The organism is Ovoidimarina sediminis (assembly GCF_032586175.1).
Classification (GTDB): domain Bacteria; phylum Pseudomonadota; class Alphaproteobacteria; order Rhodobacterales; family Rhodobacteraceae; genus Ovoidimarina; species Ovoidimarina sediminis.
In genome coordinates, this window is the sequence record NZ_JAWHTE010000009.1 from 1 (window position 1) to 55,631 (window position 55,631).

52 protein-coding genes and 1 pseudogene (1 of these 53 running past the window's edge) are annotated in these 55,631 nt (G+C 64.2%); 23 read left to right on the forward strand and 30 right to left on the reverse strand.

From position 1 onward, the window contains the following. Positions 1–94: 94 nt before the first annotated feature. Positions 95–763 (forward strand): annotated as a pseudogene (locus tag RXV90_RS25840) (response regulator); the annotation flags it as partial. Positions 764–915: 152 nt separating this feature from the next. On the opposite strand, the gene RXV90_RS11935 reads toward RXV90_RS25840, so the two are convergent. Genes RXV90_RS11935 through RXV90_RS11945 form a run of 3 tightly spaced genes read right to left on the reverse strand, consistent with a single transcriptional unit; the run spans position 916 to position 3,488 of the window. Further along, the gene (locus tag RXV90_RS11935; protein ID WP_316648934.1) at positions 916–2,298 is read right to left on the reverse strand and encodes an MATE family efflux transporter; all 1,383 of its coding nucleotides are present in this window, start codon (positions 2,296–2,298) and stop codon (positions 916–918) included. Between the two features lie 12 nt (positions 2,299–2,310). Continuing rightward, a complete protein-coding gene (locus RXV90_RS11940; protein ID WP_316649141.1) occupies positions 2,311–2,898 on the reverse strand; it encodes a helix-turn-helix domain-containing protein in 588 nt (195 codons plus the stop codon). Between the two features lie 11 nt (positions 2,899–2,909). Further along, positions 2,910–3,488, reverse strand: a complete 579-nt coding sequence (locus RXV90_RS11945; protein WP_316648935.1) for a carboxymuconolactone decarboxylase family protein — start codon at positions 3,486–3,488, stop codon at positions 2,910–2,912. Positions 3,489–3,682: 194 nt separating this feature from the next. On the opposite strand from RXV90_RS11945, the gene RXV90_RS11950 reads away from it, so the two are divergent. The 4 genes from RXV90_RS11950 (at position 3,683) to RXV90_RS11965 (ending at position 7,066) form a co-directional block, all read left to right on the forward strand. Beyond that, positions 3,683–4,429, forward strand: a complete 747-nt coding sequence (locus RXV90_RS11950; protein ID WP_316648937.1) for an amino acid ABC transporter ATP-binding protein — start codon at positions 3,683–3,685, stop codon at positions 4,427–4,429. A gap of 79 nt (positions 4,430–4,508) precedes the next feature. Next, a complete protein-coding gene (locus tag RXV90_RS11955; RefSeq protein ID WP_316648939.1) occupies positions 4,509–5,273 on the forward strand; it encodes an amino acid ABC transporter permease in 765 nt (254 codons plus the stop codon). After that, positions 5,257–6,141: a transporter substrate-binding domain-containing protein gene (locus tag RXV90_RS11960; protein WP_316648940.1), complete on the forward strand. Its 885-nt coding sequence runs from the start codon at positions 5,257–5,259 to the stop codon at positions 6,139–6,141. The genes RXV90_RS11955 and RXV90_RS11960 overlap by 17 nt, the downstream gene beginning before the upstream one ends. 61 nt (positions 6,142–6,202) lie before the next feature. Continuing rightward, positions 6,203–7,066, forward strand: coding sequence for an amino acid ABC transporter permease (locus RXV90_RS11965; protein ID WP_316648942.1), 864 nt, complete (start codon positions 6,203–6,205; stop codon positions 7,064–7,066). 61 nt (positions 7,067–7,127) lie between these two features. Here RXV90_RS11965 and RXV90_RS11970 read toward each other — a convergent pair whose 3' ends face one another. The 3 genes from RXV90_RS11970 to RXV90_RS11980 form a co-directional block, all read right to left on the reverse strand. Further along, entirely contained in the window at positions 7,128–7,445 is a 318-nt protein-coding gene (locus RXV90_RS11970) for a non-heme iron oxygenase ferredoxin subunit (protein WP_316648943.1), read from the reverse strand. Between the two features lie 2 nt (positions 7,446–7,447). Beyond that, positions 7,448–8,320, reverse strand: coding sequence for a fatty acid desaturase (locus tag RXV90_RS11975; RefSeq protein WP_316648944.1), 873 nt, complete (start codon positions 8,318–8,320; stop codon positions 7,448–7,450). Between the two features lie 232 nt (positions 8,321–8,552). Further along, the gene (locus RXV90_RS11980; protein WP_316648945.1) at positions 8,553–9,638 is read right to left on the reverse strand and encodes a hypothetical protein; all 1,086 of its coding nucleotides are present in this window, start codon (positions 9,636–9,638) and stop codon (positions 8,553–8,555) included. 96 nt (positions 9,639–9,734) lie between these two features. On the opposite strand from RXV90_RS11980, the gene RXV90_RS11985 reads away from it, so the two are divergent. From RXV90_RS11985 to RXV90_RS11995, 3 genes are all read left to right on the forward strand, one after another. Beyond that, the gene (locus RXV90_RS11985; RefSeq protein ID WP_316648946.1) at positions 9,735–10,655 is read left to right on the forward strand and encodes a LysR substrate-binding domain-containing protein; all 921 of its coding nucleotides are present in this window, start codon (positions 9,735–9,737) and stop codon (positions 10,653–10,655) included. A 103-nt stretch (positions 10,656–10,758) separates the two neighbouring features. Further along, positions 10,759–11,805, forward strand: a complete 1,047-nt coding sequence (locus RXV90_RS11990) for an aromatic ring-hydroxylating dioxygenase subunit alpha (RefSeq protein ID WP_316648947.1) — start codon at positions 10,759–10,761, stop codon at positions 11,803–11,805. A 4-nt stretch (positions 11,806–11,809) separates the two neighbouring features. After that, positions 11,810–13,018, forward strand: a complete 1,209-nt coding sequence (locus RXV90_RS11995; protein WP_316648948.1) for a cytochrome P450 — start codon at positions 11,810–11,812, stop codon at positions 13,016–13,018. A gap of 32 nt (positions 13,019–13,050) precedes the next feature. Here the strand turns inward: RXV90_RS11995 and RXV90_RS12000 are convergent, their stop codons facing one another. Next, complete coding sequence (locus RXV90_RS12000; protein WP_316648950.1) at positions 13,051–13,839, reverse strand: phytanoyl-CoA dioxygenase family protein; 789 nt, start codon at positions 13,837–13,839, stop codon at positions 13,051–13,053. A gap of 310 nt (positions 13,840–14,149) precedes the next feature. On the opposite strand from RXV90_RS12000, the gene RXV90_RS12005 reads away from it, so the two are divergent. From RXV90_RS12005 to RXV90_RS12020, 4 genes are read left to right on the forward strand one after another with little or no spacing between them, the layout of a single operon-like run. Next, on the forward strand, positions 14,150–15,400 hold the full coding sequence (locus tag RXV90_RS12005) for an FAD-dependent oxidoreductase (RefSeq protein WP_316648952.1): 1,251 nt from the start codon (positions 14,150–14,152) through the stop codon (positions 15,398–15,400). A gap of 14 nt (positions 15,401–15,414) precedes the next feature. After that, entirely contained in the window at positions 15,415–15,672 is a 258-nt protein-coding gene (locus tag RXV90_RS12010; RefSeq protein WP_316648953.1) for a sarcosine oxidase subunit delta, read from the forward strand. After that, complete coding sequence (locus tag RXV90_RS12015; RefSeq protein WP_316648955.1) at positions 15,659–18,529, forward strand: 2Fe-2S iron-sulfur cluster-binding protein; 2,871 nt, start codon at positions 15,659–15,661, stop codon at positions 18,527–18,529. The genes RXV90_RS12010 and RXV90_RS12015 overlap by 14 nt, the downstream gene beginning before the upstream one ends. 1 nt (position 18,530) lies before the next feature. Next, positions 18,531–19,028 carry a sarcosine oxidase subunit gamma gene (locus RXV90_RS12020; RefSeq protein WP_316648957.1) on the forward strand — a complete coding sequence of 166 codons (498 nt, stop codon included), beginning with the start codon at positions 18,531–18,533 and terminating at the stop codon, positions 19,026–19,028. Positions 19,029–19,100: 72 nt separating this feature from the next. On the opposite strand, the gene RXV90_RS12025 is transcribed toward RXV90_RS12020, so the two are convergent. Continuing rightward, entirely contained in the window at positions 19,101–20,033 is a 933-nt protein-coding gene (locus tag RXV90_RS12025; protein ID WP_316648959.1) for a succinylglutamate desuccinylase/aspartoacylase family protein, read from the reverse strand. Between the two features lie 206 nt (positions 20,034–20,239). Between RXV90_RS12025 and RXV90_RS12030 the strand changes: the two genes are divergently transcribed. Genes RXV90_RS12030 through RXV90_RS12040 form a run of 3 tightly spaced genes read left to right on the forward strand, consistent with a single transcriptional unit; the run spans position 20,240 to position 22,445 of the window. Next, positions 20,240–21,328 (forward strand): pyridoxal phosphate-dependent aminotransferase, encoded by a 1,089-nt coding sequence (locus RXV90_RS12030; protein ID WP_316648960.1) that lies wholly within the window; start codon positions 20,240–20,242, stop codon positions 21,326–21,328. Continuing rightward, positions 21,328–21,876, forward strand: a complete 549-nt coding sequence (locus RXV90_RS12035) for a decarboxylase (protein ID WP_316648961.1) — start codon at positions 21,328–21,330, stop codon at positions 21,874–21,876. The genes RXV90_RS12030 and RXV90_RS12035 overlap by 1 nt, the downstream gene beginning before the upstream one ends. After that, on the forward strand, positions 21,873–22,445 hold the full coding sequence (locus RXV90_RS12040; RefSeq protein WP_316648962.1) for a thiamine pyrophosphate-dependent enzyme: 573 nt from the start codon (positions 21,873–21,875) through the stop codon (positions 22,443–22,445). Before RXV90_RS12035 ends, RXV90_RS12040 begins: the two co-directional genes overlap by 4 nt. Here the strand turns inward: RXV90_RS12040 and RXV90_RS12045 are convergent. Next, positions 22,432–23,322, reverse strand: coding sequence for a LysR substrate-binding domain-containing protein (locus RXV90_RS12045; protein WP_316648963.1), 891 nt, complete (start codon positions 23,320–23,322; stop codon positions 22,432–22,434). The genes RXV90_RS12040 and RXV90_RS12045 overlap by 14 nt on opposite strands. A gap of 446 nt (positions 23,323–23,768) precedes the next feature. Here RXV90_RS12045 and RXV90_RS12050 point away from each other — a divergent pair, with 446 nt between their 5' ends. Beyond that, positions 23,769–24,386, forward strand: coding sequence for a helix-turn-helix domain-containing protein (locus RXV90_RS12050; RefSeq protein ID WP_316648964.1), 618 nt, complete (start codon positions 23,769–23,771; stop codon positions 24,384–24,386). Between the two features lie 8 nt (positions 24,387–24,394). Here RXV90_RS12050 and RXV90_RS12055 read toward each other — a convergent pair whose 3' ends face one another. The 11 genes from RXV90_RS12055 to RXV90_RS12105 form a co-directional block, all read right to left on the reverse strand. After that, positions 24,395–24,745 (reverse strand): GMC family oxidoreductase N-terminal domain-containing protein, encoded by a 351-nt coding sequence (locus RXV90_RS12055; RefSeq protein WP_316648965.1) that lies wholly within the window; start codon positions 24,743–24,745, stop codon positions 24,395–24,397. Positions 24,746–24,854: 109 nt separating this feature from the next. After that, complete coding sequence (locus RXV90_RS12060) at positions 24,855–25,250, reverse strand: RidA family protein (RefSeq protein ID WP_316648966.1); 396 nt, start codon at positions 25,248–25,250, stop codon at positions 24,855–24,857. Then, entirely contained in the window at positions 25,247–25,651 is a 405-nt protein-coding gene (locus RXV90_RS12065; RefSeq protein ID WP_316648968.1) for an acyl-CoA thioesterase, read from the reverse strand. Before RXV90_RS12065 ends, RXV90_RS12060 begins: the two co-directional genes overlap by 4 nt. A 3-nt stretch (positions 25,652–25,654) precedes the next feature. Next, on the reverse strand, positions 25,655–26,848 hold the full coding sequence (gene kynU / locus RXV90_RS12070) for a kynureninase (RefSeq protein ID WP_316648969.1): 1,194 nt from the start codon (positions 26,846–26,848) through the stop codon (positions 25,655–25,657). Between the two features lies 1 nt (position 26,849). Beyond that, positions 26,850–27,647, reverse strand: a complete 798-nt coding sequence (locus RXV90_RS12075) for a tryptophan 2,3-dioxygenase (protein WP_410482364.1) — start codon at positions 27,645–27,647, stop codon at positions 26,850–26,852. 38 nt (positions 27,648–27,685) lie between these two features. After that, the gene (locus tag RXV90_RS12080) at positions 27,686–29,305 is read right to left on the reverse strand and encodes an AMP-binding protein (protein ID WP_316648971.1); all 1,620 of its coding nucleotides are present in this window, start codon (positions 29,303–29,305) and stop codon (positions 27,686–27,688) included. A 1-nt stretch (position 29,306) separates the two neighbouring features. After that, positions 29,307–30,461, reverse strand: a complete 1,155-nt coding sequence (locus RXV90_RS12085; RefSeq protein ID WP_316648972.1) for an acyl-CoA dehydrogenase family protein — start codon at positions 30,459–30,461, stop codon at positions 29,307–29,309. Then, complete coding sequence (locus RXV90_RS12090; protein ID WP_316648974.1) at positions 30,461–31,261, reverse strand: enoyl-CoA hydratase family protein; 801 nt, start codon at positions 31,259–31,261, stop codon at positions 30,461–30,463. The genes RXV90_RS12085 and RXV90_RS12090 overlap by 1 nt, the downstream gene beginning before the upstream one ends. A 1-nt stretch (position 31,262) precedes the next feature. Next, positions 31,263–31,739 carry a MarR family winged helix-turn-helix transcriptional regulator gene (locus RXV90_RS12095; RefSeq protein WP_316648976.1) on the reverse strand — a complete coding sequence of 159 codons (477 nt, stop codon included), beginning with the start codon at positions 31,737–31,739 and terminating at the stop codon, positions 31,263–31,265. After that, positions 31,736–32,494, reverse strand: a complete 759-nt coding sequence (locus RXV90_RS12100; RefSeq protein ID WP_316648977.1) for an SDR family NAD(P)-dependent oxidoreductase — start codon at positions 32,492–32,494, stop codon at positions 31,736–31,738. Before RXV90_RS12100 ends, RXV90_RS12095 begins: the two co-directional genes overlap by 4 nt. Beyond that, positions 32,491–34,788 carry a bifunctional salicylyl-CoA 5-hydroxylase/oxidoreductase gene (locus RXV90_RS12105; RefSeq protein ID WP_316648979.1) on the reverse strand — a complete coding sequence of 766 codons (2,298 nt, stop codon included), beginning with the start codon at positions 34,786–34,788 and terminating at the stop codon, positions 32,491–32,493. Before RXV90_RS12105 ends, RXV90_RS12100 begins: the two co-directional genes overlap by 4 nt. Positions 34,789–34,983: 195 nt before the next feature. Here RXV90_RS12105 and RXV90_RS12110 point away from each other — a divergent pair, with 195 nt between their 5' ends. Both RXV90_RS12110 and RXV90_RS12115 read left to right on the forward strand, forming a co-directional pair. After that, the gene (locus RXV90_RS12110; protein WP_316648980.1) at positions 34,984–35,787 is read left to right on the forward strand and encodes an alpha/beta hydrolase; all 804 of its coding nucleotides are present in this window, start codon (positions 34,984–34,986) and stop codon (positions 35,785–35,787) included. A 2-nt stretch (positions 35,788–35,789) separates the two neighbouring features. Continuing rightward, positions 35,790–37,772, forward strand: a complete 1,983-nt coding sequence (locus RXV90_RS12115) for a 3-hydroxyacyl-CoA dehydrogenase NAD-binding domain-containing protein (RefSeq protein WP_316648981.1) — start codon at positions 35,790–35,792, stop codon at positions 37,770–37,772. Here RXV90_RS12115 and RXV90_RS12120 read toward each other — a convergent pair. Next, positions 37,763–38,770 carry a Gfo/Idh/MocA family oxidoreductase gene (locus tag RXV90_RS12120; RefSeq protein WP_316648982.1) on the reverse strand — a complete coding sequence of 336 codons (1,008 nt, stop codon included), beginning with the start codon at positions 38,768–38,770 and terminating at the stop codon, positions 37,763–37,765. The genes RXV90_RS12115 and RXV90_RS12120 overlap by 10 nt on opposite strands. Beyond that, on the reverse strand, positions 38,770–40,371 hold the full coding sequence (locus RXV90_RS12125; protein WP_316648983.1) for a GMC family oxidoreductase: 1,602 nt from the start codon (positions 40,369–40,371) through the stop codon (positions 38,770–38,772). The genes RXV90_RS12120 and RXV90_RS12125 overlap by 1 nt, the downstream gene beginning before the upstream one ends. A 169-nt stretch (positions 40,372–40,540) precedes the next feature. Here RXV90_RS12125 and RXV90_RS12130 point away from each other — a divergent pair, with 169 nt between their 5' ends. Next, positions 40,541–42,244, forward strand: a complete 1,704-nt coding sequence (locus RXV90_RS12130) for an extracellular solute-binding protein (protein ID WP_316648984.1) — start codon at positions 40,541–40,543, stop codon at positions 42,242–42,244. A 61-nt stretch (positions 42,245–42,305) separates the two neighbouring features. Here the strand turns inward: RXV90_RS12130 and RXV90_RS12135 are convergent, their stop codons facing one another. Then, positions 42,306–43,295: a sugar ABC transporter substrate-binding protein gene (locus RXV90_RS12135; protein ID WP_316648986.1), complete on the reverse strand. Its 990-nt coding sequence runs from the start codon at positions 43,293–43,295 to the stop codon at positions 42,306–42,308. Positions 43,296–43,562: 267 nt separating this feature from the next. On the opposite strand from RXV90_RS12135, the gene RXV90_RS12140 reads away from it, so the two are divergent. The 4 genes from RXV90_RS12140 to RXV90_RS12155 are packed head-to-tail and all read left to right on the forward strand — an operon-like array spanning position 43,563 to position 48,144. Next, positions 43,563–44,516 (forward strand): ABC transporter permease, encoded by a 954-nt coding sequence (locus tag RXV90_RS12140; protein WP_316648987.1) that lies wholly within the window; start codon positions 43,563–43,565, stop codon positions 44,514–44,516. After that, complete coding sequence (locus RXV90_RS12145) at positions 44,513–45,490, forward strand: ABC transporter permease (RefSeq protein ID WP_316648988.1); 978 nt, start codon at positions 44,513–44,515, stop codon at positions 45,488–45,490. Before RXV90_RS12140 ends, RXV90_RS12145 begins: the two co-directional genes overlap by 4 nt. Next, entirely contained in the window at positions 45,487–46,995 is a 1,509-nt protein-coding gene (locus RXV90_RS12150) for a sugar ABC transporter ATP-binding protein (protein WP_316648989.1), read from the forward strand. The genes RXV90_RS12145 and RXV90_RS12150 overlap by 4 nt, the downstream gene beginning before the upstream one ends. Positions 46,996–47,001: 6 nt before the next feature. After that, complete coding sequence (locus RXV90_RS12155) at positions 47,002–48,144, forward strand: Gfo/Idh/MocA family protein (RefSeq protein ID WP_316648990.1); 1,143 nt, start codon at positions 47,002–47,004, stop codon at positions 48,142–48,144. Here RXV90_RS12155 and RXV90_RS12160 read toward each other — a convergent pair. The 7 genes in view from RXV90_RS12160 to RXV90_RS12190 are tightly spaced (at most 16 nt apart) and all read right to left on the reverse strand, a layout consistent with a single transcriptional unit that may run on beyond the window. After that, entirely contained in the window at positions 48,141–48,908 is a 768-nt protein-coding gene (locus tag RXV90_RS12160) for an SDR family oxidoreductase (RefSeq protein WP_316648992.1), read from the reverse strand. The two genes, RXV90_RS12155 and RXV90_RS12160, sit on opposite strands and share 4 nt — an antisense overlap. A gap of 1 nt (position 48,909) precedes the next feature. Next, a complete protein-coding gene (gene lpdA, locus RXV90_RS12165; protein ID WP_316648993.1) occupies positions 48,910–50,289 on the reverse strand; it encodes a dihydrolipoyl dehydrogenase in 1,380 nt (459 codons plus the stop codon). An 8-nt stretch (positions 50,290–50,297) separates the two neighbouring features. Next, on the reverse strand, positions 50,298–51,176 hold the full coding sequence (locus RXV90_RS12170; protein WP_316648995.1) for a 2-oxo acid dehydrogenase subunit E2: 879 nt from the start codon (positions 51,174–51,176) through the stop codon (positions 50,298–50,300). Between the two features lie 9 nt (positions 51,177–51,185). Then, positions 51,186–52,643, reverse strand: coding sequence for an NAD-dependent succinate-semialdehyde dehydrogenase (locus RXV90_RS12175; RefSeq protein ID WP_316648997.1), 1,458 nt, complete (start codon positions 52,641–52,643; stop codon positions 51,186–51,188). 16 nt (positions 52,644–52,659) lie between these two features. Next, entirely contained in the window at positions 52,660–53,970 is a 1,311-nt protein-coding gene (locus tag RXV90_RS12180) for a biotin/lipoyl-containing protein (RefSeq protein WP_316648998.1), read from the reverse strand. After that, a complete protein-coding gene (locus RXV90_RS12185) occupies positions 53,960–54,955 on the reverse strand; it encodes an alpha-ketoacid dehydrogenase subunit beta (protein WP_316648999.1) in 996 nt (331 codons plus the stop codon). The genes RXV90_RS12180 and RXV90_RS12185 overlap by 11 nt, the downstream gene beginning before the upstream one ends. Positions 54,956–54,967: 12 nt before the next feature. Further along, positions 54,968–55,631 carry the 3' portion of a thiamine pyrophosphate-dependent dehydrogenase E1 component subunit alpha gene (locus RXV90_RS12190; protein WP_316649000.1) on the reverse strand. It continues 338 nt past the right edge of the window, so 664 of the gene's 1,002 nt are visible here — the last part of the coding sequence; its start codon lies off the right edge, out of view — the gene reads right to left on this strand; it ends in the stop codon at positions 54,968–54,970.

Genomic DNA, 55,631 nt, shown 5'->3' on the forward strand with positions numbered 1-55,631 from the left:
CCTCCCAGACAGGATGAATCACAAATCAGCTCCAACAGGAATCCCCGCGATTCAGGTTTTCAGTCGGATGCTTTAGGCTTTCGATGGGCGAGACGGCATCCATTTCGCCAGTCAGATGAGGTATGATCTTATCCTGATGGATATCAGCATGCCTGAGGTCGACGGGGTAACCGCGACGGAGACAATACGCCGGGAGACCGGCCCCAATCAGGAAACGCCAATCGTCGCGCTAACCGCACATGCCCTTCCGGAAGACCTGGAGCGCTTCCGGCATGCGGGGGTGACCGACACACTCATCAAACCGTTGAGCCGTCAGGCGCTTGAGCGAGTGGTGGGCGCGAACATCTCGTCCGCAACAGACCTGCCAACAAGCGAGACGTTTGAAGTGCTTGCCATGCTGAGTGAACAGATTGGCAGGGCCGAGACCGTCGATCTTCTGGATCAGTTCATCGAGGAATCCGACAACCTGGTTCAGTCGCTCTCGTTCGTTGAGGGGACGCCAGACGCGAGACATCAGCTTTCTCAACTTGCCCACAAGTCGGCCGGGTCTGCTTCGGTTTTCAGAAGCCAGGCGTTCGCGGGCCTCCTGAGGAAGCTCGAAACCGTGCTGCGGGAGGACGAAACCGCGGAATTGCCCGCGATTGCAGCCGAGCTTGAGACGTGCTTGTCAGCCACCCGGAAGGAGCTGATGGAATGCCGGGATGATATGACCCCCGGCGATGGGAACGGCAATATGGGCGAGACCCAGGTCCAGATCGGATGATAGGCCGAAGCATTGGTGTATGTCAGGCGGAAGCGGCTCTGTGGCGGCTTTTCCGGACGCGATGGGAGATCGATGCCCTGTGTTGAGAGAGACAGGTTCGCATTCGTCCGACAGCACCATTCGGCCGTTTTGCCGCCGGTGATCGCGCCGGGTCAGGCTGAGCCATCTGGTGGCCGGAGCCCGCCCATTTCATTCTGGGCCACGTGGCTGGTCATCCAAAGGGCAAGGCCGAGGCCCGTGACCACGGCCGTCGCAATGCCGAGCCAGACGCCGATCTCGTCGAAACGGAGGAGGCCGACGAATATCCAGACGAAAAAGGCCACGCCGAAACAGTGGCGATAGAGGCTGATCCAGACTGTCCAGATCGGGCGTTTGAGGGCCTGAAGGAACGAGTTGATGGAAAAGAGCGCCATGTAGAAGGGCAGGATCAACCCATCGACGCGCAGGTAGGTGACGCCGACGCGGATGACCTCGGGGTCATCGGTGAAGAATCCCATCATGGTGCGGCCGAACACCCAGAGGATCGGCCCGGCGATGGCGGACAGGACAAGCCCGACCTTCCAGCAGAAGAACAGCGACTGTCGCACACGGTCGAAGTCCTTCGCCCCGAAATTCTGGGAGGCGATCGGAAGAAGTGCACCGGTCATCCCAAGTATCGGAAGCAGGAGGAGCTGTTCCAGCCGGAGCGCGATTCCGTACCCCGCGATGGCGTGTTCGCCGAAGAATTTCAGCGCGAATTGCACGACGAAGACCGCCAATAGCATGACGAGGAAAGATGTGGCGGTCGGCAGAACCTGGATCGAGATTTCGGCGTAGCGATCGAGGCGTGGGGCGAAATCCTTCGTGCGCATGTTCTGCATGCGCCGGCGTCTGAGAACCTGGCGGAAGAGAAACAGCATCACGCCCGTCTGGCTGATCACGGTTGAGACCGCGAGCCCGTCAAACCCGATCCCCGGGATCACGCCCGGAATGCCAAAGATCAACAGGGGATTGAGGGCGATGTTGACGAAAAAGGACACAATGAGCGCGCGCTGCATGGAGACCGCATCGCCATGGGCCTGCAGGATGCCGTTGCATCCGAACATGAGGAGAAATCCGGGCAGGGCCAGAAGAAGCAGGTGGAAGTACCGCACCCCCGCATCGCGATAGGGGCCTGGTTCGGACACGAGCTGAATGAGGAGGGGGCCAAGGAGGTACCCGATGATCGCCAGAAAGCCGGCGGACAGAAGGCCGTAGGAGATGCCCTGCGCGGCGAAGCGGCGCGCGCGGTCGTCCTCGCCAGCGCCGAGGGCGTTGCCGACAAGGGCGCTCATCGCGGCGCCCAGGCCGATGCCGATGGCAATCAGAATGAAGAACGCCTGAAACCCGAGCGACAAACCGGCCTGCGCGCTGGTCGACAGGAGCCCGGCAAAGAACATGTCGACGACATTGTAGAGCGTGTTGAACAGCATGCCGATGGCGGCCGGTATGGCCAGCGTGCGGAAATGCGACGGGATCGGCCCGCGCGTCAGATCGATGTCCAGCGGCATCGCCACATCAGCACCGTGTCATGGGCGTTCGGCCTGAACGGTCAGGAAGACGAAGGTTTCTGTCAGGACATCCTCGAACCCGTGGCTCAGCTCTGCATCGAGGCTGATGCTGTCGCCAGCGGCAAGATGGAAACGCGCGTCTCCGTAGCGATAGACGGCTTCGCCTTCCAGCGCCTGAACGAACACCACGCCATTGCCGACATAGGTCGGCGGGCGGCCGGAGTCGCGGCGCAGGGTGACACGGCGTGCCTGGAACCTAAGATCCTTGCGCGCGTGGAGCGCGAGGTTGATGTATTCGTGACTGTGGTCGCCCGCGAGCCGCGTTGACCTCAGGCCTTCCCCGTGCCGGACAAGGGTGTAGTCGGTATGCGCGGTTCGCGCCTCGCTGAAGAGTGCCGCGATCGGAACTTCGAGTGCGGCGGCAAGCGCGGCCAGTGTATCGATCGAGGGAGAAACCAGACCATTCTCGATGCGGCTGACCATGGCGGCTGAGATGCCCGACAATTCGGCAAGCCGGCGCGCCGATTGCTTGCGGCTTTGACGGAGTTCGATCAGCGAGGCGCCGATTGCCTTGTCAATTTGCCGCCCCGGATCCTGGTCCTGCATCGGTTTCACGGTCAATCCTCGGCGTAATATCCCACGACGTCGCCGTCTGTCGTGACACCAAGTCCGTTCAGCAACCTGTTGGCATAGTTGAAGTATCCGACGATCTGGTTGATTTCCAGAATCTCGCCGTCCGACCAGCCCGCGCCGCGCAGCTCTGCTACGTCCGACTGTTCCATCTCTCCGGGTGAGAGCGTCAGTTTCTCTGCATAAGCCAACGCGGCCAGCTCGGCGCCGTCAAAGGCGTCTTGCGGTGCGCGCGCCGTCAACGCGGCCTCGATTGCATCGGCGCGCGTGTCGTCACCGATCAGGTGCCGCGCATTCGCCCAATGGTTGGCATAGGAGTAAGGGCATCTGTTCAGTGTCGAGACGTAGGAGCTAATCACCTCCTGAAACCACATTGGCACGGTGTTCGTTTCGTCGTGCAGGCAGGCGCGGTAAAGCACCACATGCCCCTTCATGGTGTTCGGCCGCAGCGAATGAACGCGCATGACATTGTCGACAGTGCCATGCGGTGTGCGCGCCAGTTCAAGGATTTCCGTCAAATGCGCATCGGCTTCGTCGTCGGGTATCATCCGAATCCAGGCTGACATTTAGCGATCCCCCTGTGGCGCGGTTCAAATTTTGTGCACTTGGCAGCGGTTAACGAGAATTCAATTGACGATTATTGCGCATTAAGCAACTATATTAATCAACATGCAACGCCTAGGGTGGGTGAAAAAACGTTGGCGGATCGTTCGGCGCTCATCATGATCGGGTCTGATACCCCTCGCGGAGCCGGGCGCCCATGACGCAGTCCAAGCCGATGATCGAGGTGACGAACCTCGACAAGTATTATGGCAAGTTCCAAGCGCTCAAGAATGTCAGCCTGACGGTGGATCAGGGCGAGAAGGTTGTGATCTGTGGCCCGTCGGGGTCGGGGAAATCCACGCTGATACGGTGCTTTAACGGGTTGGAGTGGCACAGTTCGGGCCGCCTCGTGATCGATGGGATCGAGGTTTACGAGGGCGCCAAGGAGATCCGCGAACTGCGCCAGGAAGTCGGGATGGTGTTTCAGCAGTTCAACCTGTTTCCACATCTGACGGTTCTTGAGAACCTAACGATTGGGCCGATGAAGGTGCGCAATATCGACAGGGCGCAGGCAGAGGAAACGGCCCGAAAATACCTGGAACGCGTTCATATCCCCGAACAGGCCGACAAGTACCCCGCACAGCTTTCGGGCGGCCAGCAGCAGCGTGTGGCGATTGCCCGTTCGCTGTGCATGGAGACGCGGATCATGCTGTTTGACGAGCCGACGTCGGCGCTGGATCCCGAGATGATCAACGAGGTGCTGGACGTGATGGTCGAGCTTGCCCAATCCGGCATGACCATGGTCGTTGTCACGCATGAGATGGGCTTTGCCCGCAAGGTCGCCGACAAGATGGTGTTCATGGAAGCCGGCCAGATCGTCGAGGTGTCGCCGCCCGACAAGTTCTTCACCAACCCGTCAAGCGAGCGCTGCCGCCTGTTCCTGGATCAGATACTGGAACATTGAGTTGAGCGATATTGGCATATCCGGGCCGATCGGCCAGCCATTGCCGAGACGCCCGTTTCTGAGACGCTTCTTTGACTCGGTGCCAATTTCGGTACTGATCTACGCTGTCATCGTCGGCCTGATCGGATATGGCGCATATACCGGCGCGCAGGGCATGGGGTATAACTGGCAGTGGTACCGCATCCCGCAATATTTCTATCGCGTTACCGACGAGGGCTTTCAGTGGGGCGAGATCCCCATCGGGCTTGTCGCAACAATCACCTTGTCGGTGACCGCGTTTCTTCTTGCCATGCTGATCGGGCTGGTCGTTGCGCTGTTGCGCCTGTCGGGCCTCGTGGTCGGGTCGGCCGTTGCCGTCGGCTTCCTGGAACTGATCCGGAATATCCCGCTTCTGGTGCTGCTATATCTCTTCTACTACGTGCTGGGGCCGGTCTTCGGCTTTGACCGCTATGTGGCCAGCATCCTGACATTGGCGGTGTTCCACTCGGCCCTGATTTCCGAGATCCTGCGCGCCGGGATCAACGCCGTGCCGACAGGGCAGTGGGAGGCGGCGAAATCCATCGGGATGTCGACATCCCAGACCTACAGGTACATCATCCTTCCGCAGTCCATTCGGTTCATGCTTCCGCCGCTGACCGGAGAAGTCGTGCACCTGATCAAATCCTCGGCGATCGTCAGCGTGATCGCCGTGGCCGAACTGACCACGCTGGGCCGGAACATCATTTCCGACACGTATATGAGTTTCGAAATCTGGTTCACCATTGCCTTGGTGTATCTGGCGGTGACCCTGATCCTGTCGATCGGCGTAAGTTTTCTGGAGAAGAAATATGCCGTCGACCAATAACCATAAAGAAATCAAGACAACATGGAGTGATAAGATGAAGCTTTCTCGCAGAATGCTGGGCGCCGCAATCGGCGCAGTCGTTGCCACCAGCATGGCCACCGCCGGCCTCGCGCAGAGCGCGACGCAGTCATTGTCCAGCGAAAGTGTGATTGAAACGATCAAGCAGGACGGCGTGATCAGGATTGGCCTGTCGCTGTTCGTGCCCTGGTCGATGCGTGACAAGAACGGTGATCTGATCGGTTTCGAGCTGGATGTGGGCCGCAAGCTGGCCGAAGATATGGGGGTTGAGGTCGAGTTTGTTCCGACCGCGTGGGACGGCATTATTCCCGCTCTCGTTGCCGGCAACTTCGATGTCATCATCTCGGGCATGTCGGTGACGGCGCAGCGCAATCTGACCGTCAACTTTACCGATCCCTACGCCTTTTCCGGTCTTGCGATCCTCGCCAACAAGGAGATGACCGCGGGCATGAGTATGGAAGACCTGAACTCTCCGGATGTGACCTTTGCCGCGCGCCGGGGCGCCACGCCCGCGGTCGTGATTGCCGAGAAGTTTCCGCAGGCCACCCTGCTTCTGTTCGACGAGGACGGTGCATCGGCACAGGAAGTTCTGAACGGCAATGCGCATGCGACGATGTCCTCTCAGCCGACGCCGAACCGCGAAGCCGGCAGAAACCCCGAAACACTCGTGGTTATGCCCGGTGAGTTGTTCGATCCGCGCGGCGAAGGCTTTGCCCTGCGCAAGGGCGATCCGGATGCCGTGAACTTCTTCAACAACTGGATCGCACAGCAGTGGCGGTCGGGCTGGCTTGAAGAGCGGCACAACTATTGGTTCGCCACGGAAGACTGGGCGGACCAGGTGTCACAGTAACCAAGACGTGTGATCCGGGGGCAGGGTGACTGCCCCCGGATCAGATGCCGGAGCTTCGCTGGTGCAGGATTTCCTGAAGAAACTCAGATGGCCGGATTACCTGATCCTGGCCGTCCTCGTGGTGTTCTTCGGGTATATCTGGGTCTCCATCGAAGGGACGCTGAACTACAAATGGCGGTGGGAGCTGATCCCGGGCTATGTCGTCGGCTGGCATACAGGCCGCGAGGAATACTTTGCCAATCTGCTTTTGCAGGGCCTGGTCGCGACAATTCGGATCAGCATCTATTCCGGCATTCTGGCGCTCATCCTTGGAACGATCCTGGGGGTGGCGCGGTGTTCGGGAAACCTGACGATCCGGATGCTGGCGCGGACCTATCTGGAGTTCCTGCGCAACGTGCCGCCGGTCGTTGTTGTCTTCATCTTCTTCTTTTTCCTGTCGCAGCAATTGATCGATGCCCTGAACCTCGAGCGTTGGGCGCGCGGGATCGCCCGGCAGGAGGACAACCAGATCTGGACGTTCTTCTTCGGCGACATGCGGCGGTTTCCCTCGCTCGTTTCGGGCGTCGTTGTTCTGGCGCTGTTCGAGAGCGCGTTCGTGGGCGAGATCGTGCGCGCCGGCATTCAGTCTGTGCCCAAGGGGCAGCGCGAGGCCGCGCGATCCATCGGCATGAGCAGCCTGCAGGAGCTTCGCTACATCGTCTTGCCGCAGGCGATGAAGAAGGTCGTACCGCCGCTGGCCAACCAGTTCATTTCCCTGATCAAGGACAGCTCGATCCTGTCACTGATTTCCGTGCAGGAGCTGACCTACAAGTCGGTCGAGCTTGTGGCGTCGTCGCGGATGATCTTCGAGGCCTGGATCACGACGGCGGCGTTCTACTTCGTGGTCTGCTTCGGACTGAGCCGGCTTTTTGCCCGACTGGAGTGACAGCCGGAGAAGGAGTAGCGCCCTGTGCCCCGGTGGTGGGGGGCCTTGCTGCCAGCGGCGCCTATAGCAGGATCTGCACCATTCCGTCTTCTATCCGTGTCTCGAAAACCCGCATAGCCCGGGTGGCGGGTGGGGCAACGGGCGACCCGTCTCGAACATCGAACGCGCCCTGATGCAGGGGGCATTCGATGACGTGACCGTCGAAATAGCCGTCGCAAAGATCCGCGCCGCCATGATTGCAAAGCGCGAGGGATGCGTAGACGCCGCTGGGCGTGTCATAAAGCGCGATCAGCCGGGTGCCGATTTCCACCCGCGTCACCCAGTTCTTTTCCAGGTCAGAGACCTCGATGGTATCGTGCCATGCCTTGGCGGCAGTCATGGCTAGGCCCTGGCGCGGTTTTCCGGCCGCAGGATCTGTCTGAGGATATCCCGGTGCGCGGCAAGGTAGCCGCCACGCTCGACATAGATGTGATCCTTCAGCTTCTCGTGCAGCCGGGGGAGCGCATGGAACGGAACCGATGCCACGTAGTGGTGTTCGGCGTGGTAGTTCATGTTCCAGCACAGGAAGGAGATCGGCCGGGAGACGATATTCGTTCGGGTGTTTTCGGACATCTGGGCCACTGTCGGGCGGCCGACATGCTCTGTCATCCGGACGAACCGCATCACCGGCTCACCGAGAAACAGCGGGATAAGCCAGTACCAGATCAGGCCCCACCAACCGGTGAGTGCCATGGCGAGAAAGACAGCCGCGTAGGCGATGAGCATGCGCCGGGCCTCCCAGAAAACGGCAGTGTGCTCGACCTTGGGAATGAAGCGCAGCTCGGCTTCGCTGAGCCTGCCCGAGGCGTGGCGAAAGAGTTCGGAAAACTTCGCGCGCCAGTAGGGGATCGCGGACAGATACCACAGGTACGCGCCCAATGTCTTTGGCAGGGGGATCATCTCCGGGTCTTCGCCGGTCTGTTGGGTGTAGGTGTGATGATCGCAGTGTTCATATCGAAAGAAGCGGTGCGGCAGGATGATGACAAGACCACAAATCTGGCCCACGAGATCGTTCAGCCAGCGGGTGCGGAACACCGTGTAGTGAACGCATTCGTGTTGCAGTGAAAAGTGGTGCACCAAGACGATGCCGTGAACGAACATCGCGGGCCAGATCAGCCAGCTGTTCCACGCCAGGGTGACGAGCGTTGTGGTTCCGGCAAGAAGCAACAGCCAGAGGGCGAGATGGCGCAGGCCGGGACCATCCGACCGTTGCATAAACGTCTTGAGGTCTTCGCGCGTCAATTTCCCTTCGGCCAAAGCCTGAGTCAGCGGTGTGACAATCGGTTTGGACATGTGTTGATTTCCAAGATCGGCCGGATGAGGGCGTGCGCCCTTCTGTGTCCGGAACCGGAGACGGGAGTGCTCCGCACCATAGCGTTCAGTCGATGAGGCGCCATTGGGGGGGAGACTACCCCGCGCGGCGGCGTTCGTTCAAGACGGATCACGCTCACACGGCGAGGGCCATTCCGATGTTTCGATCGGGATGTGCGAACAGGTTCCCGGCACAGGGGTAGCGCGCCAGGATATCGGGGCCGGTGGGAAGGCGATCGGCGAGGAAGGTGCCGTTTTCCCAGAAGGCCACGCCGTCCACGACAATCGTGGGATCGAACACGTTCCAGCTTATTTCGCCGGGCGCGTAGGCCCCGCAGGTGTGAAAGTGAAGTACGCGCGGATTGCCGAAGGCGGTGCCGCCCCAACGTTCGAAGTTGTCGCGCATGTTCCAGGGATAGGCGCATCCGGGGTGTATGCCCGCATGCCAGGAATGAACGAAGTTTCGATCTATGTTCAACGCGGTGGAGACACGGTCGTAATGCGCTTCGGCGCGGGCCACATCCACGCGGTTTCCGCTGAATCCGGACAGGCGGCCGTTCTCCATCAGGGCGAAGACGGGTGCATCAAATTCCAGCGTATAACCTTCGTAGTATTTTGACCCGGTTCCGGTGAGGAAACTCAGTGCAACCCTGCCCGAGAAGCTGTGGGCGGGGACCGGTGTGAACACCGACATCGGAAACCGTGTGACGGTGGTGTCGCCTGCAGCGCTAAGGTCCATTTTGGGGCGGCCCGTCACGTTCGTGCCCCGGGGGCAGGTGATACTTATCTCTGAAGCGGAAGCGAGGACCGTGTTCACCGCAGTTTTGAGTTCGAGAAATGCCGCGTGGTGGGCCGTCGAGAAGCCCGAGCCCAGAAGCTCGCGCGAGTGTGCGAAGCTGACGACGATCTTCTTTCCGGGCGGCATATCGGAAAACCGAAGCTGATCCCCGAGCCGTGCGAGGAACAGGACTATGTCCGCCGCCATCATGCGCTTCCTGAGATCGGGTGTCAGGTGCGGGTTGCCGGGGTCGAAGCCGACATCGATGGTGTCTACGGAAAGCCCGAGTTGCCGGGCCGCGTCGCTTACGATCCTGACGCTGTCGGCATCGAAATACCCGAACTTCGCCGGCTCGTAGGCGATCAGCAGCCGGTCTCCCGCAGCCGCATGTGCGCAGTTTACCAGCAGGTTGCGCGCGCCGCGTTCGGGCGTCTGGTGGACCATAGGCAACTCCACTTGGCTTGTTCGTTGGAGAGGTTACGATCTGTTAACGTCGTGGCCTATTGGAAATTCGGAATAGCTGCCATAAGACTCACTTATATGATCCTGAACCTGCCATACTCGGCGCTGCGGGCTTTCGAAGCGGTCGTCCGTCATTCCGGGTTCTCTCCGGCCGCCGATGAGCTCGGCATCAGCCAAAGCGCCGTCAGCCAGCATGTCCGGGCGCTGGAAGAGTGGACCGGGCGGGAGTTGCTGGTGCGTGGGGCGCGCCAATCCGCACCAACACGGGACGGCGAGCAGCTTGCCAGGGCAATCGCCGAAGGCCTGGGCGGGATTTCCGACGTCTGCAACCGGCTGCGCGAGAGGACCCGGAGCGACCGGACAATCGTGATTTCCTGCCTGCCGGGATTTGCCTTCAACTGGCTGTTCCCAAGGCTTTTGCATTTCGATCTGGCGCATCCCGATCTTTCCATTTCGATTGCGACCGATACCGGCCAGCAGCCGTTCTCCGGTGCGTCGGCCGATGTCGGCATTCGCTATGGAGTAGGGGATTTCTCGGGGCTTCAGGTGGATTTGCTTATGACCGAGCGGTTGTTTCCCGTCTGTGCGCCCGACCTGAGCCCAAGACCCGAGAGCATCGAGGACCTGGCGCAGCATACGCTTCTGGTGGACGAGAACCTTCACCACGGCAAATTTAGCCCGACGTGGGAATTCTGGGCGCGGCAATGCGGTGTTGCGCTGCCCGATACGGTTCGCACGCGACAGCTGGGCCAATCCAACATGGTCGTCCAGGCCGCCATCGAGGGGCTGGGCGTGGCATTGGGGCGTGAACCGCTGGTGATAGATGCGCTGTCCGCCGGGCGGTTGATTCGGCCGTTACCGCATATGACGGATTCGCCGCTTTCCTACTGGTTGGTGCGCCGCCCGGACGCAAAGCCCGGCCGGAAGGTCGAAGAGTTCCTGAACTGGATCAAAAGCGAGACCGCGGCGCTTCCGGATCTGCCAGCGGCCATGGGTTAACGTGATAAGCCTCACTTATATCGAGCATTATCAATCAGGCATGGTGCAAACTGTGCCCCGTGCAATAATGCGCCACGCCGACCCGCTGTCTGGAGGATAGCCAATGTACCTGAGAAACTGCTGGTATGTCGTCGCATGGAGCAAGGATATCGGCCGTGACCTGAAGGCCGAAACCTATCTGGGCGAGAAGATCGTTCTTTATCGGCAGCAGGACGGAACGCCCGTCGCGCTGGAAGACGCCTGCCCGCACAGGAAATTGCCCTTGTCGAAAGGCAATCTCAAAGGCGACCTCGTTGAGTGCGGCTATCACGGGCTGACCTTCGATTGCACGGGCAGGTGCATCGACAGCCCGACCCAGCGGGGAATGACACCCCGCCGGGCGGTCGTGCGGTCTTACCCGGTCGTCGACCGGTACCGGTTTCTCTGGATGTGGATGGGCGATCCCGCGCTCGCGGATCCCGACAAGATCTTTCCCATCGAGAATTTCGATGACGAAAGCTGGGGCAAGACCGATGGCGGGGTGATGGACATCGATTGCAACTATCTTTGGGTGTGCGACAACCTGCTTGACCCAAGCCACGTGGCCTGGGTTCACGTTTCGTCCTTCGCAGGGGCCGGGACCGATGAAGAACCCCTGAATGTCGAGAAGACCGATCGCGGCGTCGTCGTGTCCCGCTGGATCGAAAACAAACCTCCCTCGCCATACTACGCCAAGCTCGTGACCTTCGAGGGGGACTGTGACAGGCTTCAGCACTATGAAATGTGCCTGCCCGCGATCGGGTTGAACAAATCGATCTATACCCCCGTTGGCACGGGAGGGTACGGCCGGGACCCGGTGGACGACACCTTCATCAACATCAGCTACAATTTCATGACGCCGATCGATGAAGACCGAACCCGGTATTTCTGGTTCCAGCACCGGAATGGCCGACCGAATGATCCGGAGATCTCGGAATTCATGAATGACGGCGCGCGCATGGCGTTTCTGGAAGACAAGGAAGTGCTTGAGGAGGTTCATATCGGGATGAAGAATGCCGTCACCCCGCATATCGATCTGGGCCTCGATGCCGGGGCGAAGCAGTTCCGGCTGACGCTTGAGCGCGCGATTTCCGCCGAAGCCGAAGAAGGGGCGCTTGCCGCGACCGCATGAGCATATGAACGCCACCCTGCACGAAAGCCTGTCTGATCTTCCGGTTCTGGACTTTGGATCTGCCGCTTATCGAAGCGCGCCGTTCGAAACGCTTTCGGAATGGTCGCAGAACTGGAAAATCGCGCAGAGTGTGCGGGGGGTCGAGCTTCTGGATTACGATATCTGCCGCCGGGCGATCCTCGACCGGCGGTTGGGCACGGGACACCCGAAGCTTATGGACGTTCTGGGTCTGCCGGAAGGGCGGCCTCTGGATTACAAGCGAAACTCGATCTCGTACTACAACCGGGGTGACCGCAGGCGGGATCTGCGGCGGCCCGTGACCGGTCTTTTGGATGAGGGCGCGACGGAGGAGTTCCGTGCCGTCATCAGGTCGATCGTCGAGCGCGTGGTGGATGCGATCCCCACCGGACATTCGGTTGAACTGATACCGGCCCTTTGCGATCCGATCCCCTCGGCGCTTTATTGTCACTGGGTTGGTGCGCCGTTCGAGGATGCGGCTTTCGTGGCGCGGACGTCGCACACGGTGCAGCAGGTTCACAGCCGCATTCCCGAGCATACGCCGGCGATCGTGGAGGCGTTCGAGGCGCTGATCGACTATGTGGATGCGCGGATCGCGGAGGCGCGTGACAATCCGGGCGACAACCTGATCTCCAAGCTGATCCGAGCCGAAGAGGCGGGGCAGCTGAGTTCGCATGACCTGCGGAACTGGGTGATCAAGATGGCCGAGGCGAACACGGACAACTCTTCGCATCAGATCGGGATTGCGGTGATCGAACTTGCGTCGCGCCCCGATATCTGGAAGCGCCTGGGGGAAGATCCCTCGCTTGTCCCGCAGGCCGTGCGGGAGGTGATGCGGTATCATCCGCGCACCATATCGACCTCTCGCGAGGTTCTGGAGGATACGGAAATTGCGGACACGTTCCTGCCGGCGGGAACCCCTGTCTTTGCCAATATTGGGGCGACCCACTGGGATGACCGGTATTATGCCGCGCCGGACAGCTTTGACATCGATCGGCAGGAAGAGCCGCCCCATCTGAACTTCGGCGGGGGTGTGTTTTCCTGTATCGGGCGCTTTGTCATCACGGCAGAGGTCGAGGAGGTGATCCGCCTTCTTGCGAAACGCTTCCCCAACCTGTCGCTTGAGAAAACCGGTTTCTCCCATTCCCCGATGTTCACGTCGGTGACCGATTTGACGGTGCGGCTTGACCCGTAGGTGAGGGGCCGGCGCGCGCCGGCCCAGACGCTCTATGCGGCCTCGTAGATCACCGGGAAACGGCCGCCTCTGAACGCATCGCCCCTGGTCAGGGTGTCATCGTGAAGCCATTCGGTCACCTCGTCGCGAGGGTCATAGGTTGCCCCTTCGACGGCAAAGCGGATCGCATAGCCGCGCCTGCGATGGGTCGACGTGCGGTTGCCCATCGCCGAATGGACCGTCATTCCGTCGAAGGCGAGCGCGTCGCCGGGTTCCATCCTCTCGAAGTGGAAAATGTCATACTGGCTTCGGTTCGCCTCGAAATCGGGCATGTCGATGTAGTCGGGATTGTCCTTTTCGAGATAGTGTAGGAAGGCGCCCAACTGATCGGTTCTGAAAGGCCGGTACCTTGCACCCCAAGCGTGAGAGCCGCGCACGAACTCAAGCGCGCCATTGTCGGGATCCACCGGGTCCAGCGCGATCCACATCGTCATGATCGGCCCCTGGACCGGCCAGTATGGCTGGTCGGTGTGCCAGCCGGTCTGGGTTTTGGTGCCGGGTTCCTTGGCAAAGATCTGGTCATAGATCAGCGAGGTCCATGAACTGTTCGCCACTTCGGCCACGCGCCTGCCGATGTCGGATGTCAGGCAATAGTCCTGAAAGATCCCGGGGGTTTCGCGCATGTTCTTGTAGGCGAAGTACCTTTCACCTTTCTGTACCTCGGCATCGACCGCGTGGCGGAGCTTTTCCAACCACTCTTCCTGCAGGACCTGCCTGAGCAATACGACGCCGTCACGCGCGTAGGCTTCGCGCACGGACTTGATATCTGGTGTTAATGTCATCGTTCGGTTCGTCCATTCTGCCGCCCACGTTTCGACGAGCGGATGTCAGAAGGGGCGGTTTGCGCCCGGTTCATGGTGGATTCAGACAGACGTGGAGCTTCGGCAGTTCAGGATGAAACATGGCCATCCGGAGCGTGCCGACCATTTGCCGGTGAACCGGCGATGGAACTGATGTGCGCGAAGCATCATGTGCGAAAGCCTACGCTATTTTCAAGGTTCGGCCTAGAGAGGCCATCAGCGGAATTTCTGCGCCGGAGCCACAGGATCGCGCATTGACGCGGTTTCCGCATCAGTAAATAATATTACTGTCATGCAAAGATATTCGATCCTCTCGCTCGCGAAAAATGCGCTTTCGGGGCATCGCGGCTGGCAACCGGCCTGGCGCAGCCATCCCTTGAAGGATCGTTACGAGGTTATCGTCATAGGGGCAGGGGGGCACGGTCTTGCGACCGCATATTACCTGGCCAGGGAGTTCGGCATAACGGACGTGGCCGTGCTGGAACGGGGGTGGCTTGGCGGGGGCAATATCGCGCGGAACACGGTGACGATCCGCTCGAATTACCTGCGCGATGAATCGATCCCGTTCTACGTCAAGTCGGTCGCCCTTTACGAAGGCCTGACCCGGGAGCTGAACTTCAACATGATGCATTCCAAGCGCACCATGATCGATGTGGTGCAGACCTGGCCGAAGCTGCGCGACCTGAGGCGGCGGCAGCTTGGCATGGACATCTATGGCTCAACCTATGAGCGGATCACGACCGAGGAGGTGCGCCGCCGGATCCCCGCGCTGACCGGGGGCGGCCCCGATGCGCGATTGCCCATCATCTGCGGCATGGTGCACACGGATGCGGGGGTGAACCGGCACGATGCGGTGGCCTGGGGCTATGCCCGCGCCGCGGATGCGCGCGGTGTTGAAATTCATCAGCAGACCCCTGTGACCGCGCTGATCCGGGGCGCCAATGGCAGGATCGCGGGCGTGGAAACCAGCCGCGGCACCGTGAAGGCCGGGAAGGTCGTCGTCGCGGTTTCGGGGCACACAACAACGTTGACCGAGACGGTCGGTCTGAAACTGCCCCTGCGCACGATGAACCTGACCGCGTTCGTGTCGGAGCCCGTCAAACCCCTCGTCGATGTCATCGTGAATTGCCCCGACAGCGGGTTCTATTTCAGCCAGTCGGACAAGGGGGAGATGGTGATCGGCGGTGCACCGGACCAGGGGCAGAGCTTTCGCCGCGACATCAAGCAGCATGTGTTCGAGGACACGGTGACGGCCATGCTTTCGCTGTTTCCGAGCTTCAAGAAGCTGAAGCTCATGCGGCAATGGGGCGGGCATCTGGACATTGCCCACGATGCCTCTCCGATCATGGATGAAACCGATGTGCCGGGCCTGTTCGTAACCGCTGGCTGGTGGGGCGGATACAAGGCGATTCCGGCCGGTGGCCTGACGCTTGCGCATCTGGTGGCCAAGGGCGTGCCGCATCCCCTGATGGCGCCGTTCACGATCAAGCGCTTTCGTCACCTGGATTTCGTAATGGAAACCGGCACCACGACGGCGCGATAGGACGGACTGGACCCATGTTGCTTATTCCCTGCCCGTTCTGTGGCGCACGCACCGAAAGCGAATTTGCCTTTGGCGGGCCTGTGAAACCGGATCGTCCCGACCCGAATGCAGTGAGCGACGAAGCCTGGGTGGAGTATGTCACGGTCGTTCCGAACCCCTATGGGCCGGTCCAGGAGCGGTGGTGGCACGTGCGCGGCTGCGGCACGTGGCTGACGATCTGGCGGGATACGCGGACCCATGAGATCGTGGAGGCCCCTGATGACGCAGGTTAACCGGCGGTCGCAGGGCGGGCGTATCGACCGGAGCCGTCCGGTGCGCTTCACCTTCAACGGCACGGGGTACGAGGGCTATGAGGGCGATACGCTGGCCTCTGCCCTTCTGGCGAACGGGGTGCGCGTGACGGCGCGCAGTTTCAAGTATCACCGGCCCCGGGGGATCGTGAGCCATGGCCCCGAGGAGCCCGCGACGCTGGTCGAACTGGACGGAGAGGATGCGTCGGGAAATCGCCCGGTTACTACGGTTCCCCTGAAAGAAGGGCTGAGTGCCCGGTCAGTCAATTGCTGGCCATCGCCGGGGTTCGATCTTGGCGGCGTCAATCAGCTGATCTCGCGGTTCATTCCCGCCGGCTTTTATTACAAGACCTTCAAGTGGCCGGACTGGCATGTTTACGAGCCATCGATCCGCCGGGCGGCCGGGCTGGCCGGGGCCCCCGCAAGACCGCCGTCTTCGGGACATTTCGAGGCGCGGCACGCCCATGCAGACGTTCTGATCGCAGGAGCAGGCCCTGCGGGATTGATGGCGGCCTTGGCCGTGGGGCGGGCGGGCAAGCGCGTGTTTCTGGCCGATGAAGGCCCCGAGGCAGGGGGCAGCCTTCTGAACCGGAACCTGACGATTGGCGGGCGGCCCGCGATGGGCTGGGTGGCAGAGGTGCTTGCCGAGTTGAGCGGGATGGAGAACGTCACCCACCTTCAGAACGCGACCGTCTGGGCCTACCGCGAACACAACCTGATGATCGTGAATGAGCGGGCGCCGGGCCGGGACAGTATTCTTGAGCGCAACTGGCGGGTGCGTGCGGGCGAGGTTGTCATCGCGACGGGGGCGACCGAACGCACGATGGTCTTTGGCGGCAATGATCGTCCGGGGGTCATGCTGGCCTCGTCCGTTCAGGCCTATGTCAATCGCTGGGGCGTGGTGCCCGGGCGCCGCGTTGTGCTTTTTGCCAACAACAACAGTGTCTACGCGGTGGCGGCCGATCTGGTCGCCGCTGACGTGGACGTCGCTGCGATTGTCGACAGCCGGGACGATGTTCCACAGGTGGCGCTGGATCTCGTGCCGGGTGTCGAAGTGCACAAGGGGGCTGTCGTCAGCGGCGTGAAAGGGCGAAAGGCGCTGCGGGCGGTAAAGGTCGAGCCCCGGACCGGAGGGGGCGGGGCGTTTATCGACTGTGATCTTCTGGGGTGCTCGGGCGGGTGGAGCCCGACTGTTCACCTCTGGTCGCAATCCCGCAGCACGCTGACGTATGACGAGGCTCTGGCAGCCTTCCTGCCCGATACTGCCGTTCAGCCTTGTCGGGCGGTTGGTGCGGCGGCGGGGGAACTGACACTGGACCGGATTGTCGAGGGGGGCGCCGATCTTCCCTATGCCATCGAGCCCCTGTGGCGGGTCGACGTGCCCGGGCAGCGCGACAAGGCCTTTCTCGATCTTCAGAACGACGTCTCTGTCAGCGATGTGCAACTGGCGCTGCGCGAGGGATATTCGAATGTCGAGCATGTCAAACGCTATACGACCGGTGGCATGGGGATCGATCAGGGAAAGACCGGCAATATCAACATCATCGGCACGGTTGCGATGGAACAGGGGGTTCCGTTGCAGGATGTCGGGACGACCACGTTTCGCTCGCCCTATACCCCGGTATCCTTCGGGGCGATCGGCGGGCTGCGCGAAGAGAGCATCCTGTTCCCCTATCGCCACACGCCCGTCACGCAGTGGAACAAGGACAACGGTGCGGTGATGTATGAGGCCGGGGCACGCTGGCGCCGCCCCGGCTATTTCCCGAAGGCGGGGGAGGGGCTGCAGGAGGTCGTCAACCGAGAGTGCCACGCGGTGCGGGACGGGGTGGGCGTCTACGACGGCTCCCCACTCGGGACGTTCGAACTCAAGGGGCGCGACGTCCCGAAATTCCTCGACTTCATTTACACGAATGTCATGTCGAGCCTGACCCCGGGGAACGGGCGCTATGGGCTTATGCTGTCTGACGACGGGCTGATCCTGGACGATGGGGTGGCGTTCCGGCTGGACGAACACCGCTGGATGGTGTCGACCTCGACGGGCCATGCCGACGCCGTGAACATGCATATAGAGGAGCTGCTTCAGACCCGTTTTCCCGACTGGCAGGTCATGATCACCACAGTGACGAGCCAGTGGAACAACGCGACCATCTGCGGCCCGAAATCCCGCGAAGTCATGGAGGCGCTCGGCACCGATATCGACCTGTCACCAGAGGCGTTTCCGTTTATGTCGTTCCGTGACGGGACCGTTGCCGGGCTTCCCGCACGGGTCGTGCGGGTCAGCTTCACCGGAGAGCTGTCTTACGAGGTCAATGTCGCGCCGCGGCACATGGCCGAGCTGTGGGACAAGGTGATGGCGGCTGGTGCGCCCCACGGGATCCTGCCCGTGGGATCGGAGTCGAGCCACGTCCTTCGGGTGGAGAAGGGATTTCTGTCGCTTGGTCACGAGGTCGACGGAACGGTCGATGCCTATGACCTCGGGATGGGCTGGATCATGTCGAGGAAGAAGCCCGACTACATGGGCAAGCGATCCGTTCTTCTGCGGCGCGACCGCGGCGGCGACCGGCGGGAACTTGTCGGGATCTTGCCAGAGGATCCCAATCGGCAGATTCCGGAAGGTTCACCGCTGACACCCGGCGGGCGCAAGGAGGCGACCGAGGGTGTTGTGACGGCCTGTGTCTGGAGTGTGATTCAGGACCGCTGGGTCGGTCTGGCGCTTCTGAAAGGCGGCCGGGCGCGGCATGGTGAGACCGCCCATGTGCGGCTGAAGGATGATGTGATCCCGGTCAAGATCACCAATCCGGTGTTCCACGATCCTGACGGCGTGCGGCTGAGGTCCTGAAATGAGATATGACGTCACCACGGAACGCCTTGGGTTGATGGCGCTTTTCGATATTCAGGGGGATCGCGCCGCGGTGGCGAAATGGGTGGGGGACGCGCTGCCGCCCTTGCCGGAACGGCCCAATACACGGAGTTCCGGAGGCGGTGCGGATGTCTTCTTCATCGGGCCGAACCACTGGATCGCCCGCGCCCCGATCGAGCGGGAGGAGGCGCTGAACGCCCGCCTCAACCCCACCGATTGTCCGGCCGATATCAGCATCGTGCGCGTGTCGGACACGCTGACCTTCTTTCGCGCGACCGGGCCCGAGGCGGCCGAGATCATGGCCATTGCCTGCCCCCTCGATCTGCACGCGTCGGTCTTCGGGGCGGAGGCTGTCACCCATACCGAGGTTTTTGGCCTCAAGGCGCTTGTCCTGCGGTGCGATGGCGGGTTCGAGTTCGCGGTAGAGCAGAGCTTCGGGGACATGGTCGAGGACTATCTGGCCCGCGCCCTTGCGTGAGGTCGGGACGGTTCCTGTCTGGACTTTCCGTGACTGGGCGGTGCCGGAGATGGAGGGGGCGTGGAATTCTGCCTACTGCGTCACGATCTGCGTGACCAAGGCGAGCATGTCGCCGCGGCGCACCATGCCCCTGGTGCCGTGGGCAAGGACATGGCCGGCTGCGGGAAACGGAATCTCGAGCGGGGGCCGCTCTGGCTCGTGGGGAAAATGCAGGTGTCCGGCGAGGTCGCGTGCGGCAACGTCCATCCCGGCCTGACAGAAGCGATCGAACAGCCCGTCGGCCGGGGCATAGACCGAATGCAGGGGGTCGGCGATCTCCACGCATCTCGTCTCGACAACGTCCGGCGGCCCGCCCGCCAGCACGCCGAGATGGCGGAGGCACCTGAGAAGCCCCGCTTCGGCCAGATCCGTGATCCCCGGATCGACGCCGCCGCCACCGCCGAGTTCCGTGGCGATCATGGGCACCCCGGCGCGGGCCGCGGCCCCGTTGACCGAACGGCTGTCGTTGTGTGGCCCGAGGGCCCAGATCAGCGGAAGCCCGAAGGCCCGGGCGAGCGCCATGTTGGCCGCGGTCAGGGCGGGATCATGGGTCTGTGTCGCGAGCGCACAAGGCTCGAAGAACGAGGCCTTCCCGCCGGAATGAAGATCGATGACGGCATCGGCCTTGGGCAGAAGTTCCGTTTCCACGTAATGCGCGAGCATCGCAGTGGGGCCGCCATCGGCATCGCCGGGAAACGCCCGGTTCAGGTTCTGTCCGTCCAAGGGGGACACCCGCGCGGATGCGGAGACGGCCGGTGCGTTCAGGGCGGGGATCAGGATGACCTGGCCATTGATTTCTGCCGGCTGCAATCTGGCCGCGAGCCGCATGATAGCTGCAGGCCCTTCGAATTCGTCACCATGGGTGCCGCCGAGGATCAGAACGGTCGGCCCCGGTGCGCCTTTCAGGCTGGTGACGGGGATCGGGTGATATCCGAGCGGAACGGAGTTGTCGGACCAGCGCAGCATCAGGTCGCCCGTCGCGCGCCCCTGTGATCCGAGGTCGATTGTGCAATGAATTCTGCTGGGTGGCTGTGAATTCGTTTCAGACATCGGGACTTGCCGCTTGTTCCGATGACTTCATATCATAATTTTTCTGGATGTGAATTGCCGCAAAATGCGCCTTGTATGATAAAACTTGAAACATGGCCGGTGAGACCGGAGGGGGCATAGCCGTGCTGCGTGTGAAACCGGGAATAGACAGGATCAAGCCGCACATGGCGGGTGGCGATGCGCCGGACCATCCGCCTCCGACTATCCTTCTGAATTCCAACGAAAGCGCGTTCGGGCCGAGCCCCGCCGCGCGGGCCGCCATGCGGGATGCCGTGAATTCGGTCGAACGATATCTGGAGCATATCGACACGGTGCTGGCCCCGCCGATCGCCGAGCGGTTCGACCTGGACGGGTCGCGGATTGCGGTGGGGCAGGGATCCGATGATTTGCTAGCGCGCCTCGCGCGCGCCTATCTTGGACCTGGTGACGAGCTTATCCGTACTGCGAATGGATATTTGAAAGTGCCGAACTACGCCTATGCCAATGGTGCAGAAGCGATATCGGTGGCTGATGACGAATTTGTTCCGGCGGTCGACCGGATGATTGGTGCGCTGACCGAGAACACCCGGATCGTCTATCTCGCCAATCCCGAGAACCCTGCAGGCACCTACCTGAGCGGGGCCGAGGTGCGCCGGCTTCACGCCGCATTGCCGGCCTCGGTTCTTCTGGTCATCGATGCAGCCTATGAGGAATACGTGGATGCGCCGGACTATGAATCGGCCGCTCCGCTGGTGGAAGAGGCGCAGAACGTCGTGATGTGCCGCACGTTTTCCAAGATCTATGGGCTGGCCGGGGCGCGTGTGGGGTGGATGTACGGCGCACCCGAGGTCGTCGATACGGCGCGCCGGATCGGGCTGACATTTCCCGTCGCCTCACCGGCCGCCGCGGCCGCGATCGCGGCCCTTGATGATGTTGACCATGTCAGGGCGGTCAGGGAGGCCAATCGCCGGGGCAGGGACTGGATCACGGCGGAGCTTACCGCGCTTGGTCTGACAGTCATCCCAAGTCAGGCGAATTTCGTCCTTGTCCAATTTCCGGATGCGGGCAAACCGGCGCGCCTGGCTGACCAGTTTCTTCGACGCAAGGGGATCGCCGTGCGGCGCTTCGCATCCCCGGCCTATGAGGATTACATCCGCATTTCGATCGGTTTTCCGCATGAGCTTCGGGCTGTCCGCGACGGGATAGCGGCATTTCTGCGCGGGACGGCGTGATGTCTGCGTCGCCGCAGCCTGAGGGCGATGCCTTCGAGGTCGCGCGCCCGTCGGGCGCGGCGATTATCAGGGCCGTCAAGGCGGCCAGGGTGCGGGAGATCGTTGCCTTGCCGGATATCGTTACCAGCGATGGGCTTTTGTGGCCGATCTCGCGGGATCCGGATTTTCGCCTGACCCGGATCTGCAAGGAGGACGAGGGCGTCAGCATCTGTGGCGCCATGTCGTTCAACGGGACCCGCGCCGTTCTGATGATGCAGCAAACGGGGCTGATGGATTCCCTGAACGCGATCCGGGCAGTGGGCGTGGATTACGAGCTTCCGGTGGTCATGATGGTTGGTTTGCAAGGCAAGGAGCCACATTTGCCCGCAGCCCGATCGGGTTCCTACGGTGTGCGGATCATCGAACCGGTGCTGTCGGCGATGGAGTTATCTTATTCCCTAGTCGAGGAGCCCGGGGACGAGGCTCATGTGACACAAGCCATCGATGACGCCTATGCAGCCTCTAGGCCGCATATCTTCCTGATCGGCCGCCCGCCGGAGGCGCCATGACCCTGCCGCGCGACGAGGCCCTGAAAGCGCTGATACCTCACGTCCGGGACGACGACATCGTCGTAGCGGTCTACCAGACCTGTTTCGACTGGCTGGTTCTGAACCCGAGGCCGCTGAACTATGTCTCGGTGGGCGCGATGGGTCAGGCGTCGTCGCACGGGCTGGGGCTTGCCCTTGCGAACCCGGACCGGCGCGTCATCGTACTGGACGGCGATGGCAGCCTCTTGATGAACCTCGGAAGTCTTGTGACCATCGCGAATGCCGGGGTTACGAACCTCTATCACTTCCTGGCCGCAAACGGCGTTTATGAGGTGAACGGGGCGCATCCCCTGCCCGGGGCGGGCCGGGCCGATTTCTCGTCCATGGCTTCGACGGCGGGGTATCGGGGGGCGCACAGATATGCGGACCTTGATCAGTTCACGCAGGCCCTGCCGCAAATCCTGGACGCTGCGGGTCCGCAATTCGTCATGATGGAAATCCATGGGGGCGAAACCTATCCACGCGACTATGACTATATCCATAGTTCTGCGGCGCGGCAGAGCTTTCGCGACGCGCTCAATCGGCGCTGATCCCTGACCTGACGATCTCCAGAAACGATTTTGCGACCGCAGACATTGGCCGGTTCCGTGACCAGAAGAGAACCGAAAGCGAGATCAGGGGCGATGAGAAGGGAACGGCATGGCAGCCCGGGATCGTCCTGAAATACTCCCGGCTCGCACCGACGACGGACACGCCGAGACCGCGCGCCACGAGGCGGCATATGGCATCGGTGGTGCGGGTTTCGTACTGCAGGCGGCGGGGGACGCCTTCGGTGTCGAAGAGCCCGTCGACCTCGAACCGGAAGCGCGACGAAGGCAGGTACGAGATGAAGCTTTCGCCCTCAAGATCCCGCGCATGTATGATCTTCCTTCGGGCAAGCGGGTGATCCGTGGGGACGACGCAACAGACATCACCGGTATGGATCGTTTCGCATTCGAATGACGGGTTGGCTGGCCTGGCCGTTGCGATCCCGAAATCGCAATTCTGCGAGACCATCCATTCGACGGCGTCGTCGCTTGGGGCAATCTCCATGCGCACCATCGAATGGGGCCGGGCGGACGCGAACTCACCGATCAGATTGGGAGCGAGTTCAAGCGATGCGCCGGGGGTGATCGCCAGATTGAGACGGGCGTGTCCGAACTTCCCGATCGCCTCAGCGGCATCCTTGATATGCTCCATCCCGCTGATGGCCTGGCGCACCTCCTCGACCAGGAGGCGCGCTTCGTCCGTTGGCACCAGGACCCTGCCCGAGCGCTGGAACAGCTGAAATCCGACGGCCGTTTCGAAATCGGAGAGCAGACGGCTTACCGCCGGTTGCGAAATGCCCAGAATTGCCGCGGCTTCCGTGACGGTGCCTGTCGAGACCACAGTCTGAAACGCATCCACTTGCCGGAAAGTAATGTTCATCGGATGTCTGTGTCTTTGTGACAGTTCACCCATCGGGAGGGCGGGGGTCGTATAGTACAATATTATGCTTCGGTGAAGTGAGGCGGGCCGCTGCTATGGAACGGGGCCGAACGCCCGGCACTCCCACGGGGCACTATCCGGTTGGGGCGAGGCCGTCATGAACTCGACCCAGCCAAGAAAGACCTTCAGAAACCCTTGGGACGGGACGAACAGGGGCGCGACACGGCCGAAACCCGCGCTAACGGAATTTGGAAGCGGATGCTGTCGGAATATGAACAGCTCCGCTCGATCCGGCCGTCGATGAGGCGCTTCGCGATTTCGTGGCGCGCCAGAAGCGGGAGATCGGGGCACGCCACGCGGCCTGACCAGGGCTGGGACATCACGCTTCATGCCCCGCACCCGCCGTGCTAGCGTGAAAGCCCTGGCGGTTTGATGAAGGAGTGCAGATGAGTGACGCCCCGGAGGTCGATCAGCAGACCGTAGATTTCGAGAGTTCCATGAGTGTCAGCGGATCTGTCGCGCTTGCGCTTCGTCATCAACGGGTCGCCGCGGGATTTGCCATTCGCGATCTGGGGCGGGCCTCGGGCGTGTCATCGGCCATGATCTCGCGGATCGAGAACGCCCAGGTTTCCCCCTCTTTGTCTACCTTGGAATCTCTCGCCCGGGCGCTTTCCGTGCCCGTGATCTCGTTCTTTCAGCACACGATCCAGACCGCGGACATGAACTTCGTCAGGGCCGGAGAAGGGCTTCAGGCGAAGCGCTTTGCCCCGGATCATGTTCACGACTACCGCATTCTGGCGAACTTTTCGGATACCGAGATGACCTTTTCTGCCGCCCGCATCACCGTGAACCGGGAGGATAATGGAACTCATCCGATGTATTTCGCGCGCGGCTATGTCTTCCTTACCCTGCTGGAAGGGGCCTGCATCTATGCCTGCGGCGATACCGAAAACGAGATGAAGCGCGGCGACTGCCTAAGCTTCAACGCCCAGCTTCGTCATGGCGTCAAATCCGTCCTCACGAAAAGCGTCACATTCGTCACCGTGACGGCCAAACCGGCCTGACGGCTCTGTCAGAGAAACTTGGCTTGAGACGGGGCAGGGTGCTGGCCGCGAATGAAAATCAGGCCGTTGATCGAAGAAGACCCGCCCAGCACCCGGCCGCGGGGCGCGTCGATCCTGCGACCGGCCACGCCTTCCCCCGGCTCTGTCCGGTAGAGGTGGCTGACGCGTGCGTTGTAGGTCGACTTGAAGTAGCCGACCGGCAGTTTCAGCCGGAACCCATGGTCACGGCCACCGGCCTCGATCACCAGAACCCTGGCGCCCGACGCACCCAGACGAGAGGACAGGAGCGATCCGGCCGAGCCAGAGCCGACGACCACGTAGTCATAGCCACCGGCGGGGCCACCATTCTTCTCCGGCATCATCATTCACGTCCAACCCAGGTGGATTACGCTAGCCATGTTTGACGGCCGGATCAATCTGCGGGCCTGCGCCGGAGCGGATGGCGCCGTGCGGTTGGGGCCCGAGGCGTTACGACAGGTGTGCCGTCGCCTCGATTTCCACCAGTGCCTCATCCTCGACGAGGCCCGCCACGACCACCATGGACATTGCGGGGAAGTGCCTGCCGAAAACCTCGCGATAGGCGGCGCCCACCTCGGCCTGCCGGGCGAGATAGTCGGATTTGTCGGTCACAAACCAGGTGAGGCGCGTGACATCGGAGACCTGGCCGCCTGCTGCCTCGACGATGACGGCGATGTTCTTCAGCGCCTGGTGCATCTGGCCGACAAAATCGTCGGAGACGAAGCGTTTGTCGCCGTCCCAGCCGATCTGGCCGCCGATATGGAGCGTGCCGTCGCGGGTCAGGACGCCGTTTGCATAGCCCTTCGCGGGCAGCCAGCCCTCCGGCTGGATGATCCGATGGGTCATGACCCGTTCTCCTTCAGTTTCGCGCGAATTGCCTCGGGCCAGGCCGTTGGCGTTCCGGACTTGTCGACATGAACGAGCGTGGCCTCCGCCTCGAAGCGGTGCGCTCCGTTGCATGTCGCGTCGATCCTGTAGCCCAGCGCCGAGCGCCCGACCCGGGTGACCGTCAGCAAGAGGCGCAGGCGATCGCCGTGGCGGCTGGGCGCGAGAAAGCGCGTCGAGATTTCGGCCGTTGGCACGCCCTCGTTCTGCAAGAGCTCTTCGAACGGCCAGCCCAGCGCCTCGTCGAAGAACTGTTCGACGCAGTCGTTGATCATCTCGAAATAACGGGGAAAGAACGCGATCCCGGCCGGGTCGCAGTGCTTGAAGAGAACCTTCTGTTCGAAGGAGAATTGCAGTGGCATGGCTTACGTCACCCGTGCGCGGATCTGGTATTTCGGAGCGCTCCAGGCCTTGGTGTCGAGCACATCCTGGAGGATTTCCGCCGCGGCGATGACATCGGCCTCGTCGATATAGAGCGGGGTGAAGCCGAAGCGCATAATGTCGGGGGCGCGGAAATCGCCGATCACGCCCCGATCGATCAGCGCCTGCATCGCGGCGTAGCCGTCAGCGAAGGCAAATGAGACCTGGCTGCCGCGCTGCGCCGCATCGCGCGGGGAGGCCAGTGTGAGGGAGGGGCAGCGCGTCTCGACCTCGGAGATGAACAGATCGCTGAGCCGGATGGAGGCGGCGCGCAGATCGCCCAGATCGACGCCGTCCCAGACCGCAAGCGCTTCCTCAAGGACCGAGAGTTGAAGAATCGGCGGGGTGCCGACCCGCAGCCGCTCGGCTGCCGGGGCGGGGCGGTAGCCGAGCTCCATCGCGAAGGGGGCATCGTGCCCCATCCAGCCCGACAGGCCCGGATCGATGCCGTCGGCGATATCTGGGCGGACATAGATGAAGGCCGGGGCGCCGGGGCCGCCGTTGAGGTACTTGTAGGTGCAGCCGACCGCGAATTCAGCGCCCGAACCCGTGATGTCGAGTTCGAGCGCGCCTGCCGAATGGGCGAGATCCCAGATCATCACCGCGCCCGCCGCATGGGCGGCCTCGGTGATGGCCGCCATGTCGTGTATCCGGCCGGTGCGGTAATCGACATGGGTGAGCATCACCACGGCCACATCCGCCGTGATCGCGGAAGCGACGTCTTCCGGGGCAGGGGTGCGCAGGACGTGCCCCTTGCCGATGGTGCCGATCAGCCCCTGCGCCATATAGAGATCGGTTGGGAAATTGCCGCTGTCGGAGAGGATCACGCGGCGGTCGGGGCGCATCTTCAGCGCCGCGTCAAGCGCTTGGTAGACCTTGATCGACAGCGTTTCGCCGGTGGCGACGGAGCCCTCGGGCGCGCCGATCAGCGCGCCGATACGGTCGCCGACCACGCGCGGCAGGTCGATCCAGCCGGCCGTGTTCCAGGCCCGGATCAACTGGCCGCCCCATTCCTGTTCGATGACGCGCGCCGCGCGGGCCGCGGCGCCTTTCGGGAGCACGCCCAGCGAGTTCCCATCGAGGTAGATCACGCCTGCGGGGATATCGAACAGGTCTTTTCTCGGCAGGCTGACGCCCATGTTACAATTCTCCTCGGACATTCCAGAGTTCGGGAAACAGCTCTACCTCGAGCATGCGGCGCAGGTATTGCACGCCAGAGGTGCCGCCCGTGCCGCGCTTGAACCCGATCACGCGTTCCACGGTGGTGACGTGGTTGAAGCGCCAGCGGCGAAAATAGTCTTCGAGATCGACCAGCTTTTCGCCGAGTTCATAGAGCGTCCAGTACCGGCCCACGTCGCGGTAGACCTCGGCCCAGGCGGCCTGGATTTCGGGCTGTGCCAGGTGGGGGCCGTCGAGGTTCGGGGCGGGCATCGCCTTGCGCGTGCCGTGCACCGTATCGAAGAGGTGCGCCACCACGTCGTCGTAGAAGCTGGGCCGGGCCAGTTCCGTCGCCAGCCAGTCATGCACTTTCGGGACATGGGCATGGGGGCGCAGCATGTTGACGTTGCGGTTGCCGAGCAGGAATTCGATCATCCGGTACTGGTAGGACTGGAACCCCGAGGAATTGCCGAGCGTCTTGCGGAAATGCGTGTAATCGGCGGGCGTCATCGTCCGAAGGACATCCCAGGCGTTGTTCAGTTGTTCGAAGATCCGGCTGACCCGCGCCAGCATCTTGAACATCGCCGCCGTTTCGCCCGCGCGCAGCGCCTGCCGCGCCGCCGTAAGCTCGTGAATCGCGAGCTTCATCCACAACTCGCTGGTCTGGTGCTGAATGATGAACAGCATCTCGTCATGGGCGGTGCTGAGCGGTGCCTGGAGTGACAGGATCCTGTCGATCCCGAGGTAGTCGCCATAGGACATGGCGCCCTCGAAAGACATTCGAGCGCCGTCGCGTTCGGGATCGAAGGGGGTTTCGGTCACGAGGGTGTCCTCAGCCTGAACCGCTGGATCTTGCCGGTCGCCGTCTTGGGCAGGGTTTCGGCGAAGACGATCGAGCGGGGATATTTATAAGGGGCGATCACCGCCTTGACGTGATCCTGCAGGCGCTTGGCCATCTCTTCGCCCGGCACCTCGCCCGCGCCGAGAACCACGTGGGCCTGGACGATCTGGCCGCGCGCCTCGTCGGCCACGCCGATCACGGCGCATTCGGCCACCGCGTCGTGTGACAGAAGCGCCGCCTCGACCTCGGGCCCGGCGATGTTGTAGCCGGCGCTGAGGATCATGTCGTCGTTCCGGGCGGCGAAGTGGAAATACCCTTCCTCATCCTGCACGAAGGTGTCGCCGGTGATGTTCCAGCCGTCCTGAACGTATTCCGCCTGCCGCTCGCCATAGAGATAGCGGCAGCCGGTGGGGCCGCGCACGGCCATGCGGCCCGGTTCGCCGCGCGGGCATTCGGCGCCGTCGGGCCTGACGACTTTGGCCTCGTAGCCCGCGACCGGCCGGCCCGTGCAGGATGGCCGGTGATCCTCGAACCGGTTGGTGACGAAGATGTGGAGGAGTTCGGTCGCGCCGATCCCGTCGAGCATCGGCTTGCCTGTCCGTTCCATCCATTCCTCGTAGACCGGACCGGGCAGCGTTTCGCCCGCCGAGACCGCCGCGCGCAGCGAGGAGAGATCGGCGCCCTCATCCATCGCGCGCATCATCGCGCGATAGGCGGTGGGGGCGGTGAAGCAGACAGTGGCGCGGTATTTCTCGATGATCTCGACCATGTTTGGGGGAGAGGCGTTTTCGAGGAGCGTGGCCGCCGCGCCGAAGCGTAGGGGAAAGACCGCGAGGCCGCCCAGCCCGAAGGTGAAGGCCAGGGGCGGGGAGCCTACGAAGACATCGTCCGGGGTGACGCCCAGCACCTCGCGCGCATAGCCGTCGGCGATGATCAGCAGGTCGCGGTGGAAATGCATGGTGCCCTTGGGATCGCCCGTCGAGCCGGAGGTGAAGCCGATCAGGGCCACGTCGTCCTGGCTGGTCGCTATCGCGTCGAAGCGCACGGGCTTTTCCAGCGCGAGCCTGTCGAGATCCGCGTCGTGGTTCGAGGTGCCGTCGAAGGCGGTGACCGATGTCAGCCCATCGCAGGCACCGGCGCAGGCCGTCATCTCCTCCATCAGGCGGCTGTCGCAGAGGGCGTGGGTGATCTGCGCCTTCTCGACGTATTTCGCGAGTTCGGCGGCGCGCAGCATCGGCATGGTGTTGACGACGACCGCGCCGGCCTTCGTTGCCGCGAGCCAGCAGGCCACCATCGCGGGGTTGTTGGCGGAGCGGATCAAGACGCGGTTGCCGGGCCTCACGCCAAGATCCTCGACCAGCACATGGGCCAGCCGGTTCGTCCAGTCCGTCAGTTCCTTGTAGGTGCGCCGCCGCCCGTTGCCGATCAGGGCCGTGTGATCGCCGAACCCCTTTGCGACCATCGCATCGGTGAGTTCGACCGCGGCGTTCAGCCGGTCGGGATAATCGAACCGGTCGAGCAAGAGATCGGGCCAGAGGTCTGCCGCAGGTAGGTTGTCGCGGGCGAACGTGTCTTCATGTGCGGAATTTCCAAGCATGTCAGATCCCTCCCATGCCGGCCTGTACCTGGCGCGCGATCACAACGCGCTGCACGTCCGAGGCGCCCTCGTAGATCCGCAGGGCGCGAATTTCGCGGTAGAGCCGTTCCACCGTTGTGCCGGACCTGACGCCGTCGCCGCCGTGCAGCTGAACGGCGGTGTCGATGATCTTTTGCGCGGCTTCGGTGGCGTGGAGTTTCGCCATGGCCGCCTCGCGGGTGACGCGGGGGGCGCCCGTGTCCTTGGCCCAGGCGGCGCGGTAGGTCAGCAGCGCCGCGGCATCGATATCGAGCGCCATGTCGGCGATGTGCCCCTGCACCATCTGAAGATCGATCAGCGGGGCGCCCTGTACGTGCCGCGTGGTGACACGCTGGAGCGCTTCGTCGAGGGCGCGGCGGGCAAAGCCCAGGGCCGCCGCCGCCACAGTCGACCGGAAGACATCGAGCACCGACATGGCGATCTTGAAGCCGTCGCCCGGCGGGCCGATCCGGGCCGAGGCCGGCACCCGGCAGTCGCTGAAGCGCAGGGTTGCGAGGGGATGGGGTGCGATGGTTTCCAGCCGTTCGGCCACCTCGAATCCGGGCAGGCCCGCGGGCAGGACAAAGGCCGACATGCCGCGCGTGCCGGGGGCTTCGCCGGTGCGGGCGAAGAGGGTGTAGACTTCGGCGATGCCGCCGTTGGAGATCCATGTCTTTTCGCCGTTCAGGACGTAGTGACCGCCGTCCGGCACGGCCGTCATGGTGTTGCTGGCAACGTCCGAGCCGGACCCCGGTTCGGTTAGCGCGAAGGCGGAAATGGCCTTGCCTGCGCGGGTCAGGGGCAGCCATTCGGATTTCTGCGCCTCCGTGCCGAAGAGCGAGATCGCCCCGGTGCCCAACCCCTGCATGGCGAAGGCGAAATCCGCGAGCCCGTCATGCCGGGCCAGGGTTTCGCGGATGAGGCACAGGCTGCGCACGTCAAGCCTGCCATCCTCGGCCCCGGAATGGGCGGCGATCCCGGCCTCGCCCAGCATCGTCACGAGCCGGCGGCAGGCCGCGTCGGTGTCGGCGTGATCTACATGGCCCAGATGATCGGCGGCCCAGGCATCGACCTCTGCGGCCAGGGCGCGATGCCGGTCTTCGAGAAACGGCCAGTCGAGAAAGTTGCGGTCCGCCATCAATCGCCCTCGAACACCGGTTTCTGTTTGGCGACGAAAGCCTCGTAAGCCCGCCGGAAATCCTGCCCCTGCATGCAGATCGCCTGGGCCTGGGCCTCGGCCTCGATGGCCTGTTCGAGCCCCATGGACCATTCCTGGGCCAGCATCGTCTTGGTCATCATGTTGGCGAAGCCCGGCCCGGCGGCGATGCGCCCGGCCAGGTCGAGCGCGGCCGCCATCAATTCAGCCTGTGGGACGAGGCGGTTGAAGAAGCCCCAGCGTTCGCCTTCCTCGCCGCTCATCGAGCGCCCGAGATAGAGCAGTTCCGCCGCGCGGCCCTGGCCGATGATCCGGGGCAGGATCGCGCAGGCGCCCATGTCGCAGCCCGCGAGGCCCACGCGGTTGAAGAGGAAGGCCACCTTCGCTTCGGGCGTGGCCACCCTGAGATCCGCCGCCATCGCGATGATGGCGCCGGCCCCCGCGCAGACCCCGTCGACCGCGGCGATCACGGGCTTGCCGCAGCCGATCATCGCCTTGACCAGATCGCCAGTCATCCGCGTGAAGGCCAGGAGTTCCTTCATGGTCATTTTCGTCAGCGGGCCGATTATGTCATGCACATCCCCGCCTGAGCTGAAATTGCCGCCGTTGGGGCCGAAAACGACTGCCCTGACCGTATCGTCGTAATGCAGATCCCGAAACCAGTCGCGCAGTTCGGCGTAGCTTTCGAAGGTCAGCGGGTTCTTGCGGTCGGGTCGGTCGAGCGCCAGGAAGGCGATCCCGTCTTCGATCCGGCATTCGAAATGGTTCACGTCGCTGCGCATGTCAGTCAGCCTTTTCGATCGCGTCAAGGAGGTGGTCGAGACGCAGGGCCATGCCCGCCACGTCATCGGCGTTGAGCCCCGCGAGGATGTCGTTGATCCAGGTCTCGTGGCGCCGGGCCTGTTCGGCGAAGACGTCTTTGCCCTTCGCTGTCAGCCGGACAAGATTGGCGCGCCGGTCACCCGGCACCGCGACGCGGAGGACGAGCCCGTCTTCGGTCAGCTTGTCGACGATGCCGGTGATGTTGCCGTTCGAGACCCTGAGGCGGCGGGAAATCTCGCTCATCTTTAGCCCGTCGGGTGCGCGCGAGAGCGCCGACATCACATCGAAGCGGGGCAGGGTGGTGCCGAGGTCGGCGCGCATCCGGCGGCGAAGTTCCTCTTCGATCAGGCCCGAGGTTTTCAGCAGCCTGAGCCAGAGCCGGAGGCGCGATTTTGACAGGGACTCTTTGCGCGCGGTATCGGCGGGTCTGGGGGTCATATCTCGCCTCCCGATATGGCCAGCGCGTGGCCGTTGACACCGCGTGCGGCTTCGGAACAAAGCCAGAGCGCCGCGCCCGCGACCTCGTCGGGCTGGATGAACCGGCGCTGCGGATTGCCCGACAGAAGGCTGGCACGTGCGGCCGCGTCCTCCATCCCCGTCTTTTCCGTGATGTTGGCGATCGAGCGTTCGAGCATAGGGGTTTCGATGAAGCCGGGGCAAAGCGCGTTGGCGGTGATGCCGCTGTCGCAGAGTTCCAGCGCGAGGGACCGGGTCAGCCCGACGACCGCGTGTTTCGCCGCCGCATAGCCCGAGGCATAGGCATAACCCTTCAACCCGGCGGTCGAGGCGACCGCGATCAGACGGCCCCAGCCCTGGGCCTTCATGTCGGGCAAGGCCGCCTGCCACGTGTTGACGACGCCGCCCAGGTTGACCGCCAGCATGTTTTGCAACTGATCATAGGCCATGCGCGAGAAAGGCACGCTCTCGGCCGCGCCCGCATTGGCCACCACGACCGACACCGGGCCGTTGAGCCCGCGCGCCTGGCGGAACGCCCCTGCCACCGCGTCGGGATCGGTCACGTCGCAGGTGATCCAGCCGATGAACCTGTGCTGCGCCGCGACCTTGCGCAGGGGCGCTTCGCGGCGGCCGGTGATGGTGACTTTCGCTCCGGCCGCGGCGAAGGCCTCCGCCATCGCACGGCCCACGCCGGTGCCGCCGCCGGTGATCACGACATGTTTTGCGTCTATGCTCATACCCGGATCGCCTCTGCTTCGCGGTCGGCCAGGCGCCAGAGCTGGTCGCGGCCGGCCAGGTAGGGCAGGGGCCAGTCGGGTGCGGCGCGGTCGCCGATGCGGGCGGCCTCGTGCAGCGTCCAGAACGGATCGGCCAGGTGGGGGCGGCCCACTGCCACGAGATCGGCCCGGCCTGCCATCAGGATCGAGTTGGCGTGGTCGGCCTCGTAGATGTTGCCGACCGCCATGGTGGCGATATTGGTTTCGTTGCGGATGCGATCGCTGAACGGGGTCTGGAACATGCGGCCATAGACAGGGCGCGCCGCGGTGCTGGTCTGGCCGGCGCTGACATCGATGATATCCGCGCTCGCGTCGTGGAAGGCCCGGGCGATGCCGACCGCCTCTTCGGGGGTTACGCCGTCTGCGCCCACCCAGTCGTTCGCCGAGATGCGCACCGACATCGGCTTGGCCTCGGGCCAGGCGGCGCGCATGGCGCGGAACACCTCGAGCGGATAGCGCATCCGGTTTTTCAGGCTGCCGCCGTAGTCGTCGCCGCGCGCATTCGACAGGGGCGAGATGAAGGAGGAGATCAGATAGCCGTGGGCGGCGTGAAGTTCGATCATGTCGAAGCCGGCGCGCATGGCCATTTCGGTCGCCGCAACGAACTGGTCGCGCACCCTGTCCATATCGGCGCGGGTCATTTCACGCGGGGTGGTGTTGCGGTCGGACCAGGGGATCGGTGAGGCCGACATGACGGGCCAGTTGCCGTCGGCAAGCGGGGCGTCCATGTCTTCCCAGCCAAGCTGGGTCGAGCCCTTTCGCCCGGAATGGCCGATCTGGCAGCAGATCTTCGCGTCGGTCTGATCGTGCACGAAGCCGGTCAGGCGCCGCCACGCCGCCTCGTGCGCCGGGTCGTAGAGGCCCGGGCACCCCGGCGTGATCCGGCCCTCGGGCGAAACGCAGGTCATTTCCGTGAAGACCAGCCCGGCGCCGCCCTTGGCGCGTTCGCCGTAGTGGACGAGGTGCCAGTCGGTGGGGCAGCCGTCTTGGGCCTTGTATTGGGCCATCGGTGACACGACGATCCGGTTCTTCAGTGTCATGTCTCTGAGGCGGAAGGGGGCGAACATGGGGGCGCGGACCGGCCCGTCTTCGGCGACGCCCGCCCGGGTTTGGAACCAGCGTTCCGCGCTTTCCAGCCAGGCGGGATCGCGCAGGCGTAGGTTCTCGTGACTGATCCGCTGCGACCGGGTGAGGAGTGAATAAGCGAATTGGACCGGGTCGAGATCGAGGTAGCGTTCGACCTGTTCGAACCATTCGAGGCTGTTTCGGGCCGCCGACTGGAGGCGGAGCACTTCCAGCCGCCGCTCCTCCTGGTAGCGTTCGAAGGCCGCCTCCATCGTGGGTTCGGAATGCAGGTAGGTCGCCAGCGAGATCGCGCTGTCGAAGGCCAGCCGCGACCCCGAGCCGATGGAGAAGTGCCCGGTCGCCGCCGCATCGCCCATCAGCACGACGTTTTCATGGTGCCAGGTTTCGCAGATCACGCGCGGGAAATTCATCCAGACGGCGGAGCCGCGCAGATGCGCGGCGTTCGACATCAGCGCATGCCCGCCCAGATGTGCCGCGAAGATCCTCCGGCAGGTCTCGACCGTCTGTTCCTTGGACATGTCCTGAAACCCCCAGCGGTCCCACGTGTCCTGCTGGCATTCGACGATGAAGGTCGCGGTGTCGTCGTCGAACTGGTAGACATGGGCCCAGACCCAGCCATGTTCAGTCTTCTCGAAGATGAAGGTGAAGGCATCGTCGAATTTCTGGTGCGTGCCCAGCCAGACGAACTTGCATTCGCGCAGATCGATGTCGGGGCGGAAACGGTCGGCGTATTCGGTTCGGACGCGCGAATTGATCCCGTCGGTCGCGACCACGAGATCGTAGTTCTTGCGATAGGCCTCGGCGCTTTCGAACTCGGTCTCGAAGCGCATGTCGACGCCAAGGTCGCGCGCGCGCTCCTGCAGCAGGATCAGCATCTTCTTGCGCCCGATCCCGGCGAAGCCGTGGCCGCCCGACACGGTGCGCACGCCGCCGTGGACCACGGCGATGTCATCCCAGTAGGCGAAGTTGTCGCGGATCGCGCGGGCGCTGACCGGATCGTTGATTTCGAGGTTTTCCAGCGCGTCGTCGGACAGCACGACGCCCCAGCCGAAGGTGTCGTTGGCGCGGTTGCGCTCGATCACCACGACCTCGTGCGAGGGGTCGCGCAGCTTCATCGAGATCGCGAAGTAGAGACCTGCCGGGCCTCCTCCGAGACAAACGACACGCATGGCTAGCCCTTTCGTCGATGCGATCCCCGGGGCGGGGCCCGGGACGATGGGAGATTAGGGGGAATTGGCATTTACTTCAAGATTGAAATATTGAAGTATTGATGATAGCTGCCGGAGGGCCCCGCGCGGACGGCCCGCGCGGACGGGATGCGCCCTGACCCCCCGGGAGGGCAGGCGAGGAGTGGAGGCGTTCCGGTGACTGATGCGAGCGGGATCGACTGGGAAGACGCCTTCGCCAACGCGGCGCATATTCCGGGGGGCGAGGGGTTTCCCGACCTGTGGCAGACAGCGGCGGAGCGGTTTCGCGGCGCGGCGGATGGCCAGATCGACATCGCTTATGGCGACGCGCCCCGTGCGCGCCTGGACCTTTTCCGGCCCTCTGGCCCGGCCCGCGGCCTTGCCGTCTTTCTGCATGGCGGGTTCTGGCTGGCCTTCGACAAATCATACTGGTCGCATCTAGCCTCAGGAGCGCTGGCCCATGGCTGGGCGGTGGCCTTGCCGAGCTATACGCTTGCGCCCGAGGCGCGTGTCGGGGAGATCGTATTGCAGGTCGGGCGGGCGGTCGCGTGTGCGGCCGGGATGATCGACGGCCCGTTCCGGCTGGCTGGGCATTCGGCGGGCGGGCACCTTGCCGCGCGGATGGTGTGCGAGGACAGCCCGCTTCCGGCCGAGATCGGCGCCCGGATCGCGCGTGTCGTATCGATCAGTGGGGTGCACGACTTGCGCCCCTTGCAGCTTCATTCGATGAACCGGACGCTGCGCCTCGATCCAGACGAGGCCGCCGCCGAAAGCCCGGTGCTGCACCGGCTGCGTCCCGGCGTTGCGGTAACCGCCTGGGTCGGCGCGGCGGAACGGCCCGAGTTCCTGCGCCAGTCCGCCCTTCTGGCAGAGGCCTGGCAGGTGCCGCTTGTGGCCGATCCGGGGCGCCACCATTTCGACGTGATCGACGGGCAGGCCGATCCGGCCCATCCCCTGTCGCACTGCCTGGCGGGAGAGTGACAATGGCGATCAGGATGACACGGGACGGCGGTGTCGCGATCGTGACGATCGACGTCCCGCCGGTGAATGCGATCAGCCAGGCCGTGCGCCGGGGCCTTCTGGAGGCGGTGGAGGCGAGCGCGGCTGATCCGGAAGTTACATCCGTCGTGCTGGCCGGTGCGCGGCTGACCTTCAGCGAGGGGGAAGACCTTTGCGACCTGGAGCATGCGCCGGACGACCCGCTTCTGGGGGAGGTGCTGCGCCGTATCGAAACCTCCGGGACGCCATGGATCGCCGCAGTTCAGGGCAAGGCCCTGGGCGCGGGGCTGGACCTGGCAATGGCCTGTCATCGCCGGATCGCCGTTTCGAGCGCGGTGCTTGGTCTTCCCGAGGTGTCGCTGGGCCTGATCCCGGGGGCAGGCGGGACCGTGCGGCTGCCCCGGCTGATCGCGCTGGACAGGGCGCTGGAGATGATCGTCACGGGCAAGCCCATGGGCGCGGAAGATGCCTGTGAGGCGGGGCTTATAGATCGCGTTGTGTCGGGCGATTTGCTGAGCGCGGCCACTGCCATGGCGCGTGAAGCCGCAGCGCCAGTTCCGACGCTTGCGCGCCCCGTCTGCCCGGAAAGCGCCCCCGGGGCGTTCGAGGATGCCGCGAAAAGGGCGGTGTCGCGGGCGAAGGGGCAGGCGGCCCCCGTGGCGGCCGTGGAGGCCCTGAGACAGGCCCGCGACCTGCCCGCTGAAGAGGCGCTGGTGCGGGAGAGACGCCTGTTCCTGGCGCTGCGCGGCGGCGAAGAGGCGCGGGCGCTTCGCCACATCAATCTGGCGGAACGCGCGACGCGGCGCATCGACCGTTTGGACGGCGTCGCGCCCCATCCCGTGAGGCATGTCGGTGTGATCGGCGGTGGCACGATGGGCGCAGGCATCGCGGCGGCCTGCCTTCTGGCGGGAGTGCCGGTGACGATGGTGGAACGCGGTGCGGATGCTGCGCGCGCAGGGCAGGGGCGGGTGCACGACATACTGGATGGCAGCCTGAAACGCGGCAAGCTGACCCCCGAGAGCCATGCCGAACGGCTGGCCGCGTTCACTGCGACCGATGAATTCGACGCCCTGGCCCCGGCCGATCTGGTTGTCGAGGCGGCGTTCGAGGACATGGCCGTCAAGCAGGAGATCTTCGCGCGGCTTGGCAGGGTGGTGCGGCCCAACGCCGTGCTGGCGACCAACACCTCCTACCTCGATGTCGGGGCCATCGCCGCGCAGACGGGTCGCCCGGGCCGGGTGATCGGCCTGCATTTCTTTGCCCCGGCCCACATCATGAAGCTTCTGGAAGTCGTCGCGCCCGACGGGCTGGACGACCGCGCCCTGGCCACCGGCGTGGCGTTCGCGAGGCGTCTGGGCAAGATCCCTGTTCTGGCCGGGGTCTGCGACGGGTTCATCGCGAACCGCCTCATGTCGGCCTATCGCCGCGAGGCGGAATACATGCTGGAGGACGGCGCCTTTCCCTGGCAGATCGACGCCGCGATGGAGGCCTATGGCTTTCCCATGGGGCTGTTCCGGGTGCAGGACCTGTCGGGCCTCGATATCTCCTGGGCCATGCGGAAGCGGCAGGCGGCCTCTCGTGACCCGGCGCAGCGCTATGTGCGGATCGGGGACCTTCTGTGCGAGGCGGGGCATTTCGGTCGAAAGACGGGCCGAGGGTACTACGCCTATGACGACGCCGGGACCGCCCGGCCCTCGCCCGAGACGGCCGCCCTGATCGAGGCGGAATCGGCGCGCAAGTGCATTGCGCGGCGCGCGTTCACGGAGGGCGAGATCATGGACCGGTTGCTGGAGGTAATGCGGACCGAAGGGCAGCGCATCCTTGCAGAGGGAATCGCGCGGAGCGCGGAAGATATCGATGTCGTGATGGTAAATGCGTTCGGCTTCCCGCGCTGGAAGGGCGGGCCGATGTTCGCCGCGGCCCGGCAGGCGGGTGGAGCGGCCTCCGGTTCAGGGCATCAACTGTAGTCGGGCGCGACCGCCCGGCCTGTCCGCGCCGACGCGACGCAGGCCAGCGCGATGGCAAGCGCGTCGCGGCCGTCCTGGGCCGTTGCCGAGGGCTGGCGGTCGGATGTGACCGCCGCGTGGAATTCGTCGAGCGCGTTGTAGAAGGACTGGTCGTAACGTTCGAGGAAGAAGTGCTTCAAGGGCTGGCGGGCCAACGTGGCGGAGCCGCCCCAGCGCAGGAGCGTGTCCTCGTGATGGTTCTGGGTCTGCACCATGCCTGCGTCACCGAACGCCTCGAGCCGTTGATCGAAGCCGTAGCTGCAGGCGCGGGAATTGTTGATGTGGACGAGCGCGCCGGAGGGCATTTTCAGCGTGGTCATCGTCATGTCGAAATCGCCTTCGGCGCCGATGGCGGGATCGAACATACAGGAGCCGGCGGCCATGACCTCGACCGGGCGTTCACCGGCGATCCAGCACAAGAGGTCGATGTCGTGAATCGTGGCATCGACGAAATAGCCGCCCGAGGCGCGCACATACTCGATCGGCGGGGGCGCGGGTTCGCGCGACCAGCTCATCAGCATGTTGAGCCGCCCGATTTCGACTGCGGCGACGGCGGCGCGGAGGGCCGCGTTGTCGGGATCGAAGCGGCGGTTGAAGCCGAGCATGAAGGGCACCGGGTGATCTTTCAGAACCCCGAGCGCCTCGTCGACGCGTTCCAACGTCTGGTCGAGCGGCTTTTCGCAGTAGATCGGCTTGCCGGCGCGGGCGGAGGCCGCGATGTATTCGACATGGGTGTCGGTCGGGGTGGCGATGACGACGGCATCGACGCGTGCATCGGAGAGCACCGAGTCGAGATCATCCATCGGGCGGCCGCCATACTGGCCGGCCGCCTTTTCGGCAGAGGAGGCGCGGGGGTTGTAGATCACTTCGAGCGACAGGCCGGGATGGGCGTTGATCTTGGGGCCATAGACATGGGCCATGCGGCCGGTGCCCATAAGGGCGATGCCGAGCGTCGTCATCAGGCGGGTTCCTTCGCATCTTCCAGGATCAGCGCCGCCGCCTTTTCGCCGATCATGATCGAGGCGGCGTTGGTATTTCCGGTCACGATGCGCGGCATGATAGAGGCATCGGCCACGCGAAGCCCGTCAATTCCGTGGACGCGGAGGCGGGGGTCGACCACCGCCGTTGCGTCGGTGCCCATCTTGCAGGTGCCGACCGGGTGCAGAAGCGAGAGGCCGCTGTCCCGGCAATAGGCGACGAGATCCTCGTCGGACTGGACCTCGGGGCCCGGAGAGATCTCGTATTCCACGCAGGAGGCCATCGGTTCGGTGGCTGCGATCCGGCGCCCGAATTTGAGCCCGGCGACGGCGGCCCGGCGGTCGGCTTCGTCGGCGAAGAAGTTGAACTGGATTTCGGGCGCGTCGGTGGGGCTCGGGCCGGTGATGCGCACGTGGCCGCGGGAGTTGGGGCGCATGTGCTCGGCAAGGATCGTGAAGCCCGAGAAGGGATGGGGCTTCAGCTGTTCGTCGGTGCACCAGGCCATGAAGGTGACCATCATGTCGGGGCGATCGATCCCGGTGCCCGAGCGGATGAAGGTGTTGGAGTAATTGCCATTATCGGCGAAGGGGCCGGTCCGCAGCACGAGGTGACGCAGAAGCTGGAGGCCGCCTTTCAGCTTGTTGTTGTAGAGGTCGTTGACCGTGGATTTGACCGTTGACCGGTATTCGGCGCCGATGCCGAAGTGATCCTGCAGGTTGTCGCCCACGCCGGGAAGGGCGTGGCGCACCTCGATCCCGTGTTCTTTCAAGAGGTCGGCGGGGCCGATGCCGGAGATCTGGAGAAGCTGGGGCGAATTGAACGTGCCGCCGGAGAGGATGATTTCATGCCGGGCGCTGGCCTTGTGGGCGCCGGAGCGATCCGTCCAGCGGACGGCGGTGGCGCGGCGGCCCTCGAGCTCGATTGCGCCGACCATTGCGTGAAGCTTAAGATCGATCTTCTTGCGGGCGGGGCCCTTGAGATAGCCCGCCGCCGTGCTCCAGCGCATGCCGCCTTTCGTCGTGGTCTGGACGTAGCCCGTGCCTTCCTGCTGCGCGCCGTTGAAATCGTCGTTGCGGGGGACGCCAAGCGCCTCCGACGCCGCGTGGAACGCCTCGCCAAGCGCGTGCTTCGTGCGGATGTCGGAGACGGCGACCGGCCCGCCGGTGCCGTGGAAGACATCCGCCCCGCGTTCCTGATCCTCGCAGGATTTGAAGTAGGGCAGCACGTCGTCCCAGCCCCAGCCGTCGCAGCCCGCCGCCTTCCAGCCGTCGAAATCCTCGGGCTGGCCACGCATGTAGATCATGCCGTTGATCGAGCCGGTGCCACCCAGCACCTTGCCGCGGGGCTGGAACAGGCGGCGGTTGTTCAGGTGCGGCTCGGGCGCGCTTTCGTAGCACCAGTTCACCTTCGGGTTGGCGTAGAGCATTGAGTAGCCGAGCGGGATGTGAATGAAGGGGTTGCGGTCGGGCCCGCCCGCTTCGAGGAGGAGGACGGAGCGGCCCGCCTCGCCCAGGCGCCCGGCAACCGCGCAGCCGGCGGATCCGGCGCCGATGACGATGTAATCGTACTCTGCTGTCGACATGACGCGGCCTCTGACCTCCCCCGCTTCTGTCCTGAAAATCTGACATGCGGCGGCTTGGCGGGAGAACCGTGCAAATATCAGATTTGGACAAAATGCGTGTGGCGGCCCTTCGGGATCGCGGATTTCGTGATAGGAGGGGGCGGGGGATAGCCGCCGGGGGAGTGCTGGAATGACGCGCGAAGAGCTTCTGCGGATCCTGACATTCGTGGATTCGAACCGCGAGATTTCCGAGAAGCGGACGCCGCTTGCCACGGTCGATCCGCGCTGGAACATCATCTCTTTCGCGATCCGTCGGCACCTGGAGGGGCGGCTTGTGACCGTGACTTCGGCGGCGAGCGCGGCCGACGTGCCCTATGGCACCGCGATGCGCCGGATCTCGGAACTGATCGACGAGGGGCTTTTGCACAAGCGCCCGAAATCCAAATCGGGGAAATCCTTTTCGCTGCACCCGACACGGAAGCTGATCGAGGAGTTCGAAAGCTTCGCGATGCAGCTGAAGGCGATGGTGGGCAATACCTTCGGCTTCACCACGGGCGATGGTGAGATCAGCGATTTCTATTTCGGCGGCTATTACATGGCGCCACGCATCCTGCCTTACCCGAGCGCCATGCGCACCGGGGTGGGGGTGGAGCGGACGATCCGCATTCTCGGCCCCATCGACCCGACATTCCGCACCCTCAGCCAATCCGAGCCGGAGCTTGGGCGACTGTGCGGAACGACGATCGAGCTTGTGACGCTGCCGCTTGACCGGCTGCACGAAGAGATCATGGCGAACGCCAAGAGCGCCGTTTCGAAATATGATCTGGTGGCCTTCGATCTGCCGTGGATCGGGCAGCTGGCGACGGAAGGGGTGATCGAGCCCCTGAACGAGATCATGCAGGAGGAGCGGTACAACCCGTCGGATTTCCACAACGCGGCCTTTCGGGGATCGTCCTGGAACAACCGGCAATACGGGTTGCCGATCCAGCCGACGGCGGAATTGCTGTTCTGCCGGTCTGATCTGTTCGCGGAAGCCGGGCTTGCCATCCCGCGCACCACCGACGAGGTGCTGTTCGCCGCGCGGGTGCTGCATCGCGCGGGGTTCGGCCTGTCGGGGATCGTGATGAATTACGGGCGGGGGACTCCGCTCGCGCATACCTTCATCCAGACGCTGGCGGATTTCGGGCAGCCGATCATCAACCTGACGCCTCTGGGCGACGAATTCGACCTGAACGACATCGCAAGCGAGAACTTTCGCCCGCAGCTTCATACCGATGCCGCACGGCGGACGGCGGAGTTTCTACTGGAGTTGCTGGAGTTCTCGCACAAGGAAAGCATGGTCTGCGACTGGGACCGACGGATCGGGATCTTTTCGAAAGGCCAGGCGGCGATGACCTATGGCTGGAGCATCCGGGCCGCGGCCTTCGAGCTTGACGAGAATTCGCCCGCCCATGGAAAGGTGCAGTACGTGCCGCACCCCCATGCAGAGGGGGCGCGGCCCGTTTCGCCCATCGGCGGCTTTTCCCTGGCGGTGCCCGCGGGGCTGGACCCGCAGCGGAAGAAGCGATCCTGGAAGGTGCTGGAATACCTGACGCGGCCCGAGATGCTGAAATGGTACGTGCTGAACGGAAACCTCACGAGCCCGCGCTTTTCGACGAGCGCGGACCCCGAGGTGCAGGCCAGCAGCACGATCATCAGCCAGGTCGACGGGATGGACCGGCGCGGGGAGTTGCAGACCTGGCCGCGCCCGCCGATCCCGGAGTTCAGCGATGTTCTGAACGTGCTGGGGGAAGAGATACACATGATGCTTCAGGGCACGCATTCGGTGGAGGTTGCCCTGGGGCAGTGCCAGAACCGGATCGACGCGATCATGCGGGAACGGGGGCGGTACTAGGGACACGCCGCAATGAATAAGGGCCGGGAGATCCCGGCCCTTTTCTTTTGCTTTTAAGTATTTACCAGGTGGGGCGTTCGAAATTGTCGACGTTTTCGGGCAGCACCTTCGGGGTTTCGATGCCCTGAAGCGTCGGCACCTCGATGCCGTTGGCGACCTTCACTGCGGTCTGGATCGCGAGGATCGCGTCATCGACCGGCGACTGTTTGTTCGAGCCCGAGTGCCAGCCGGCCTTCATCGCATCCCAGCCTTCTCCGAACTGGTTGCAGGTGACGACCTTGACGTCGCCCGGCGCTTTGCCGGCGCCCTGGAGTGCGCTGATCACGCCAAGGCCCATGCCGTCGTCGAAGGCATAGACGCCGTCGATCTGGTCACCGAACTGGGTGAGGAAGGTTTCCATCACCGTCTGCGCCTTTTCGCGGTTCCACTCCGCCGTCTGGCTGGCGAGGATGTTGATGCCGGGATAGTCGTCGGCGATCTTGTCGAGGAAGCAGTTCTTCCGCAGGATCGAGACGGTGTAGCCGGGCGTACCCTCGACCACCACGATATCGCCTTCGCCGCCGAGCGCATCGCCAAGCATCTCTGCCGATTGTTCGGCCTGCGCGCAGTCATCCGGCCCGGTGTGGCCGACGATGTAGCGGCGGCCCGCTTCGCCGATGGGCGAGTTCGAGGTGATGACGGGGATGCCGTCGCGCGCCGCGTTGCGGATCGCAGGGATCAGCGCGTTCTGAGACGTGGGCCAGACGACGAGGGCGTCGGGATTCTGCGACGCCATATCCTGGATCTGGTCGAACTGGACGGCGGGATCGCCCTGGGGATCCATAACCGTGGCCTGAATGCCGAGTTCCTGGCTGTAGGCGACGGCGGTTTCGGCATACTTCGCCTGATAGGCGTTCGAGCCGGGATAGAGCACGGTGATGCCGATCCGGGTTTCGGACAGCGGCTTCTTCAGTTCACCCCCGAGCCATTCGGGAGCGTCCTGCGCGGTGACGGCCGTTGCGCACAGGGCGGCCACCGTGGCAAGTGCCATTACTTTGGTCGAAACGGTCATTAGATCCTCCTCCAAAACGCTGCCGTTTCATTCTTGTGCCACCCCGGCTGGCAGCGTTGCGGGGCGCTCGGCCCCAAGTGTGAGTCACGGTATATCGTCAGGCAATTGCGGAAATATCCAAATCTGACGAACTGTCGGCGGGTGCTGCCACGTGCGGCGGACGGAACGCCACCGCGCCTTTGGGTGCAAAAGATTCATTTTGGATTTATCCATTGTTCATCGGCCCGACCCCGCCGCCTATCGTGGGGATCGGAGGAGGGCTTTGGCATGGAACTGACGGCTCGCAACATTTTGCGCCGCCACGGGCTGGTCATGGCGTTTCTTCTGTTTCTGGCCGTGGTCGCCCTGAATGCGGAGGCGTTTCTGACGCCGGGAAACATCCTTGACGTGCTTCGGCAGGTGTCGATCACCGGCATGATGGCGCTTGGCGTGACCTTCGTGGTTCTGACCGGGCGGCTGGATTTGTCGGTGGGATCGATGCTGACGCTGCTGACGGTGATCGTTGTCGATCAGCACAACGTCGCGGGGCCCTTTCCGGCGATCGTGATGACGATACTCGCGGGGCTGGCGATCGGGGCGGTGAACGGGCTTCTGGTGGGGTTCGCGGGGCTGAACGCGCTGATCGTGACCCTTGCGATGCTGTCGTTTTTACAAGGGCTTGTGCTTTTTTATTCAGGTGGATCGAACGTCAACGTGGCGAATGCGCAGGACACCTGGTTTGCGGTGTTCGGCCGGGGCGACTTCCTGGGGATCCCGGTGCCGGTCATCCTGTTCCTCGTGGGCGCGGTAATCGCCGGGCTGATCCTTCAGGTTACGACCTTCGGGCGGCGGATCTATGGTGTGGGCGGCAACGAGACGGCGAGCATATTCTCGGGGATCGACGCGCGGCGGACGGTGTTCTGGGCCTACGTGATCTCGGGGTTCACCACCGGGGTGGCGGCGGTGATCATGGGCAGCCGAGTGATGGGCGCGCAGAACACGATCGGGCAGGGCTATGAGCTGACGGTTCTGGCGGGCGTGATCCTTGGCGGCACCTCGCTTCTGGGCGGGTCGGGCAGCATCTGGCGGACGGTTGTGGGCATTTCGATGCTGGGCTTTATCCAGAATGGCCTTCTGCTTCTGGGCTTCCCCTATTACGTGCAGTGGCTCGTCACCTGGGCCGTCATCATCATCGCTGTCTGGATCGATCTGGCGGCGAAGCGCGGGAGGATCCTCGCATGAGCGACATCGGCGCGGCCCGAAGCGGGACGGTTGGCGGAACGGCCCTGTCCTGGCTTCTGAGAAACCATATCTGGGTGTTCCTTGCGCTGACGCTGATCGTGTTCTCGCTGTCGAGCCCCTATTTCCTGACGGTCAACAATTTCGGCAACATCCTGACCCAAGGCGCGTTCATCGGGATCCTTGCGGTGGGCATGACGCTGGTGATGATCGATGGCGAGATCGATCTGTCGGTGGGCGCGGTGCTGGCGCTGGCCTCGGCACTTGCGATCGGGTTGCAGGATCACATGGGCGTGTTGCCCGCGATCCTGCTGGCGCTTCTGTCAGGGGCGGCGCTTGGGTTTTTGAACGGGGCGCTCGTCGCCTATTCGGGGATGCATTCCTTCATCGTCACGCTGGGAGCGCTGATCGGCATTCGCGGGCTTGTCTTCGTCTATACCGGCGAGGACGCGCTGATGGTGCAGGATTTCAGCTATACCGAGCTGCCCGAGATCTACCTTGGCCCGATCTCGCTGACCGCGATCATCTTTTTCGGGCTGGCACTGTTCTTTCAGTGGGTGCTGTCGAGCACGCGGCACGGGCGCGAGACCTATGCGGTGGGCGACAATATCGAGGCGGCCCATGATGCGGGGATCAACGTCAAGCGGCACAAGATCATCAACTTCACCCTGTGCGGGACGCTGGCGGCGGTATGCGGCATCCTGCTGTCGATGCGCCTTGGCACGGCGGAGCCGAATGCCGGGCGGATCTGGGAGTTGTGGACGATCATCGCCGTGGTGCTGGGGGGCACGCGCCTGCAGGGCGGGTTCGGCAGCATGTGGATGACCATTGGCGGGGTTCTGACGCTGGCGGTGCTGAGAAACGGGCTGCGGCAGCTCAACACGCCGAATTACGTGGAACTGATGGTGATGGGGGCGGTGCTGATCCTGGCGCTGGCGCTCGACAAGGTTCTGAACCGGCGGGAGGCGGGACCATGAGCGAGGTCGTGCTGGAGGTGAGCGACATCACCAAGGCGTTTCCGGGGGTGGTGGCGCTCGACCGGGTGAGTTTCGATATCCGGGCCGGCGAGGTGCACGCGCTGGTGGGCGAGAACGGCGCGGGAAAATCGACGCTGATGAAGGTGCTTGCCGGGCTGTACCAGCCGGACGGGGGCGAGATTGTTTATCAGGGCCAGCCGACGAAAGTGGCCGGGCCGCTTGATGCGCGGCAGAAGGGGATTTTGCTGATCCACCAGGAGCTTTCGCTGTCGCCCGAACTGTCTGTGGCAGAGAACATCTATCTGGGGGCCTGGCCCTGTAACCGGTTCGGTGTGCTGAAGAAGCGGGAGCTTTACAGCAACGCGACGCGGGCACTGGAGGCCCTGGGCTGCGGGTTCGGGCCGCATGCGCGCGTGGGCACCCTGTCGGTTGCGATGCAGCAGATGGTCGAGATCGCGCGGGCAGAGGCCTTCAGCGCCAACGTGGTGATCTTCGACGAGCCCACCGCATCCCTGACCGATACCGAGCGGGATCAGCTGTTCCACACGATCCGGGGGCTGAAGAAGCGGGGCGTGGGGATCGTCTATATCTCGCACAAGATGGACGAGATCTTCGACATCACCGACCGGATCACCGTGCTGCGGGACGGGCAGGTGCAGGGGACGGTCGACACCAGGGACACCGATCTGAACCGGATCACGCGGATGATGATCGGGCGCACGCTGGACACCTATTTCGTGAAGGCGAAGCCCGAGTTCGGGGCCGAGGTTCTGCGTGTCGAGGGGCTGAGCCGGGCGGGGCTGTTCGAGGATGTCTCCTTCTCGGTGCGGGAAGGCGAGGTGCTAGGCCTTTACGGTCTCGTGGGTGCGGGCCGGTCGGAGGTTGTCGAGACGGTGTTCGGCGTCAGGAAGGCCGATCGCGGCACGCTGTGGTGGAAGGGGGCGGAGATCGATCTGCCCACCCCGCGCAAGGCGATTGACATGGGCATGGCGCTGGTGCCGGAGAGCCGGAAGGAGCAGGGGCTTGTCCTGCTGATGGGGGGGCGGGAGAACACGTCGTTGCCGCATCTGAAGCTGTTTTCCGAAGTGTCGGTGATGAACCGGGCCCGGGAGATGGGGGTGTTCGAGAAATACCGCTCGGCCCTGTCGATCAAGACGACAGGCCCCGACCAGGCCGTGTCGCAGCTTTCGGGCGGGAACCAGCAGAAGTTCGTTCTGGCCAAGTGGCTGTGCGCCGATCCGAAGCTTATCATCCTCGACGAACCGACGCGGGGGATCGACGTGGGATCGAAATCGGCGATCCACGAGCTGATCGCGGAACTGGCCGAGCGGGGGCTGGCGGTGATCGTTATCTCGTCGGAAATGCCCGAGGTGCTGGGGGTCAGCCACCGGGTGCTGGCGATGTCGGAAGGCGAGGTGGTGGCGGAGTTCGAGGGCGATGCGCTGACCGAAGAAAACCTGATCGACGCGGTATCCCATCACCGGCAGGACGTGGCGGCGGAGTAGGGCGCGATGGTGGACATATCTCAGAGTGTGCGCGTAGGGATCGGCCTGATCGGCACGGGGTTCATGGGCCGCTGTCACGCGAATGCCTTCGGATCGGTGGCCGGGTTGTTCGACCTGCCCGGTGAGCCGGTGAAGGCGATGCTGGCGGATGTGACAGAGGCGGCGGCGGAAGCCGGCGCGGCGGCGCTTGGGTTCGAGCGGTGGACGGCGGACTGGCAGGCGCTGATCGACGACGCGGCCGTCGATATCGTGGCGATCACCGCGCCCAATGTGCTGCACGAGCCGATGGCGATGGCTGCGATTGCCGCCGGGAAGACCGTTTATTGCGAAAAGCCGCTGTCGACCACCGCGGCTTCTGCCCTGCGGATGATGGAGGCGGCAGAGGCGGCGGGGGTTGTGACTTCGGTCGGGTTCAACTTTCTGCGCAACCCGATGATCGCGCTGGCCCGCGAGATCGTGACGTCGGGCGAGATCGGCGAGATAACGGGCTTTCGCGGGCGGCACGCGGAAAACTACATGGCAGATCCGGCGGCGCCCCATTCGTTCCGCACGGATCCGCAGGGCGGGGGGGCGGTGGCCGATATCGGAAGCCACATCATCGCCATGGCGCGCTATCTTGTGGGGCCGATTGCCGAAGTGAGCGCCGATTGCGTGACGCTATACCCCGAGCGGCCCGCGGGGCCGGGCGCGGAGGAGATGCGCCGGGTGGAGGTGGACGACATGACCCACGCGCTGATCCGGTTCGCGGGTGGCGTGGGGGGCAGCATCGAGGCGAACTGGGCCGCGACGGGGCGGACGATGGACCTGTCGTTCGAGATCACGGGCACGAAGGGCGCGGTGGCCTTCACGCAGGAAAGGATGAACGAGCTTCTGCTTTATGCGGGTTCCGGCGCGCGGGCAGGATACCGGCGGATCGAGGCGGGCCCCTCCCACCCGCCCTATGGCAGGTTCTGCCCGGCGCCGGGGCATCATCTGGGGTTCAACGACCTTAAGGTGATCGAGGTGGCCGACCTGATCGGGTCGCATGTGGAGGGCGGCCGGTGCATGCCCGATTTCCGCGAGGCGCTGGCCGTTCAGGAGACGGTGGAGGCGATGCAGACCTCGTCGCAAGAACGGTGCTGGGTGACGGTACCGGGGCTGGGGCGTTAGCGCCCGAGCCAGCCGCCGTCGACCGCGAGAGTTGCGCCGTGGATCGCAGAGGCCGCGTCGCTGGCCAGGAAGGCGACCGGGGCGGCGATCTCCTCGGGCGTGAGCCAGCGGCCAAGGGGCACGCGCGCCATGAGCGCGGCTTCGCGGGTTGTGTCGGCCTGGAGCGCGGCGGTGTTGTCGGTTGCGACATAGCCCGGCGCCACCGCGTTCACGTTGATGCCATGCGCCGCCCATTCATTGGCGAAGGCCTGGGTCAGCTGGGTGATTGCGCCCTTGCTGGCAGCATAGCCCGGAACCGTGACGCCGCCCTGATAGGACAGGACCGAAGCCAGGTTGATGACCTTGCCGCCGCCGCGGCCGAGCATTCGGCGGCCGAATTCGCGCGTGAGCAGGAATACCGCGTCGAGATTGACGGCCATGACCGTATCCCAATCCTCGAGGCTGTGGGATGCCGCAGGCTCGCGCCGGATCAGCCCGGCGTTGTTGACAAGGATGTCGATTTCGGTGCCGTCGGCGTCGAGCCGGGCGATCATGCGCTCGATCTGTGCACGGTCGGAGAGATCGCAGGAGAGCGGGCGGAAGGTGCCGCCCGCTTTCTCGATCTCTGCGCCGAGCCCGGTGTCGTTCTCTTCGATCGAGGTGCCGATCCCGATCACCGACGCGCCGCAATCGGCAAGCGCCTTCGCGATGGCGCGGCCGATGCCGCGGCTGGCGCCGGTGACGAGGGCGGTCTTGCCGGAAAGATCGATCACAGGCGCGGCCATGTCAGAGATCGGTGATCGTGCCGAGGGCGCGTTCCGCCGTGAAGGCGATGGTTTCCGACAGCGTCGGGTGAGCGTGGACGGTGAGGGCGATGTCTTCGAGCGTCGCCCCCATCTCGATCGCCAGGCCGCATTCAGCGAGGAGTTCACCCGCGTTCCTGCCCACGATCGTCGCGCCGAGAACGCGGTGGGTTTCGGGGCAGTAGACGAGTTTCGTCAGCCCGTCGCCGCCGCCCGAGGAGAGGTTGCGGCCGCTGGCGGCCCAGGGAAAGCTTGCGGTCTTGTAAGAGACGCCGGCTTCCTTCGCGCGGGCCGGGGTGAGCCCGACCCAGGCGAGTTCGGGGCTCGTGTAGGCAACGGAGGGAATGAGATCGGTATCGAGCGCGGCCTCGTGGCCCGAAGCAACCTCTGCCGCGACATGGCCCTGATGGGTGGCGCGGTGGGCCAGCATCGGGTTGCCGGTGACGTCGCCGATGGCGAAGACCGACGGGTTCGCGGTGCGGCAGGTGGCGTCCACCGGGATGATGCCACGATCGGTGACCTCGACACCCGCCTTGTCCGCCCCGATCCGGTCGCCATTGGCACGGCGGCCCACGGCCTGAATGACGGCATCGGCCTTGATCTCGCCCGTGAAATCGCCTTCGCAGGTGAGCGAAAGGGCTGCTTTCGTCGCCTTGATCTGGGCGACCTTCGTTTCGGTGTGGATGGCGACGCCCTGATCCTCGAGCGCCGTGCGCAGGATGGCCGCGGCTTCGGCATCCGCCCCGGCGGCGATCTGGTCGAGGAGTTCGATCACGGTGACGGCGGAGCCGAGGGCGGCATAGACCGTGGCCATTTCGAGCCCGATGATGCCGCCGCCGACGATGGCGAGGCGCTTTGGCACCTCGCGTAGTTCGAGCGCGGCCGTCGAATCCCAGATCCTGTCATCCTCGGGCCAGCCCGGAAGCCGGATCGGTTCGGACCCGACCGCGATCACCGCCTGATCGAACGTCCAGCCCGTGCCGTCGATATCGAGGCTGTTTTCGCCGGTGAAGGTGGCAGCGCCTTTTACGACGGTCACCTTGCGGCGTTTTGCGAGGCCCTGAAGCCCGCCCGTGAGCTGCTCCACAATTCCGTTCTTTTTGGCGCGGAGCGCGTCGAGATCGATCCTGGGCTTGCCGAGCGCGATGCCCCAGTCGGACATGTGGCCCGCCTCGCGGATCACCTCGGCGGCATGAAGCAGGGCCTTCGAGGGGATACAGCCTTCGTTCAGGCAAACCCCGCCCAGCGTGGCGCGGGGATCGGCGAGAACGACTTTGCGGCCCAGATCGGCGGCGCGGAAGGCGGCGGCATAACCGCCGGGGCCCGCCCCGATGACAATGAGGTCGGCATGGGTATCGGACATGGGCGGCCTCAGACCAGCATGCGGCGCGGATCGGCGAGGAGCGCCGCGAGAAAGCTTGTGAACCGTGCCGCGTCTGCGCCGTTGATCACGCGGTGATCGTAACTCAGATCGAGCGGCACCATGGGGACGGGTTTTGGCGTATGACCCTCCCAGACCGTGACGGTTTCGGTGCGGGTGAGCCCGAGAATCGCCAGTTCGGGCGGGTTGACGATGGGGGTGAAGCCGATGCCGCCGATGCCGCCGAGGTTCGAGATGCTCATCGATGCGCCGCCCATTTCGTCGGGCCCGATCTTGCGGGCCTGGGCGCGGCTGGCGAGATCGGTGATCTCGGAAGCGATCTGCCAGAGGCCTTTCTCATCGGCATTGCGGATCACGGGAACCATCAGGCCATGGGCCGTATCGACGGCGATGCCGATATGCACGTAGTGCTTCAGGATCAGCGTCTTGCCGTCCGCCGACAGGGAGGCGTTGAAGCGGGGGAATTCGCGAAGCGCGCGGGCGAGTGCCTTCACATGGCAGGCAAGGGCTGTGAGCTTGACGCCGCGGGCCTGGGCCTCGGGCTTCAGTTCCGCCCTGAGCGCTTCGATCGCGCGCACATCGGCGCGGTCGTGATGGGTGACCTGCGGGATCAGCGCGTTGGCCGCCGCGAGGTTGCCAGCGGCGATCTGGGCGAAGCGGCTCATCGGTTCTTCGGTGACTGGCCCGTACTGCGCGTGGTCGACCTCCCAGTAAGAGGTGTTGTCCGCAGGGGCGGGGCCGGAGCGGCCGCCGTTGAGATCTTCGCGCGCAAGGCTCGTGCGGCCGAGCTTCTTCGCGAGATCGTCGAGATCGATGCCCTTTTCGCGGGCCAGTGCCCGGACGGAGGGCGGTGCGATGACGTCTGACATGAGTGCGCCCTACCAGCTTGAAGAGATGTACTGAGTTTCCATGAATTCGAGCATGCCCTCATGCCCGCCTTCGCGCCCGAGGCCCGATTGCTTGGTGCCGCCGAAGGGCGCCGCCGGATCGCTGACGAGACCGCGGTTAAGCCCGACCATGCCGTAATCGAGCCGTTCGCAGACCTGGAGCGCGCGCTTGAAGTCTTCGGAGAAGACATAGGCGACGAGGCCATATTCGGTGTCGTTGGCGCGGTGGATCACGTCTTCCTGATCGGTGAAGGTCTGGATCGCGGCGACGGGGCCGAAAATCTCGTCATGGACGCAATCGGCGGTTTCGGGGACGTTCGAGAGGACGGTGGGCGGGTAGAAGTAGCCCTTGCCTTCGGGGACGGTGCCGCCGCATTCGAGCTTGGCACCCTTGGACACCGCGTCTTCCACGAATTCGGCGACCTTGTCGCGGGTGCTGGCGTTGACGAGCGGGCCGACATCGACGCTTGGATCGGTGCCGTCGCCGATCTTGAGGGCGGACATGGCGTCGGTCAGGCGCTTGGTGAAGGCCTCGGCCACGGCTTCGTGCACGTAGATACGGTTGGCCGCCGTGCAGGCCTCGCCCAGGTTGCGCATCTTGGCAAGCATCGCGCCTTCGACGGCCACGTCGAGATCGGCATCCTCGAAGACGAGAAGGGGGGCATTCCCGCCAAGTTCCATTGCCGGTTTCAGAACCTGATCCGCGGCGGATTTCAGGAGCGTGCGGCCGACGCCGGTGGAGCCGGTGAAGGACACGACGCGGACGCGGGGATCGTGCATCAGGTGATCGACGAGGGGCCCCGTCCGCTTCGACGGCAGGACGTTGACGAGGCCCGGGGGCACGCCCGCCTCTTCGAGAAGCGGCATGAGCGCGAGCATCGTCAGCGGGGTTTCGGAGGCCGGTTTGATGATGACGGCGCAGCCCGCCGCAAGAGCGGGTGCGATCTTCCGGGTGCCCATGGCGGCGGGGTAGTTCCAGGGTGTGACGAGAACGGCGAGGCCCGCGGGCTTGTGCTGGACCATGATGCGGGCGCCCGAGGCCGGGGCGCGGGTGATGAGCCCGTCGGCGCGCACCGCCTCTTCCGCGAACCAGCGGAAGAATTCGGCGGCATAGGTGGCCTCGCCCATCGCGTCGGCGCGGGCCTTGCCGTTCTCGAGCGTGATGAGATGGGCGAAATTTTCAAGCCGCGCCGTCATCAGTTCCCACGCCTTGCGCAGAACCTCGGAGCGTTCGCGGGGCGTGCGCTTCGCCCAGTCGGCCATGGCTGTCTCGGCGGCGTCGAGGGCGGCGTCAGCGTCGGAAATCTCGGCGGAGGCGACGGAGGCGATCACGGTTTCCGTCGCCGGGTTGATCACGTCGAAGCGGGTGCCATCGGCACTGGGGCGGAAACTGCCGCCAATATAGAGATCGGCGGGAAGCGTGTCGAATTTCGGTTCGTGGGCGGTCATATCGGTAATCCTTCGGTCAGAGCAGGGCGCGGAGCGGTTGCTCCAGCCGGCCGGCGACATCGGAGAGAAGCGAGACGGCGGCGGGGGCGGAGAGTTGGCCTGCCGCGCATTCGAGTGTGATAGTAACGCCCGCGCCGTTTCGCGTGAGAGTGAGGGTGGGCGCCTCTTCGGCCCCGAGGGTGAGCGCGGTGAGGCGCGTAAGGCGCAGGTCGCGGAGGATGAGATCGGGCGTGCCCTCCTCGGCCTCGGAGACCGCGCCAAGGGCCGCGCCCCGTGGGACGGTGAAGAGGCGGCGTCGGCCTGGCGCTTCGTGCGCGACAAGCACCGTGTCGCGATCAAGGCAGCCGCCGGCGAGGCCGGCGAGAAGCACTGAGGGATCGCCGAGGCCTGCCTGTGCCGCTGCCCAATCGCAGAATTCCGCAAACGCCTCGCCCGGAACCTCGGCGGTAAGATGACGGGCGGCGGGGCCGCCTGCCTGCGCTTCCGCCGGTGTTTCTGCGGGGAGCGCCTTCAGCGCTTCGAGATCCTTGACGTGGAACGGCTGGGGATGACCGGCGGCGGCGAGGCGCGCAAGGTCGAGCCCCTGCTCCAGCGCGAGGCGGCGGGCCTTGGGCGAGGCGAGGATGCGGTCTGTGGACGACGCATCGGCCTTGACCGGGGCAGGAGTGGCGCGCGGCGCGGGGGCCGCCGCCGGTTCCCTGGATGGCGCCTCGGCCTTTGGTGCCGGAGCGGGCGCGCCCGAGGCCGCGCTGCGCGTGACCGGGTTTTCCGGAGGCTCGGCACTTATGATCGCGATGGTCTGGCCGGTCGGCACGTCTTCGCCCGCTTCGGCCAGCCGCGCGGCGAGATAGCCGTCGACGCCTGCGGGCACTTCCATCGTACTTTTGTCGGTTTCCACCTCGAAGAGCGGGTCGTCGGCGCCGACCTTGCCGCCCGGCTCCACAAGCCATGCCACCAGAAGACCGCTGTCTTGGGCCATGCCCAGGGTGGGCATTATGACGGGCTTGCCGTCGGGAAGCGCTTCCGTCCCGCCGCTGTCGGGGGCAGGGGCCCCGGCTTCCGTTTCAGGTTCGGAACTCGCGTCGTCGGTACTGTCGGAGATGCGCGCGATCGTCTTGCCGACAGCGACCTCGTCACCTTCCTTGGCGGTGACGCCGCCGAGAAAGCCCGAGCCCTGGGCCTCGACCTCCATCGTGGCCTTGTCGGTTTCGACCTCGAACAGCACATCGCCCTCGGCGACCGGATCGCCGGGCTTCTTGTGCCACGCGACGATGACGCCGGTTTCCTGCGCCATGCCGAGGGCCGGCATGATGACGTCAAGCGGCATGGATCAACTCTCCGGCACAGAGCATGCGGGCCTTTTCGGCGACGCCTTCGGGGGTCGGCACCGTCAGATCCTCGAGCGCGGGCGAGAAGGGCACGGGGACGTCCATCGCGCCCATGCGGAAGACCGGAGCGTCCAGGTGGTAGAAGGCTTTCTCGTTGATCCGGCTTGCGATTTCGCTGGTAACGCCGAAGCTTTGATGGCCTTCGTCGACGACGATCACGCGGCTTGTCTTGCGGGCGGAGGCGAGGAGGGTTTCCTCGTCCAGCGGCACGATGGTGCGTGGGTCGATGACCTCGGCGCTGATGTTTTGGCCCGCGAGGATCTCGGCAGCCTTTTCGCAGACCTGCACCATGGACGAGGTGCCGATGAGCGTGATGTCGGTGCCTTCGCGCTTCACGTTCGCTTCGCCGAAGGGGATCAGGAATTCTTCCTCGGGCACCGGGGCCTTTTCCTGGTACATCAGCTTGTCTTCGAAGATCACCACGGGGTTGTCGTCACGGATCGCGGTTTTCAGAAGCCCCTTGGCTTCGTAGGCCGATGACGGCAGCGCGACCTTGAGGCCCGGGATATGGGCGACAAGCGCGTGGAGCGATTGCGAGTGCTGCGCGGCGGAGCGTCGGGTGGCGCCGAGATTGGTGCGCAGGACCAGCGGAACCTTGAGCTTGCCGCCTGACATGTAATGGGTCTTTGCTGCCTGGTTGCAGAGCTGATCCATGATGAGGAAGATGAAATCTCCGAACATAAGATCGACCACGGGCCGGGCGCCCGTCATCGCGGCGCCGACCGCGATGCCCATGAAGCCGGGTTCGGCAATGGGCGTGTCGATCACGCGGTCGGTCCCGAATTCCTCGACAAGGCCAGAGAGCACCTTGAAGGGGGTGCCGGCCTCGGCCACGTCCTCCCCAATGATGAAAACGGTCTCGTCGCGGCGCATTTCTTCGGCCAGCGCCTCGTTCACGGCCTGTGACAGGGTAATGTCGCGCATCGTCATATCTCCTCAGGCGCAGGCATGCTTGACGTCGGTGAAGACGTGCATGTCCACTTCGCCGGCATCCGGGTAGGGCGCGTTCAGCGCGTATTCGACCGCGGCTTCGGCGTCGGAACGGATCTCTTCATTCATCGCCTCGATTTCCTCTTCCGAGGCGAGGCCCTGTTCCACGAGCCAGCCGCGCATGCGGATGATCGGGTCGCGGTTCGACTTCCAGTCGCTCTCTTCATCCTTCGAGCGGTAATACTCGCGGTTGATGTCGCCCACGTGGTGCCCGTGGTAGCGGTAAGTCATCAGTTCGACGAAGAACGGGCCCTCGCCTTTCCGCGCGCGGGCAACGAGTTTCTGTGTGAGGTCGTTCACCGCGAGCACATCCTGCCCGTCGACCTGGTGCGCCTCGATCCCGAAGGCTTCGGCGCGGGCGGTGATGGAGCCGGCGGCGATTTCCTCGGTCTTGGTGTATTCGGAATAGCCGTTGTTCTCGCAGGCATAGATGATCGGCAGGTTCCAGAGCGCGGCCATATTCATGACCTCGTACATCAGGCCCTGCGCGGTTGCGCCGTCGCCGAAGAAGCACACGGTGACGTCATCCTTGCCCTGGAGTTTCGCGCGCAGCGCCGAGCCGGTGGCAATGCCCATGGAGCCGCCGACGATGGCGTTGGCGCCAAGGTTG

What these genes read in the sequence shown, in the direction of transcription:
- RXV90_RS12010 (WP_316648953.1), top strand. Translation starts at nt 15,415, where the DNA reads ATGTTGCTTATTCCCTGCCCGTTCTGTGGCGCACGCACCGAAAGCGAA.
- RXV90_RS12175 (WP_316648997.1), bottom strand. Translation starts at nt 52,643, where the DNA reads ATGACCGCCCACGAACCGAAATTCGACACGCTTCCCGCCGATCTCTAT.
- RXV90_RS11975 (WP_316648944.1), bottom strand. Translation starts at nt 8,320, where the DNA reads ATGCAACGGTCGGATGGTCCCGGCCTGCGCCATCTCGCCCTCTGGCTG.
- RXV90_RS11950 (WP_316648937.1), top strand. Translation starts at nt 3,683, where the DNA reads ATGACGCAGTCCAAGCCGATGATCGAGGTGACGAACCTCGACAAGTAT.
- RXV90_RS12005 (WP_316648952.1), top strand. Translation starts at nt 14,150, where the DNA reads ATGCAAAGATATTCGATCCTCTCGCTCGCGAAAAATGCGCTTTCGGGG.
- RXV90_RS11995 (WP_316648948.1), top strand. Translation starts at nt 11,810, where the DNA reads ATGAACGCCACCCTGCACGAAAGCCTGTCTGATCTTCCGGTTCTGGAC.
- RXV90_RS12050 (WP_316648964.1), top strand. Translation starts at nt 23,769, where the DNA reads ATGAGTGACGCCCCGGAGGTCGATCAGCAGACCGTAGATTTCGAGAGT.
- RXV90_RS12095 (WP_316648976.1), bottom strand. Translation starts at nt 31,739, where the DNA reads ATGACCCCCAGACCCGCCGATACCGCGCGCAAAGAGTCCCTGTCAAAA.
- RXV90_RS11990 (WP_316648947.1), top strand. Translation starts at nt 10,759, where the DNA reads ATGTACCTGAGAAACTGCTGGTATGTCGTCGCATGGAGCAAGGATATC.
- RXV90_RS12000 (WP_316648950.1), bottom strand. Translation starts at nt 13,839, where the DNA reads ATGACATTAACACCAGATATCAAGTCCGTGCGCGAAGCCTACGCGCGT.
- RXV90_RS12040 (WP_316648962.1), top strand. Translation starts at nt 21,873, where the DNA reads ATGACCCTGCCGCGCGACGAGGCCCTGAAAGCGCTGATACCTCACGTC.
- RXV90_RS11980 (WP_316648945.1), bottom strand. Translation starts at nt 9,638, where the DNA reads ATGGTCCACCAGACGCCCGAACGCGGCGCGCGCAACCTGCTGGTAAAC.
- RXV90_RS12065 (WP_316648968.1), bottom strand. Translation starts at nt 25,651, where the DNA reads ATGCCACTGCAATTCTCCTTCGAACAGAAGGTTCTCTTCAAGCACTGC.
- RXV90_RS12185 (WP_316648999.1), bottom strand. Translation starts at nt 54,955, where the DNA reads ATGCGCGACATTACCCTGTCACAGGCCGTGAACGAGGCGCTGGCCGAA.
- RXV90_RS12155 (WP_316648990.1), top strand. Translation starts at nt 47,002, where the DNA reads ATGGTGGACATATCTCAGAGTGTGCGCGTAGGGATCGGCCTGATCGGC.
- RXV90_RS12120 (WP_316648982.1), bottom strand. Translation starts at nt 38,770, where the DNA reads ATGACGACGCTCGGCATCGCCCTTATGGGCACCGGCCGCATGGCCCAT.
- RXV90_RS12035 (WP_316648961.1), top strand. Translation starts at nt 21,328, where the DNA reads ATGTCTGCGTCGCCGCAGCCTGAGGGCGATGCCTTCGAGGTCGCGCGC.
- RXV90_RS12055 (WP_316648965.1), bottom strand. Translation starts at nt 24,745, where the DNA reads ATGCCGGAGAAGAATGGTGGCCCCGCCGGTGGCTATGACTACGTGGTC.
- kynU (WP_316648969.1), bottom strand. Translation starts at nt 26,848, where the DNA reads ATGGGCGTCAGCCTGCCGAGAAAAGACCTGTTCGATATCCCCGCAGGC.
- RXV90_RS12080 (WP_316648971.1), bottom strand. Translation starts at nt 29,305, where the DNA reads ATGCTTGGAAATTCCGCACATGAAGACACGTTCGCCCGCGACAACCTA.
- RXV90_RS12075 (WP_410482364.1), bottom strand. Translation starts at nt 27,647, where the DNA reads ATGTCTTTCGAGGGCGCCATGTCCTATGGCGACTACCTCGGGATCGAC.
- RXV90_RS12160 (WP_316648992.1), bottom strand. Translation starts at nt 48,908, where the DNA reads ATGGCCGCGCCTGTGATCGATCTTTCCGGCAAGACCGCCCTCGTCACC.
- RXV90_RS12170 (WP_316648995.1), bottom strand. Translation starts at nt 51,176, where the DNA reads ATGTCAGACGTCATCGCACCGCCCTCCGTCCGGGCACTGGCCCGCGAA.
- RXV90_RS12090 (WP_316648974.1), bottom strand. Translation starts at nt 31,261, where the DNA reads ATGCGCAGCGACGTGAACCATTTCGAATGCCGGATCGAAGACGGGATC.
- RXV90_RS12025 (WP_316648959.1), bottom strand. Translation starts at nt 20,033, where the DNA reads ATGCTGCGCTGGTCCGACAACTCCGTTCCGCTCGGATATCACCCGATC.
- RXV90_RS12015 (WP_316648955.1), top strand. Translation starts at nt 15,659, where the DNA reads ATGACGCAGGTTAACCGGCGGTCGCAGGGCGGGCGTATCGACCGGAGC.
- RXV90_RS12140 (WP_316648987.1), top strand. Translation starts at nt 43,563, where the DNA reads ATGGAACTGACGGCTCGCAACATTTTGCGCCGCCACGGGCTGGTCATG.
- RXV90_RS11985 (WP_316648946.1), top strand. Translation starts at nt 9,735, where the DNA reads ATGATCCTGAACCTGCCATACTCGGCGCTGCGGGCTTTCGAAGCGGTC.
- RXV90_RS12115 (WP_316648981.1), top strand. Translation starts at nt 35,790, where the DNA reads ATGGCGATCAGGATGACACGGGACGGCGGTGTCGCGATCGTGACGATC.
- RXV90_RS12130 (WP_316648984.1), top strand. Translation starts at nt 40,541, where the DNA reads ATGACGCGCGAAGAGCTTCTGCGGATCCTGACATTCGTGGATTCGAAC.
- RXV90_RS12145 (WP_316648988.1), top strand. Translation starts at nt 44,513, where the DNA reads ATGAGCGACATCGGCGCGGCCCGAAGCGGGACGGTTGGCGGAACGGCC.
- RXV90_RS11945 (WP_316648935.1), bottom strand. Translation starts at nt 3,488, where the DNA reads ATGTCAGCCTGGATTCGGATGATACCCGACGACGAAGCCGATGCGCAT.
- RXV90_RS12125 (WP_316648983.1), bottom strand. Translation starts at nt 40,371, where the DNA reads ATGTCGACAGCAGAGTACGATTACATCGTCATCGGCGCCGGATCCGCC.
- RXV90_RS12150 (WP_316648989.1), top strand. Translation starts at nt 45,487, where the DNA reads ATGAGCGAGGTCGTGCTGGAGGTGAGCGACATCACCAAGGCGTTTCCG.
- RXV90_RS12100 (WP_316648977.1), bottom strand. Translation starts at nt 32,494, where the DNA reads ATGAGCATAGACGCAAAACATGTCGTGATCACCGGCGGCGGCACCGGC.
- RXV90_RS11940 (WP_316649141.1), bottom strand. Translation starts at nt 2,898, where the DNA reads ATGCAGGACCAGGATCCGGGGCGGCAAATTGACAAGGCAATCGGCGCC.
- RXV90_RS12135 (WP_316648986.1), bottom strand. Translation starts at nt 43,295, where the DNA reads ATGACCGTTTCGACCAAAGTAATGGCACTTGCCACGGTGGCCGCCCTG.
- RXV90_RS12060 (WP_316648966.1), bottom strand. Translation starts at nt 25,250, where the DNA reads ATGACCCATCGGATCATCCAGCCGGAGGGCTGGCTGCCCGCGAAGGGC.
- RXV90_RS12020 (WP_316648957.1), top strand. Translation starts at nt 18,531, where the DNA reads ATGAGATATGACGTCACCACGGAACGCCTTGGGTTGATGGCGCTTTTC.
- RXV90_RS11970 (WP_316648943.1), bottom strand. Translation starts at nt 7,445, where the DNA reads ATGACTGCCGCCAAGGCATGGCACGATACCATCGAGGTCTCTGACCTG.
- RXV90_RS12085 (WP_316648972.1), bottom strand. Translation starts at nt 30,461, where the DNA reads ATGGCGGACCGCAACTTTCTCGACTGGCCGTTTCTCGAAGACCGGCAT.
- RXV90_RS11960 (WP_316648940.1), top strand. Translation starts at nt 5,257, where the DNA reads ATGCCGTCGACCAATAACCATAAAGAAATCAAGACAACATGGAGTGAT.
- RXV90_RS12180 (WP_316648998.1), bottom strand. Translation starts at nt 53,970, where the DNA reads ATGCCGCTTGACGTCATCATGCCGGCCCTCGGCATGGCGCAGGAAACC.
- RXV90_RS12045 (WP_316648963.1), bottom strand. Translation starts at nt 23,322, where the DNA reads ATGAACATTACTTTCCGGCAAGTGGATGCGTTTCAGACTGTGGTCTCG.
- lpdA (WP_316648993.1), bottom strand. Translation starts at nt 50,289, where the DNA reads ATGTCCGATACCCATGCCGACCTCATTGTCATCGGGGCGGGCCCCGGC.
- RXV90_RS12105 (WP_316648979.1), bottom strand. Translation starts at nt 34,788, where the DNA reads ATGCGTGTCGTTTGTCTCGGAGGAGGCCCGGCAGGTCTCTACTTCGCG.